We start from the raw sequence: 55,881 nt of genomic DNA, 5'->3' as shown, positions 1-55,881 counted from the left end.
TGCGGGTAGGCTGTGCCGTCTGCACTGGTGTAGTTGTGCCCCCTTTGCACCCTCTTCCGGGTGACACCCGTTCCGGGTGGAGCGGGGCCGACTGTCCGACCCGGCCGTTACGGTGGGCCGGAGTCGTCACTGCTCCGGTGCCGACGCTACGCACAACCCTCCTGCCACGGAGAGACCGTGGCCGCTGAGTCCAAAGGAGGTGGGTTACTCATGCGTCACTACGAGCTGATGGTCATCCTCGACCCCTCGGTCGAGGAGCGCGCTGTCTCCCCCCTGATCGAGAGCTTCCTCGCTGTCGTCCGCAACGCGGGTGGCAAGGTGGAGAAGGTCGACACCTGGGGTCGCCGCCGTCTGGCTTACGAGATCAACAAGCAGTCCGAGGGCATCTACTCGGTCATCGACCTCAAGGCCACGCCTGAGGTCGTCAAGGAGCTCGACCGCCAGCTGGGCCTGAGCGAGTCGGTTCTGCGGACCAAGGTCCTGCGCCCGGACACCCACTGAGCCACCTCTGAGGCCTTCGGGTCTCGGGTAGCTCGCGTCCGCTGTTTCACGTGAAACAGCGGTGAACGGACATCTTCCCGAGAGGTCATCACCACCATGGCAGGCGAGACCGTCATCACCCTCGTCGGCAATCTCGTCGACGACCCCGAGCTGCGCTTCACCCCGTCGGGTGCGGCGGTCGCGAAGTTCCGCATCGCGTCCACCCCCCGCACCTTCGACCGTCAGACGAACGAGTGGAAGGACGGCGAGAGCCTCTTCCTCACGTGCAACGTCTGGCGGCAGCCGGCGGAGAACGTGGCCGAGTCGCTGCAGCGCGGCATGCGCGTCATCGTGCAGGGCCGACTGCGCCAGCGGTCTTACGAGACCAAGGAAGGCGAGAAGCGGACGGTCTTCGAGGTCGAGGTCGACGAGGTCGGCCCGAGCCTGCGCTCGGCGACCGCCAAGGTCACCCGGGCCAACCGGTCCGGCGGCCCCGGTGGCGGCTTCGGCGGCCAGCAGGGTGGCGGCCAGGGCGGTGGCAGCTGGGGCGGCGGCGGTGGCGGCCAGCAGGGCGGCGGTGGCTGGGGTGGAAACTCCGGCGGCGGCCAGTCCGGCCCCTCCGACGACCCCTGGGCCTCCGGCGCCCCGTCCGGTGGAAACCAGGGCGGCGGCTGGGGTGCCCCGTCCGGTGGCAGTGGCTACTCGGAAGAGCCCCCGTTCTAAGAGCTGACAGATTTCGTGCGGCCCGGCAGCCGGCGTCCCCGGACGCCCGCCGGACCGTGAACCCCAAATGGAGCACACAATGGCGAAGCCGCCTGCTCGCAAGCCGAAGAAGAAGGTTTGCGTCTTCTGCAAGGACAAGGTCAACTACGTTGACTACAAGGACACGAACCTGCTGCGGAAGTACATCTCCGACCGCGGCAAGATCCGTGCCCGTCGGGTGACCGGCAACTGCACCCAGCACCAGCGTGACGTCGCCACGGCCGTGAAGAACAGCCGTGAGATGGCGCTGCTGCCCTACACCAGCACCGCGCGCTAAGAGAGGGTGACCAAGTAATGAAGATCATCCTCACGCACGAGGTGCCGGGTCTCGGTTCCGCCGGCGAGGTCGTCGAGGTCAAGGACGGCTACGCCCGCAACTACCTGGTCCCGCGTGGCTACGCCATCCGCTGGACCAAGGGTGGTCAGAAGGACGTCGACGCCATCCGTCGCGCCCGGAAGATCCACGAGATCCAGACCCTTGAGGCCGCCAACGAGGTCAAGGGCCAGCTCGAGGGCGTCCAGGTCAAGCTGGCCGTCCGCTCGGGCGACGCCGGCCGTCTGTTCGGCTCGGTGACCCAGGCCGACGTCGTCGAGGCCATCAAGGCCGCCGGCGGCCCGGCGGTGGACAAGCGCGCCGTCGCGATCGCCTCGCCGATCAAGACCGTGGGCTCCCACAAGGTCTCGGTCAAGCTGCACTCGGACGTCGTGGCCAAGCTCGACGTCGCCGTCGTGGCTGCCTGAGCTCCGTAGCCAAGGCCCGAGGGCCGGACTCCTCCGGGAGTCCGGCCCTCGGTCTTTTCCGGCCGGGCCCCGCCCTCAGCCGCGCACCGCTCCGGTGACCAGCCACTTGCCGCCGCGGGCGCGCCAGACCAGGAAGCCGGCCCGCAGCAGCATGAACAGGTTCATCGCCCACCAGAGCCCGGCCAGTCCGGTGCCGGTGGCCGGCACCGCCAGGGCCACCGGGACGAACACCGCCAGGGTGGCGAGCCCGGCCCAGGCCAGGTAGGGGCCGTCGCCGGCTCCCATCAGCACGCCGTCCAGCACGAAGACCAGGCCGGCCACCGGCTGGGTGAGCGCGAGCAGCAGCAGGGCGGTGTCCAGCTGGGCCCGGACGACCGGGTCGGGCGTGAACAGCGGGACGTACAGCGGGCGGGCGAGCACCACCAGCAGGCCGAGCACCAGCCCGGAGACGATGCCCCACTCGACCATCCGCCGGGTGGCGGCCCGGGCGCCGGGGGCGTCCGAGGCGCCCAGGTAGCGGCCGATGATGGCCTGGCCGGCGATCGCGATGGCGTCCAGCGCGAAGGCCAGGAAGTTGAACAGCGCCATGGTGATCTGGTGGGCGGCCACCTGGTCGTCGCCGAGCCGGGCGGCCACCGCGGTGGCGGTCATCAGCACCGCGCGCAGGCTGATCGTCCGGACCAGCAGCGGGCCGCCGGCCCTGGCACCGGCCCGGATGCCCACCGGATCCGGCCGCAGCGAGGCCCCCTCCCGGCGGGCGCCGCGGACCACCACGACCAGGTAGGCGGCGGCCATCCCGGTCTGGGCGAGCACGGTGCCCCAGGCCGAGCCGGCCACCCCGAGCCCGGCGCCGTACACCAGGCCGGCGTTCAGGCCGATGTTGGCGGCGAAGCCCGCGACCGCCACCACCAGTGGTGTGCGGGTGTCCTGGAGGCCGCGCAGCACCCCGGTGGCGGCGAGCACCATGAGCATCGCGGGGATGCCCAGGGAGCTGATCCGCAGGTACGTCACCGCGTGCGGCGCGGCGGTGGCCGAGGCGCCCAGCGCGTCGGCCGCCCAGGGGGCCAGCAGCAGGGTGAGGAGGACCACCGGGACGGCCAGGCCCAGCGCCAGCCAGATGCCGTCGACGCCCTGCTGCACGGCGCCCCGGCGGTCCCCGGCGCCGATCCGGCGGGCGACCGCCGCGGTGGTGGCGTAGGCGAGGAAGACGAACACGCCGGTCGCGGTGGAGAGCGCGGCGGAGGCGACGCCCACCCCGGCCAGCTGGGGGGTGCCGAGGTGGCCGACGATCGCCGAGTCGGCCATCAGGAAGAGCGGTTCGGCGACGAGCGCGCCGAAGGCCGGGACGGCCAGGGCGAGGATCTCCCGGTCGTGCCGGCGGCGCGAGGGAGCCGGGGTCGGGGGCGAGGCGGTCATGGGCACCAGGCTACTCATCCACAGGTAATGGATGTAAGTGCCTGATGCCTATTACTCGAAATCTTGAGCGGCGTGGTTCGCCCGCTCTGTGCCCACAGCCGTTCGGAGGTGTGTGAAGAATTTCTCATGCACAGGCCCGGGACGGGGTAATCCCAGGTCAACAGGTTGACGGTGGATCGATCGTCCGGTTATCCACAGGGACGTCCACAGGGGTGTCCACAGCTTTGCGGCAGTTCTCCACAGGACGGGGCCGCTCATCCACACCCCCTGTGGATAACCGCCTTGGCGCAAGGGCGTCCGGCGCCTTAGCGTGGGCCCTCCGCCCGACACTCCCGCCGCCCCCGGCGTCCGATTTGTCGGAGCCGTGGCGTACAAAGAGGATCGGATCCGCTCCACCCAGCCACCGGCAAGCCCGCTCCAACTTCGCACCACTCGCTGATCGGGGAACACGCGTGACCGGCCCCCAGTACGACGACCACGACGCCCCGCCGCCGGAGGATGACTGGCAGACCACCGAGGACCCCTTCCCGGTCGGCGCCTACGACGACGCCCCCTTCCCGGACGGCCCCGGTGACCGGCTGCCGGTCTCCCGCAACCGCGGCGAGGACCGTCAGGGCGGTGGCCGCGACGGCTTCCAGAAGGGCGGCAAGGGCGGCTTCCAGAAGGGTGGCAAGGGCGGTCGGCCCGAGGGCGGCTGGCAGCGCCGGGACGAGGGCGACGGCGCCGGCGCGGTGGACGGCTTCGAGCGCGTCCCGCCGCAGGACCTGGACGCCGAGAAGTCCGTCCTCGGCGGCATGCTGCTCTCCAAGGACGCCATCGCCGACGTGGTCGAGGTGCTCAAGCCGGCCGACTACTACCGGCCCGCGCACGAGATGGTCCACGGCGCGATCCTCGACCTCTACGCCCGCGGCGAGCCGGCCGACCCGATCACCGTGGCCGGCGAGCTGACCAAGCGCGGCGAGCTCCAGCGGGTCGGCGGCGCCGCGTACCTGCACACCCTGGTCAACTCCGTCCCGACGGCGGCCAACGCCGAGTACTACGCCCAGATCGTGCACGAGCGCGCGGTGCTGCGCCGACTGGTCGAGGCGGGCACCCGGATCGCCGGCATGGGCTACGCGGCCGAGGGCGACGTGGACGAGATCGTCAACGCCGCCCAGGCGGAGATCTACGCCGTCACCGAGCAGCGCACCAACGAGGACTACGCGCCGCTCGCCGACATCATGGAGGGCGCCCTCGACGAGATCGAGGCGATCGGCTCCCGGCAGGGCCAGATGTCCGGAGTGCCGACCGGCTTCGCCGACTTCGACCAGCTCACCAACGGGCTGCACCCGGGCCAGATGATCGTCATCGCGGCCCGCCCCGCGATGGGCAAGTCCACGCTCGCGCTGGACTTCGCGCGGGCCTGCTCGATCCACCACAAGCTGCCGAGCGTGATCTTCTCGCTCGAAATGGGCCGCAACGAGATCGCCATGCGCCTGCTCTCCGCCGAGGCCCGGGTGGCGCTGCACCACATGCGCTCCGGGAACATGACGGACGACGACTGGACCCGGGTCGCCCGGCGGATGCCGGACGTCAGCGAGGCGCCGCTGTTCATCGACGACTCGCCGAACCTGTCGATGATGGAGATCCGCGCCAAGTGCCGCCGGCTGAAGCAGCGCAACGACATCAAGCTGATCGTCATCGACTACCTCCAGCTGATGCAGTCCGGCGGCTCCCGGCGGGCCGAGAACCGTCAGCAGGAGGTCTCGGACATGTCCCGAAACCTCAAGCTGCTGGCCAAGGAGCTGGAAGTCCCGGTCATCGCGCTCTCCCAGCTGAACCGTGGCCCCGAGCAGCGCACCGACAAGCGGCCGATGGTCTCGGACCTCCGCGAGTCCGGCTCGATCGAGCAGGACGCCGACATGGTCATCCTGCTGCACCGCGAGGACGCCTACGAGAAGGAGTCGCCGCGCGCGGGCGAGGCCGACCTGATCGTCGCCAAGCACCGTAACGGTCCGACCGCGACCATCACGGTGGCCTTCCAGGGCCACTACTCGCGCTTCGTCGACATGACCCGGGACTGAGCCGGCCCCGGCCCCGGCCCCGGCGTCGGCGTCGGGGACTGGGCCGGGGGAGTCAGACGGTGACGGTGGCGCGGAAGAGCGTGCTGCCGGAGCCGGAGAGGCGGGTCGGGCCGCCGGTGGCGGGGAGGAAGGCGGACTGGCCGCGGGCCAGGTCCAGCACGGTGCCGTCGGCGGCGGTCAGACGGGCGCCGCCCTCGGTGCACAGCAGGATCTGCGGGGTGCGGCCGTCGATCTCGCGCGCGGCGCCGTCCAGGACGAAGCGGGACAGCCGGAACTCGTCGATCGGGACGGGGTAGAGCTCCTCGCCCGGGGTGCCCTCGACCGGGGCCGGCTCCAGCACCTCGGGGGCGCCGGCCGCGAAGACCACGACCTCCAGCAGCTCCGGCACGTCGATGTGCTTCGGGGTGAGGCCGGCCCGCAGCACGTTGTCGGAGTTGGCCTGGAGCTCGACGCAGACGCCCGACAGGTAGGCGTGCGGCACCCCGGCGCCCAGGTAGAGCGCCTGGCCGGCCCGCAGCCGGACGTGGTTGAGCAGCATGCCGGCGATCACGCCGCGGTCGTCCGGGAAGTCCTCGGCGATCCGGGCGTACGGGGCGTACTCCCCGTCGGGGTCGGTCGCCGCCAGCACCTCGACGGTCCGCCGGACGGTCTCCCCGTCCAGCGCGAGGGCGGCGGTCAGGGCGCCGCGCAGCGCCTCGGACTCTCCCGCGGCCTGCGGCCGGGGGGTGCCCCCGCCGGCGGCCAGCCGATCGATCACCGGGGCGAGCCCGGGCACCGCGAGTCCGGCCAGCAGCCGGGCCGCGTCGGCGGGCCGGCGGAAGCCGCACAGGCCCTCGAACTCGCCCAGGGCGCAGACCATTTCGGGCTTGTGGTTGGCGTCCCGGTAGTTGCGCTCGGGGGCGTCGTGGGGGATGCCGAGGGCGTTCTCGGCGGCGAAGCCGGCCCGGGCCTGGTCGAGCGTGGGGTGGGCCTGGATGGACAGCGGGATGCCCGCGGCCAGCACCTTGAAGAGGAACGGCAGGGCCGGGCCGAATCTGGCCACGCTCGCCGCGCCCAGCTCGCCCTCGGGGTCGGCCGCGATCAGCTCGTCCAGCCGGCGCGGGCCCTCGCCGCGGTCGGCGTGCGACGGGGCACCGGGGTGGGCGCCCATCCACAGCTCGGCCTGCGGCTCACCGGTCGGCCGCTGCCCGAGCAGCTCGGGCAGGGCGGTGAGCGACCCCCAGGCGTACGGGCGGACGGTGTTGACGAGCCTGTCCATGCGCGCGGTCCTACTCCTTCGCTGTCTGGGCGGCCCCGGACGTCCCGAGTCCGGATCGCCGGGGCGGGCCCGGCGGAGCGGGCTGTCCGGGCACGGGCAAGGGAAACGACCCTAGCCGACCGGTGTCACCCACGGGGAAACGGCGGGCGTCCGGCGGGAGTGCCGCGCTCGGACCGGCGGTTCCCGGCGCGGTAGTAGGATGCCAGGACGCAGTAGCCTCCGCCCTGCGTGCAATTCGCCACCGAGGTCCACCCCGGCCAGGTGGTGCCGGCGGAGCCGCGTTCCAGAGTGCGGGCGCCGGTGTCCCGGACACCCCCGCCATCGGCCGAGAGGTTTGTACGTGACCGTGAACCAGCAGAGTTTTGCTGATCTCGGCAAGGTCCTGGTGATCATCCCGACCTACAACGAGGCGGAGAACGTCGAGCGGATCGTCGGCCGGGTCCGTGCCGCCGTGCCCGAGGCGCACGTGCTGGTCGCCGACGACAACAGCCCCGACGGCACCGGTGAGCTGGCGGACAAGCTGGCGGTCGAGGACGAGCACGTCCACGTCATGCACCGCAAGGGCAAGGAGGGCCTGGGCGCCGCCTACCTCGCGGGCTTCCGCTGGGGCATCGACAACGGCTACGACGTCCTGGTCGAGATGGACGCGGACGGCTCGCACCAGCCCGAGGAACTGGACCGGCTGCTGGCCGCGCTGCGCGGCGCCGACCTGGTGCTGGGCTCGCGCTGGGTGCCGGGCGGCCGGGTGGTCAACTGGCCGAAGTCGCGGCTGCTGCTCTCGCGCGGCGGCTCGACCTACTCGCGGCTGATGCTGGGCGTGCCGATCCGGGACGTCACCGGCGGTTACCGGGCGTTCCGCAAGGAGACCCTGCTGGGCCTGGGCATGGACGAGGTCGCCTCGGCCGGGTACTGCTTCCAGGTCGACCTGGCCTGGCGCACGGTGAAGGCCGGCTTCAAGGTCGCCGAGGTGCCGATCACCTTCGTCGAGCGCGAGCTCGGGGCGTCCAAGATGAGCCGCAACATCGTGGTCGAGGCGCTGTGGCGGGTGACCACCTGGGGCGTCACCGACCGGCTGGCCAGGCTGCGCGGCGGCGCCGCCGCCCGCTGACGACCGGACTCCCACGCACGGTGTGACGCGCACCGGAAGGCGCGCCCCGCCGGGCGCGCCTTCCGCGCATTCGGCCACCCGTGCTCCCATGCTGTAGGGCGCAGGAAATCCGACCGCCGACCAGAGGGAGCAGCCCGTGACGACGTCCCCGCCCGAGGAGAGCGCCGGCGCGGGTGCCGAGCCGCCGGAGTCCGGGCAGCCGGTCCGGCCGCTGGAGGCCGCCGTCTTCACCGGCCCCGAGTCGGCCTTCTTCGCCACCTCCACGCTGATCCTCGGCGAGCGGACCGCGATCCTGGTGGACGCCCAGCTCACCCGCAGCGCCGGTCGCGAGCTGGCCGAGTGGGTCGCGGGCAAGGGCAGACGGCTGCTCGCCGTCGTGGTCACCCACCAGCACCCGGACCACTACTTCGGCGCCGAGGAGGTGCTGCGGCTCTTCCCCGAGGCGCAGCTGCTGGCCGCCCCCGCCGTGGTCGAGGGCATCCGGCGGACCGTCGCCGCGAAGGTCGCGCAGTGGAAGCCGGTGTACGGCGACGACGTCCCGGACCACCCGCTGATCCCCGCCCCGCTGCTGCCGCAGCCGCTGATGCTGGACCGCCAGGTGATCCCGGTGCTGCTGCTCGGCCAGGCCGACTGCGGGGACTCCACGGTCGTCCACGTGCCGAGCATCCGCACCGTGATCGCCGGGGACTTCGTCCACAACGGCACCCACGTCTGGACCGCCGACACCACTCCGGCCCAGCGCACCACCTGGGGGCACAACCTCGGCCGGATCGCCGACCTCGGGGCGGAGCGGGTGATCGCCGGCCACCGGGCCCCGGACCAGGGCGACGACGCCGCCCGGGTGCTCGCCTTCACCGGCGAGTACCTCCAGGACTTCGACCGGCTGCTGGCCGCGCACCCGGACGACCCGGAGGCGCTGGTCACGGCGATGAACGAGCGCTACGGGGAGCTGACCCTGCCGTCCTTCCTGGAGCTGGGCGCGCGGGCCAACACCGCGCGCACGGCCGAGGACACCGTCGAGGCCGAACTCGTCGCCGAGCCCGAGGAGGGCCCGGAGGGCGAGGAGGGCCGGGAGGCCGCGGGGCGGTAGGGCCCGGGGCGGATACTGGCCGCATGACGCCGTACGACGTGATCGTCCCGGCGGGCGGGGCCGCCCGGCGCCTCGGCGGGGCCGACAAGCCGGGGCTGACGGTGGGCGGGACCACCCTGCTCGACCGGGTGCTCGCCGCCTGCGCGGGCGCCCGTACCACCGTGGTGGTGGGTCCGGCCCGGCCGGGCGGGCGGCCCGGCGTCCGCCGGACCAGGGAGCAGCCGCCCGGCGGCGGGCCGGTGGCCGCCGTCGCGGCCGGGCTCGACCTGGTCACCGCGGACGTCGTGCTGCTGCTCGCCGCCGACCTGCCGTTCCTGGACCGGAGGACGGTGGAACGGCTGGTCACCGCCCTCGACGAGGCCGGTGCGCCCGCGGACCGCGCGGTGCTGGTCGACGCGGGCGGCCGGGAACAGCCGCTCGCCGCCGCCTACCGGACCGCGGCACTGCGCGCCGCCCTGGCCGACCTCGGCGACCCGGCCGGCCGGCCGCTGCGCCGCCTGGTCGGCGGGCTGAGCGGGCCGCGGGTGGCCGACACCGACGGCGTCGCCCACGACTGCGACACCTGGGAGGACCTGGAGCGGGCCCGCGAGCGCGACCGGAGCTGAACCTCAGCGGTCGCGCCACCGGGGTGTGAGCGAAACGACGCGCGCCGCACACGGGGCGAACGCATCGGTGAAACCGCCGATCGGGCAGCATGGGCGCATGGAGCGCACGCTGGATGACTGGATCGCCGAGGTCAAGGCCGACCTGGGCATCGACCTGGACGTCGACGTCCGTGGTCTGCTCGACACGGCCCGGGTGGTCGCGCACGGGGTGGACCGGCCGGCCGCGCCGCTGACCGCCTTCCTGATCGGCTACGCGGCCGCCCAGCGGGGCGGCGGGGCGCAGGCCGTCGCCGAGGCGGCCCGGCGGGCGGAGGCCCTCGTCGAGGGCTGGGGCACCGCCGGCCGGCCGGGCGAGTCGTGAGCGCGGTCGGACAGGCCACCGTGACCGCACCGTCCACCGGCCCCGGCGTGCTGAGCTGGCCCCGGGCCCGCGAGACCGCGCGCCGGGCCGGGCCGCGCCCGCTGCCCGGGGTCGCGGTCCCGCTGGCGGAGGCGCTCGGCCGCACCCTCGCCGAGCCGCTCGGCGCGCTGACCGACCTGCCCGCCTTCGACACCTCCGCGATGGACGGCTGGGCGGTCGCCGGTCCCGGCCCGTGGCGGGTCGCCGGCCGGGTGCTGGCCGGACGGGCCGAGCCGGCGCCGCTGGCCGACGGCACCGCCGTGGAGATCGCCACCGGTGCCCAGCTGCCGCCCGGCGCCACCGCCGTACTGCGCCGTGAGCACGGACGGACGGACGGCGCGCTGCTGCACGACAGCGGCCCGCGGCCGCTGAGCACCGGCCAGGACGTCCGCCCGCGCGGCCAGGAGTGCCGCCGGGGCGAGGAGTTGCTGCCGTCCGGCACTACGGTCGGGCCGGCCGTGCTCGGCCTGGCCGCCGCCTGCGGCCACGACGGGCTGTCCGTGCACCGCCGTCCCGAGGTCCAACTGCTCGTCCTGGGAGACGAGTTGCTCACCACCGGGGTGCCCGGTCCCGGGCTGGTCCGGGACGCCCTCGGCCCGCTGCTGCCGCCCTGGCTGCGGGCCGCCGGGGCCGAGCCGGCCGAAGTCGGCTACGTCCGGGACGACTTCGGGCTGCTCCGGGACGCGCTGCGGCACTCCACCGCCGACCTCGTGGTCACCACCGGCGGGACGGCCGCCGGGCCGGTCGACTTCCTGCACCGGGCGCTCGCCGAGGCCGGTGGCCGACTGCTGGTGGACGGCGTCGCCGTCCGGCCGGGGCACCCGATGCTGCTGGCGAAACTCCCCGGCGGCCGTCACCTGGTGGGCCTGCCGGGCAACCCGCTGGCCGCCGTCGCCGGGATGGTGACCCTCGTCCTGCCGCTGCTGCACGCCCGCGGCGGGCGGCCGGCCGGCGCCCCCGTCCTCGCGCCGGTCGCGGCGGACCTGCGCGGGCACCGTACGGACACCCGGCTGCAGCCGGTCCGGCGGACCGCCGAGGGTGTCCTGCCGCTGGCCTTCGACGGGCCGGCGATGCTGCGCGGGCTCGCCCGGGCGGAGGCGCTGGCCGTGGTGCCGCCCGGCGGGGCGGGCGCGGGGGAGACGGTCGAACTGCTGGAGGTGCCGTGAGCGAGTGGTGGGGGTACCCCCGGCCGGAGGCCGGGGGAGAGGGAACCGTCAACGGGTACGCGTCGGGAGAAGCGGCGGCCGGGCACCGTGAGGTGGGCGCATGAGCCGTCTTGGACGCACGATGGCGCCCGGCACCGAGCCGTGGGCGGACGCCGGGATCGTGCTGCCCGCCCGACGGGCAGCGCCCGCCGTCCGGCAGGTCGGCTCCCGGCTGCTGCTGGCGCTCGCCGTCCTGGTCGCCACCTCGTTCATCGTCTACCTCGACCGGGAGGGCTACAACGACAACGCCGGTGGCGAACTCAGCTTCCTGGACGCGGCGTACTACGCCACGGTGACGCTCTCCACCACCGGGTATGGCGACATCACCCCGTTCAGCGACAGCGCCCGGCTCACCAACATCTTCGTGATCACCCCGCTGCGCGTGGTGTTCCTGATCATCCTGGTCGGCACCACCCTGGAGGTGCTCACCGAACGGACCCGCCTGCAATGGCGGTTGAACCGCTGGAGGTCCACCGTGCGCGAGCACACCGTCGTCATCGGCTACGGGACGAAGGGTCGCAGCGCCGTCGACACCCTGCTCGGACAGGGGGTGAAGAAGGAGGACATCGTCGTCGTCGACCCGCAGCGCAAGGTGATCGACCAGGCCGCCCAGCACGGCCTGGTCGGGGTGGTCGGCGACGCCACCCGCACCGACACCCTGGTCCGCGCCGCGCTGCCCACCGCCGCGCGGGTGGTGGTCGCACCGGAGCGGGACGACACCGCCGTGCTGATCACGCTGACGGCCCGGCAGTTGAACAAGGCCGCCACCGTGGTCGCCGCCGTCCGGGAGGACGAGAACGCACCGCTGCTGCGGCAGAGCGGTGCCGACGTCGTGGTGACCAGCTCCAGTTCGGCCGGCCGGCTGCTCGGGCTGTCGATGCTCAGCCCGCACGCCGGGGCGGTGATGGAGGACCTGCTGACGTACGGCAACGGGCTGGACGTGGTGGAGCGTCCGGTCACCCGGGCCGAGGCCGGGCACAGCCCGCGCGCCTGCGAGGACCTCGTGGTCGCGGTGGTCCGGGGCCGACGGGTGCTCAACTACACCGAGCCGGAGGCCGCCGTGCTCCAGCTCACCGACCGGGTGATCGTCATCAAGTCCAGCGGAGTCGCGCCGACCGGCTGAGTCGCGCCGACCGGCTGAGCCGCGCCGTCGAACCGCCCCGGACCGCAGTAGGTTCGGGGCATGCATGCGATGACGATTCCCGTACCCGGTGGTCCCGAGGCACTCGTCTGGGCCGAGGTGCCCGACCCGGTGCCCGCCGAGGGCGAGGTCCTGGTCGAGGTGGCGGCCACCGCCGTCAACCGTGCCGACCTCCTCCAGCGGCAGGGCTTCTACAACCCGCCGCCCGGCGCCTCGCCCTACCCGGGGCTGGAGTGCGCCGGGCGGATCGTCGCGCTCGGGCCCGGGGTGTCCGGCTGGGCGGTCGGCGACGAGGTGTGCGCGCTGCTGGCCGGCGGCGGCTACGCGCAGCGGGTCGCGGTGCCGACCGGGCAGCTGCTGCCGCAGCCCGCGGGGCTGTCCGTCGAGGAGGCCGCGGCGCTGCCCGAGGTGGCCTGCACGGTGTGGTCCAACGTCTTCCTCACCGCGCACCTGCGGCCCGGCGAGACGGTGCTGCTGCACGGTGGCGCGAGCGGGATCGGGACCATGGCGATCCAGCTGGCCAAGGCGGTCGGCGCGCGGGTCGCGGTCACCGCGGGCAGCCCGGAGAAGCTGGCGCGGTGCGCCGAGCTGGGCGCGGACATCCTGATCGACTACCGCGAGCAGGACTTCGTCGAGGCGCTCCGGGAGGCCACCGGCGGCGCCGGGGCGGACGTGATCCTGGACATCATGGGCGCCAAGTACCTCCAGCGGAACGTGGAGGCGCTGGCGGTCAACGGGCGGCTGGTGATCATCGGCCTCCAGGGCGGGGTGAAGGGCGAGCTCGACCTCAACGCGCTGCTGCGCAAGCGCGGGGCGGTGATCGCCACCAACCTGCGCGGGCGCCCGCTGGCGGAGAAGGCGGCGATCGTGGCGGCCGTGCGGGAGCACGTGTGGCCGCTGGTCGAGTCCGGGGTGGTGCGGCCGGTCGTGGACCGGGTGCTCCCGCTGGCGGAGGTGGCCGAGGCGCACCGGGTGCTGGAGCGCGGGGACCAGGTCGGGAAGGTCGTGCTGCGGGCCTGAACGGGGGAGGTCCGGGGGAGTTCCGGAGGCGGTCCGGGGGAGGTTCGGGGGAGGTGCGGAGGCGGTCCCCGGGCGGGGCGGGCGGCGGCGGAAAGGGCGTGAATTGCCCGAAATGCCGTAACGACCCGCGCGTGCGAGTCTGGTCCGGAGCAGTCCCGCCGCCGATCCCGCCCCCGGGCGCCGTCGGCCGTCGGAAGGACTCCGACCGTGGCCGCATCACCGCACGCACCCCTCGGGCCGCTGCCCTTGGCGCCGCACCACCGTCGTACTTCCCGCCGCTCCCCCGGCCGCGCCCAGCGGCTGTTCGCGGTGGCCGTGCTGGGGCTCACCCTCCCGCTGGCCGCCGCCTCCGCGGCCGTCGCGCTGCCGTCGCCGGCGGCCCTGCCGCTGCCGACGGTCCTGCCCTCGCCGGAGAGGGGGACGGACGCCGGGCCGGACGCCCCCGGGCCGGCGGCCGCGCCGCCCCGGCGGCCGGTGCCGCATCCGCATCCGGACGGCGCCCGCGCCCGGGCCCGTCGGTACCACCCGGCCTTGTTGCCCGAGCGGTCCGACACCGCCGTGGAACGGGCCAGGGGGCAGGCTCCCGAGCAGGTGCCGGACCAGGTGCCGGACCGGGCCGTCGAGCAGAGCCCGGAGCAGGGCGTCGAGCAGGTTCCCGAGCAGGCTCCCGAGCAGGCCCCGGAGCAGGCCCCGGAGCTGGTCGCCGAGGCGGAGCAGCCGGAGGCCGACGGGGGCGCCGCGGAGGCGGAGGCGCCCGGCGACACCGCCGCCGTCCCGGCCCCGGCCGTTCCGGACGCCGGCGCGGCGGCCACGGGGCAGCCGGTCGCCGCCGTCGCCGCCGTGCCCGCGATCTTCCCGGCCCACTGGCAGGACGCCTCCACCACCCAGCTCCCGCTGGGCGTCGGCCTGGGCCTGATCGGCTGCGGCCTGGGACTGGTCGGCCTGCGGCTGCGCAAGGGCTGAGGCGCGGGGCTGAGGCACGGGGCCGGGGCACCGGCGGGCGGGCGGTCGGCGGCCGGCCGGGCGGCGGACGCGGCGCGGGAACTGAGTATCCGTACGGATACCCGCGCGGCGCCCGGCGGCGTACCGTCGTCAGGGGTGGCTCGGGACGGCGGGACGACCGGGGGCTTCCGCCCGGCCAACCCCAGTGAGAGAGAATGTTGTTCATGACGAATCCGATGAACGAGCGCCCGTCGCAGGAGCCCTTGCGGGCCGCCGGCGGGCAGTCGCAGGACGGCCAGAAGGTGCTGATCGTCGGACCGGACGGGATGCCCGTGGGCCAGGGGTTCGGCGGCCCGGTGGGGGAGGGGGAGCACGAGGGCGACGCGCCGCGTGAGCTCCCGGTGACCGAGATGGTCGAGCAGCCCGCCAAGGTCATGCGCATCGGCAGCATGATCAAGCAGCTGCTGGAGGAGGTCCGGGCGGCGCCTCTGGACGAGGCGAGCCGGGCCCGGCTGAAGGACATCCACGCGAGTTCGATCAAGGAACTCGAACTCGGTCTGGCCCCGGAGCTGGTCGCCGAGCTGGAGCGGCTGTCGCTGCCCTTCACCGAGGACTCCATCCCGACCGAGGCCGAGCTGCGGATCGCCCAGGCCCAGCTGGTCGGCTGGCTGGAGGGCCTGTTCCACGGCATCCAGACCGCGCTGTTCGCGCAGCAGATGGCGGCGCGGGCCCAGCTGGAGCAGATGCGGCGGGCGCTGCCGCCCGGCCTGCACAGCGGCGATCCGGACGAGGACGAGCCGGGCCAGGGCCGCGGCATCCGCTCCGGTCCCTACCTGTAGGCGCATCCCGCCCCACCCCGGCGACAGGTGCGTCCGGTCCGCGTCCGGACCGGACGTACCGCGACGGTCCGCCCCCGGTCCCGGCCGTCGGGACCGGGGGCCGGCGGCCGGGGAGCGGGCCCGGCCCTGGACCGATCACCGTCGGCGCGAGCCGATACCCTGGCCCCTGTCGCCGGCCGGTGGAAGCGCCGCGGCAGGGGCCCGCCAGGCCAGCGGGCAGGGCCACCACGCACGGACGAGACCGAACGTCAGGCTGCGGCGAGCACGGCCGCGCCGAGGGGGAGCAGAGGACCATGAGCGAGCACGGCAACGCGGCGGTCGAGGGCTTCTCCCTGGGCAACGGCCGCTATGTGCTGCAGCGGCTGCTGGGCGAGGGCGGCATGGCCTCCGTGCACCTCGCCCACGACCGCGTGCTGGACCGGCAGGTCGCGCTGAAGAGCATGCACAGCGAGCTGGGCCGGGACGACTCGTTCAAGGAGCGGTTCCGCCGCGAGGCCCAGGCCGTGGCGCGGCTGGAGCACCCGAACATCGTCACGGTGTACGACAGCGGCGAGGACGTCGCCGCGGACGGCTCCAGCACGCCGTACATCGTCATGCAGCTGATCGACGGCATGGGCCTGCGCGACGCCATCAACGAGGCGATCGGCCAGTACGGCGCGATGCCGGCCGAGCAGGCCCTGAAGGTCACCGTCGGCGTGCTGAACGCGCTGGAGGCCTCGCACGACATGGGCCTGGTGCACCGCGACATCAAGCCCGGCAACGTCATGTTCGACCGCAAGGGCAACGTCAAGGTCATGGACTTCGGCATCGCCCGCGCGCTGGAATCCGGCGTCACGTCGATGACCCAGACCGGCATGGTGGTCGGCACCCCGCAGTACCTCTCGCCCGAGCAGGCGCTCGGCAAGCCGGTGGACGCCCGCTCCGACCTGTACTCGGTCGGCGTGATGCTCTTCGAGATGATCACCGGACAGCTGGTCTTCGACGGCGACTCGGCGTTCTCGATCGCCTACAAGCACGTCCAGGAGGAGCCGCCGGCCCCCTCCACCCTCAACCGCTCGGTCACCCCCGAGGTGGACGCGTTCGTCGCCCAGGCGCTGCGCAAGGACCCGGCCCACCGGTTCCAGAGCGCGGCGGCGATGCGGGACGAGGCGGAGCGGCTGATCGCGTCCGCCAAGGGCGGCGACAACGGGCACAAGCTGCAGGCCAGCACCCCGCTGGTGATCAACGAGGGCCCGCGCTCGGTGCACGCCGCCCCGCAGACGCCGCACCCGCAGTTCCCCCAGCAGCCGCCGCAGGCGCACACCCCGCCGCCGCAGCCGCAGTACCAGACCCCGCCGCCGGCCTACCGGACGCCGCACCCGCAGGCCCCGCAGACGCCGCACCCGCAGTTCCTCCAGCAGCCGCCGCAGCCGCAGTACCAGACCCCGCCGCCGGCCTACCGGACGCCGCACCCGCAGTTCCTCCAGCAGCCGCCGCAGGCGCACACCCCGCCGCCGCAGCCGATGCCGCCGTACCAGCAGCCGAAGGCGCCCAGCGGCGGCGGTGGCTGCTCGACGGCCGTGGTCGTGATCGGGATCATCGTCGGCGTGCTGGTGCTCGCGGGCATCATCATCGCGATCGTGGTCAACAAGGCGAACGAGAAGTCCGGCGGCAAGCTCGGCCACGCGGACCGCCCCGCCAACGTGCTGGTCCTCGACCTCCCCGCCGACCGGAATGGCCTGCTCTGACGGTTTACGGCCGGTTGGGGGGTGCCGCGTCCGCCCGCCGGAGGCGGTAGCGTTCGGGGATACGAAAGCGACAGGGCACCGCGATCCGAGCGAACGCCCGGGGCGAGGAGCGATGGCACAGACGCAGCAGCCGGACGACGACGCGGGTGTCCGAGCGGTCGGCCGGACCGGCGGAACCCCGAGGATTCCCGAGCCCGGCGCCGAGGCGCCGACCTCGGCGCTGCCGCCGGTCACCGCGGGCGGCCCGCAGACCCCGGGCCGCGGCACAGCCGTGCCGCTGAGCACCGTCGGCGACGGCCGCTACCGGCTGACCTACCGGCTCGGACGCGGCGGCATGGCCGAGGTGTTCGCCGCCGAGGACGTGCGGCTCGGCCGCACCGTCGCGGTCAAGCTGCTGCGTGGCGAACTGGCCCAGGACGACGTCGCCCGGCTGCGCTTCACCCGTGAGGCACACGCCGTCGCGGCGCTCAACCACCACTCGATCGTCTCGGTCTACGACACCGGCGAGGAGTACGTCGGGGACGAGTCCACGCCGTACATCGTGATGGAGCTGGTCGAGGGCCGCACCGTCCGCGAGCTGCTGGCGGACGAGGAGGCGCCGCCGGTCGACCAGGCGCTGATCATCATCGCCGGGGTGCTGGAGGCGCTCGCCTACAGCCACCGCAACGGCATCGTCCACCGGGACATCAAGCCCGCCAACGTGATCATCACCAACACCGGCGCGGTCAAGGTGATGGACTTCGGCATCGCCCGGGCGCTGACCGGCGGGGCCACCACGATGACCCAGACCGGCATGGTCATGGGCACCCCGCAGTACCTCTCGCCCGAGCAGGCGCTCGGCAAGCCGGTCGACCACCGCTCGGACCTGTACGCGGCCGGCTGCATGCTCTACGAACTGCTCACGCTGCGCCCGCCGTTCACCGGCGACACCCCGCTCTCGGTGGTCTACCAGCACGTCCAGGACCCGCCGATGCCGCCCTCGCAGGCCAACGGCCGGGTGCCGACCATGCTCGACCCGCTGGTGCTGCGCTCGCTCGCCAAGAACCCGGACGACCGCTTCCAGGACGCCGACGAGTTCCGCGCCCACCTGCAGCACGCCCTGCGCGAGATGCACGGCGCGGCCGGGGACGGCTGGGTCGGTGCCACCTCGGGCGACACCGGCGCGACCCAGGTGCTGCGGCCGGACCAGACCGCGGCCACCGCGGCCTTCGGCGCGGTGCGCCCGGGCGACCAGACCTCCGTGCTGCCGTACTCCACGGGCGGCCCGCACACCCCCTCCTCGCCCTACCCGGCGGCCGGTGCTCCGTACGGCGGCGGCGCGGGCGAGGCCGGGGACGGCCCCGGCAGGCGGCGCGGGCCGTGGGCCTGGGTGGCCGGCGCGATCGCCGTGCTGGTCGCGGCCGGTGCGGGCATCGCGTTCGCGATCGGCGGCGGCGACAAGCCCGACCACGACGTGTCCCCGACGCAGCCCCCGGCGGTCACCAGCACGGAGCCGAGCGCGCCCGCCCAGAGCGGCCTGACCACCCCGCCGGCCTCGGTCTCCGGCAGCAAGAAGCCGCCGGCGCCGACCGACCCCGGCAACAACAACGGGAACAACACCGGCAACAACGGCAACAACATGTCGCCGTCGCCGAACACCGGCAAGCACGGCACGCCGACCCCGACGCCGACCCCGACCTCCAGCCACAGCGCGACCGGGAGCGCGCCGGCCACGACGGCGCCGGCGGCGACGACGCCGCCGGCGACCTCGGGGGCCGGCACGGGGACGGCGAAGCCGCCGGTGGACACGAAGCCGACGGACACGAAGCCGTCCCCCTGACGCGGTCAGTTGGCGAAGGCGTCCAGGACCTGCTCGTACTCCTGGCACCACCACGCCAGCTGTCCCGCGGAGGCGGGGTAGAGCGGGTCGGCCCGGTGGTCGGCCCGCTGGTAGCGCCACTGCAGCATCCAGAAGTCGTTCAGCCGCTCCCACCAGACCCGGTGGACGGCGGCGGCCAGCTGTTCGGCGGTGGCGGCGCCGGAGGCCCGGTAGGCCTGTGAGTAGCGGCGGACCCGGACCAGGTCGAGGACGCCGGACGAGCGGTCGTTGAAGAGCAGTGTGGCGGCCCGGACGGCCTCCTCGGCGCGTGGCTGCGGGCCGAGCTTGTCCCAGTCCAGGACGGCTGCCACCCGGCCGCCCCGCGGGCCGTCCTCGTACAGCAGGTTGAGGCCGTGGAAGTCGCCGTGGGTCCAGCCGGTGGGCGGTGCGGCCTCCGGGGCGGGGCGGCGGTGGGCGTGCTCGGCGAGCAGATCCAGCCGTTCCGTGAGCCGTTCCACCACCAGGGCGTCCAACTCCCCGGCCGGGTGGTGTTCCCGGGCGCGGGAGCGCAGGTCGCGGGCGAGCTCGGCGCTGTCGGCGGGGTCGGCGCTGCGGTAGCCGGCGGGTTGTTCGATGGGGGCGCAGACGTCGTCGAGTGCGCCGTGCAGCCGGCCGAGCAGCGCGCCGAGCGCGTCGCACTGCGACGGGTCGAGCTCGTCGCCGTGCCGGTGCCGGCCGTCGACCCAGGGGAACAGCGCGAACAGCCGGCCGCCGCAGGAGGCCACCGTGCCGGACCGTTCGGCGCAGGCCAGCGGGGGTGCGACGGGCAGTCCGAGGGTGTTCAGCGCGGCCATCGCGCGGTGGTGGGCGAGGATCTTCGGACGGCCGGCGGTGGCGGAGTCGACGTAGCACTTCAGGAAGTACGGACCGGCCTCGGTGGTGACCAGGTACCCCCGGTTCAGCAGGCCCTCGGCGACGGGTTCGGCGGTCAGCAGCCGGCCCACCCGGTAGCGGGCCAGGACCTCGGCGAGTGCGTCCGGCGGGACGGGTGGACTGAGGGTTCCCATCGGCGGTGCGGAGATGTCGGGGCGGGCCGGTGCGCAGGCGAGGGTCTGGCTGAAAGTCACGTGCAGAGGTTATGGCCCCCTTGTGGGGGCCCTTGACAAACCGTCAACTCTGTGCAGCCGTACGGTCAGTACTGGTGGTCGGCCTGGTGCCGCGCCACGAAGGCGGCCGCCTGGGTGCGCCGCTCCATGCCCATCTTGGCGAGCAGACTCGAGACGTAGTTCTTCACCGTCTTCTCGGCCAGGTGCAACTCGTTGCCGATCTGACGATTTGTCATACCTTCGCCGATCAGATCGAGGATCCGCCGTTCCTGCTTGGTGAGTTGGGAGAGCCGTTCGTCCTCCTTCTCCCCGCCGTCTCGCAGCCGGGCGAGCACCCTGCTGGTGGCGACCGGGTCGAGCAGCGAGCGGCCTGCCGCGACGTCCCGGACGGCGGTGATCAGGTCGGTGCCGCGGATCGCCTTCAGCACGTAGCCGGAGGCGCCGGCCATGATCGAGTCGAACAGCGCCTCGTCGTCCGAGAACGAGGTCAGCATCAGGCACTTGATCTCCGGCAACTTGGACCGGATCTCGCGGCAGACCTCGACCCCGTTGCCGTCCGGCAGACGGACGTCGAGCACCGCCACGTCCGGGTGGACCGCCGGGATCCGGGTGAGCGCCTCGGCGGCCGTGCCGGCCTCGCCGACCACCTCGATGTCGTCCTCGACCGAGAGCAGATCGTGCACGCCCCGCCGGACGACCTCGTGATCGTCGAGCAGGAATACCCTGATTTGTCCGTTATCAGTCACGTCCAAAGCCTCCCATATCACCGTACGAAAGACCTATCGTCCGGATCCCCGTACCGACGCGATCCGGCCAGGGCCGTCCAAAACCGATACCGAGAACCCCCTTACGCGCGGGCGTCTGCCCGGATAACGTGCGCTGGTGTCCTGAAGGCGCTCGAATTGAGAGCTGCGTCACGCCGGCCGTCACCCCCACCCTTCCGACGGCGAGCCGACCGCGGCACCCTCGGGGTTGTAGACCCTGAACAAGTAGGACGTCCTAGCGCAAGCGCGCCGAGGGCGGACGCTGGGTAACGTTCTCGTGAGGGACGCCGTCGGAACAGGATCACCACCTGCCCCGCAAATGGGAGCGCACACCCACGCGCGCCCCGCGAGGCGGTGACCGGACCGGTCACCGGCGACCCCGGGCGGCTGGACAGACCGAGGAGTGAACGTGACCGTCAAAAGCACGGCGAGGGCTCGCAAGAAGGCGGCCCCCGGCGTCCCTGACACCCTCCGTGGCAAGGGCAAGGACGCCCAGCCGGAGCTCGTCCAGCTGCTCACGCCGGAAGGCGAGCGGGTCGAGAACCCGGACTACCCCCTCACCACCACTCCCGAGGAGCTGCGCGCCCTCTACCGCGACCTGGTGCTGGTGCGCCGGTTCGACGCGGAGGCCACCGCGCTCCAGCGCCAGGGCGAGCTGGGCCTGTGGGCCTCGCTGCTCGGCCAGGAGGCCGCGCAGGTCGGCTCCGGCCGCGCGATGCGCCCCGGCGACTACGCCTTCCCCACGTACCGCGAGCACGGCGTGGCCTGGTGCCGCGACGTCGACCCGCTGAACCTGCTCGGCATGTTCCGCGGTGTGAACCACGGCGGCTGGGACCCGAACGAGAAGAACTTCCACCTGTACACCATCGTGATCGGCGCGCAGGCCCTGCACGCCACCGGTTACGCGATGGGCATCACCAAGGACGGCACCGACGACGCGGTGATCGCGTACTTCGGCGACGGCGCCTCCAGCCAGGGCGACGTCAACGAGGCCTTCACCTTCGCCTCGGTCTACAACGCGCCGGTGGTCTTCTTCTGCCAGAACAACCAGTGGGCGATCTCCGAGCCCACCACCACCCAGACCAGGATCCCGCTGTACCGCCGCGCCTCCGGCTTCGGCTTCCCGGGCGTCCGCGTCGACGGCAACGACGTGCTGGCCTGCCTGGCGGTCACCCGCTGGGCGCTCGACCACGCCCGCAGCGGCAACGGACCGGTGCTGATCGAGGCGTTCACCTACCGGATGGGCGCCCACACCACCTCCGACGACCCCACCCGCTACCGGCACGCCGAGGAGACCGAGGCCTGGAAGGCCAAGGACCCGATCACCCGGCTCCGCGCCCACCTGGAGAAGGAGGGCCTGGCCGACGAGGAGTTCTTCGCCGCCGTCGACGCCGAGAGCGAGCAGCTGGGGCTGCGGGTGCGCGAGGGCGTGCGCGGCATGCCGGACCCGGACCCGACCCTGATCTTCGACCACGTGTACAGCGAGCCGCACACGCTGGTCGATGAGGAACGGGCCGAGTACGTCGAGTACGCGGCCTCCTTCGAGGCGGGGGAGACCCACTGATGGCCGGTCAGCTGAGCATCGCCAAGGCGCTGAACGGAGCGCTGCGCAAGTCGCTGGAGAACGACCCGAAGACCGTCCTGATGGGCGAGGACATCGGCAAGCTCGGCGGCGTCTTCCGGATCACCGACGGCCTCCAGAAGGACTTCGGCGAGGACCGGGTGATCGACACCCCGCTCGCCGAGTCCGGCATCATGGGCACCGCGATCGGCCTGGCCCTGCGCGGCTACCGCCCCGTCGTGGAGATCCAGTTCGACGGTTTCGTCTACCCGGCGTTCGACCAGATCGTCTCCCAGCTGGCCAAGATGCACGCCCGTGCGCTGGGCCACGTCAAGCTGCCGGTCACCGTGCGCATCCCCTACGCGGGTGGCATCGGCGCGGTCGAGCACCACAGCGAGTCGCACGAGGCGTACTTCGCGCACACCGCCGGTCTGCGGGTGGTCACCCCGGCCAGCGCCCACGACGCGCACTGGATGCTGCGGCAGTCGATCGAGTCCGACGACCCGGTCATCTTCCTGGAGCCCAAGCGCCGTTACTGGGACAAGGGCGAGGTGGGCGACGCCGCCGACCTGGGCCTGCACGACGCCCGGATCGTCCGCTCCGGCACCGACGCGACGCTGATCGCGTACGGCCCGATGGTCAAGGTCTGCCTGGAGGCCGCCGCGGCCGCCGAGGAGGACGGCCGCCGGCTGGAGGTCGTCGACCTGCGCTCGCTCTCCCCGGTGGACTTCGCCACCCTGGAGGCGTCGGTCAAGCGCACCGGTCGGGCCGTGGTGGTGCACGAGGCGCCGGTCTTCCTGGGCATGGGCGCCGAGTTGGCCGCCCGGCTCACCGAGAAGTGCTTCTACCACCTGGAGGCGCCGGTCCTGCGGGTCGGTGGCTACCACGCACCGTACCCGCCGTCCCGGGTCGAGGAGGCGTTCCTGCCCGACCTGGACCGCGTGCTCGACGCCGTCGACCGCGCGCTCGCGTACTGATCCCGGGGAGCGAAGATGACGACCGAAGTTCGCTCGCTCCGCGAGTTCAAGATGCCCGACGTGGGCGAGGGCCTCACCGAGGCCGAGATCCTCAGCTGGTACGTCAAGCCCGGTGACACCGTCACCGACGGGCAGGTCGTCTGCGAGGTGGAGACCGCCAAGGCTGCCGTGGAGCTGCCCATCCCGTTCAACGGGGTGGTCGAGACGCTGCACTTCCCCGAGGGCGCGACGGTCGACGTCGGCACCGTGATCATCTCGGTCGCCGTCGCCGGGGAGGCGGGGGCCGCGGCTCCGGCCGCCCCCACCGCGACGCCGGCCCAGGCACCTGCCCCGGCCCCGGCTCCCGCCGAGGAGACCGAGCCCGAGCGGCGCGAGGTGCTGGTCGGGTACGGCCCGCGTACCGGCGCCGCCCAGCGCCGGGCGCGGCGGACGACCACCACCAGGGTCTCCGCGACCGTGCCGGCCGTGCCCGCGGCTCCGGCCCCCGTGGCCGCTCCGGCGCCCGCGGCCCCGGTCGCCACGGTTGCCGAAGTGCCGGGCGGAGAACGGCCGTTGGCCAAGCCGCCGGTGCGCAAGCTGGCCAAGGACCTCGGCGTCGACCTGCGCGCGGTCACCCCGACCGGCCGGGACGGCGTGATCACCCGCGAGGACGTGCACGCCTTCGCCGCGGCCCAGGCCGCTCCGGCCGTTCCGGCGGCCGCCGCGGCCCCGGTGGCCGAGGCCGTCGTGGCCGAGCCGCTTGCGCCGCAGCTGCCCGTGTCCACCGCGGGCGACGTCCGGGTGCCGATCAAGGGCGTCCGCAAGGCGACCGCGCAGGCGATGGTGGCCTCGGCCTTCACCGCCCCGCACGTCACCGAGTTCGTGCAGGTCGACGTGACCCGCACGATGAAGTTCGTCCGCCGGCTCAAGGAGAGCGGCGAGCTGGGCCGGGACGTCCGGGTCAGCCCGCTGCTGATCGTCGCCAAGGCGCTGCTCACCGCGATCAAGCGGCACCCCGAGATCAACGCGCAGTGGGACGAGGCCGCCCAGGAGATCGTCCTCAAGGGGCAGGTGAACCTCGGCATCGCCGCGGCCACCCCGCGCGGCCTGATCGTCCCGAACATCAAGGACGCCGGGTCCAAGACCCTCGCGGGCCTGGCCACTTCGCTCGGCGAGCTGGTCGAGACGGCCCGTCAGGGCAAGACCTCGCCGGCCGACATGCAGGGCGGGACGGTCACCATCACCAACGTCGGCGTCTTCGGCGTCGACACCGGCACCCCGATCCTCAACCCCGGCGAGGCCGCCATCCTGGCCTTCGGGGCGGTCCGGGAACTGCCGTGGGTGCACAAGGGCAAGGTGGTCCCGCGTCAGGTGACCACGCTCGCGCTCTCCTTCGACCACCGCCTGGTGGACGGGGAGCTGGGCTCCAGGGTGCTGGCCGACGTGGCCGGCCTGCTGGAGCGCCCGAAGCGCCTGATCACCTGGGGCTGACGCCTCCGTAGGACCGCAGAAGGGGCCCTCCTCCGCACCGGCGTGCGCAGGAGGGCCCCTTCGTCGTACCGCCCGTTCGACTACCGCTGGGGACGGAGTCGACGGACGGCGATCAGGACGCCCGCTCCGAGGGCGAGGAACGCGGCGGAGCCGACGGCGAGGAAGGTGTTGGTGGCGGAGGAGCCGGTGTGCGCCAGCTCGGGGGTGCCGGCCGGGGCCGTGGTGGCGGGCGCGGCGGTGGCCGGCGCGGCGGTCGGGGCCTTCGGGGCCTCGGCGGTCGGCGCGGCGTCCTTGGTGGTGTCGGCGGCGGGCTCGGGGGCCTTGGTGTCCTTGGCGGGGGCGGTGGGCTTGGGCTTGGCGGAGGTGGTGGGCTTGGGCTCGGCCGGGGCGGTCGGCTTCGCGGTGGGGGCGGGCGCGGCGGTGTGCGCCACGTGGAAGGTGCGCGACTCGCCGCCCTTCTCCGGGAACCCGGCGGCCTTCGCGGAGGCGACGAACACGAGGCTGGTCGTGTCCTTGGACGCGTTCGCGGAGAGCCCCACCCGGTACAGGAAGTTCACGGCCCGGCCGTTCTCCAGGCGCGGGGCGGTGTTCGCCGCGGACGGGACGGCGTACACCGACGGGTCGCAGCCGCCGTGGACCAGCTTGACCGGCTTCCAGCCGCCCGCGGAGGCGACCTCGATGGTGACGTCCTTGGTGTCCAGGCCGCCGGAGGCCGGGTTGTACATCCCGAGCAGCCCGGAGATGTTCTGGTACGGGGCGCCGGTGAAGTTGGTGACGCTGATGCCGATCTCGACCTTGGGGCCGCCCGCGGTGATGGTCTGGTTGGCCGGGGTCATGTGGAACCCGGCCTGGTAGGAGCCCTGGTGGTCGGCGGCGGGCGCCTCGGTGGCGCTCGCGGTGGTCTTCGGTGCGGCCTTCGCCGGGGCGGTGACGGCGGGGGCGTCGTCGGCGCTGTCCCCGCAGGCCCAGGCGGTGTCGGTGGCGAGGAACTGGACGCCGCCGGCGAGGACGGTGGTGGCGGCGAGGACGGCGATGCGGCGGCGGCCGGAGAGCGCGCGGTCGTTCTTCGCGAAACGGGTGATAACGGACGTGCGCATGGCGTGGATCCCCCAGGGTGGTGGTGCTGACGGTGTGAGTGGGTGAAGACGACCGGCTCCGCTCCTCCCGAGCGGAAGCGCCCCCCGGCTCTGCCGGTCTCGCTCTCCGTGCCTTCATCTGTATGGACGCGCATCCCCGCAGGGGGTTGCAGGTGGGTTTCGAGAAATTTTCTCCGGTGGGGCCGAGGGCCGCTCGGCCCCACCGGGCCGCAGGTCAGCGCTGGTGGCGGAGCCGGCGGACGGCGATCAGGACGCCGGCCCCGAGGGTGAGGAAGAGGGCGGAGCTGAGGGCGAGGAAGGTGTTGGTGGCGGAGGAGCCGGTCTGGGCCAGCTCGGGGGTGCCCGCCGGGGCGGTGGCGGCCGGGGCGGCGTCCTTGGCCCGGTCCGCGGCCGGCTCGACGGCCGTGGTGGGCGCGGCCGTGGCGGGCGCGGGCTTGGCCGGGGTGGTCGGCTTGGCGGTCTGGGTGGGCTTGGCGCCCGGGTGGACGACCTTGACGGTCGTGCTCACCGACTTGCCGGTGGTGGCCTCCCCGCTCCACGCGTTGGTGGTGAGCGTCAGCGAGGTGAGGTCCTTCGGGGCCCCGGCCGCCAGGGTGATCCGGAACAGCGCGCGGCCGGCGTGGCCGTCCGCCAGCGGCTGGAGCAGCGGGGAGGTGTCGACGCGGACGACCTCGCCGGCGCAGCCGTTGTCGGTGCCGAGCTTCGTCCAGGCGCCGCCGCGCATGACCTCGACCGTCACGTCCTTGGGGAGGAGGTGGTTCCCGCCGCCGGCCTCCTTCAGGGTGAGGCCCGGGGCCACCCCGTCGAACGCGGCCCCGGTGAAGTTGGCGAACTCCACTCCGAACTCGGTCTTCGCGCCGGCGGTCAGCGAGGTCGCGACCGGGGCGATGAAGGCGCTGACCGGGGCCCCGCTGTGGTGCCGGGCCATGGCCGCCTCGGAGACGACCGGGTTGTTCGCGGAGTACGGGCCGTCGCAGGCCCAGGCGGTGTCGGTGGCGAGGAACTGGACGCCGCCGGCGAGGACGGTGGTGGCGGCGAGGACGGCGATGCGGCGGCGGCCGGAGAGCGCGCGGTCGTTCTTCGCGAAACGGGCGATAACGGACAGGCTCATGACGTGACTCCCCAGGGTCATGGTGCTGACGGTGTGAGTGGGTGAAGACGACCGGCTCCGCTCCTCCCGAGCGGAAGCGCCCCCCGGCTCTGCCGGTCTCGCTCTCCGTGCCTTCACCCGTATGGACGCGCATCCCCACGGGGGGTTGCAGACGGGTTCCAAGAAATTTTCGGTTCTGTCCGGCGGGCCTTCTAAGCCTCTCGCGTGAAGGTTGGTATGACCAGAATGGTCCGGAAAGTGAGGATCGTTCGTCCAGGTCGGTGACTTTCTCGCGGCCGGATAGGGGAGTCCCGGCCGCCCGGGTACGTCTCCGCTCCACCACCCGGGCGATGCCGGGTGACCGGATCCGGGAGGACGCACCCGTATGGCGCCTGGCAACCCTGGCCGTCTCGTCCGGAGTCTGGCCGCCCTCGTGCTGCTGTCCGCCGCCGCCCTCCCGGGCGCCCTGGAGCTGGCCGGCCCCTCGCCGTTCGGCGTGATCGGCCCGGGAGCCCCGGCCGACCGCGCGGTGCCCCCGCACACGGCCCTCCAGGCCGACCGGCGGATATTCGCGGCCGCCCCGACCGTCGAGATACGCCGCACCGGCGACCCGGCCAACCGGATCACCCTGGTGCTGCTCGGCGACGGCTACACGGCCGGCGAGCAGGACCTCTTCCGGCAGCAGGCCGACAAGGCCTGGCACGCCCTGATGGACATCGAGCCCTTCCGCACCTACCAGGGCTTCTTCAACATCCGGCGGGTCGAGGTGGTCTCCCCGGTCTCCGGGATCGCCGAGTCCGAGAGCCGCGGCCGCAAGACCGTCACCCCGCTCGGCATGCACTTCTGGTGCGAGGGCACCGCCCGGCTGCTCTGCGCCGACGAGGCCGCCACCGCCCGGTACGCGGGGGACGGCGCCGGGCCGCAGTACCTGATAGCGCTGGCCAACTCCACCGAGTACGGCGGCGCCGGCGGCACCGGGGTGACCACCCTGGCGGGCGGCAGCCCGGACGCCGGGCGGATCATCCAGCACGAGATCGGGCACACCGTGGGCGACCTCGGCGACGAGTACGACAGCGCCCCGGACGACGCCGACTACCCGAACCTCGCCACCCTCAACGCCGACGAGATGCGCAGGAAGCAGACCAAGTGGTGGCGCTGGCTGGGCGCCGAGTCCCCGGACGGGGCCGGCGTGATCGGGGCGTACCGCAGCGCCAACGGCCTCTACCGGCCGACCCAGGACTCGGTGATGCGCACCCTGGGCAGCGCGTACAACCTTCCCTCGCGCGAGGCGATCGTCGAGGAGCTGTACCGGAGGGTCCGGCCGACCGACACCCCGGTGCCGCCCCCCGGCGAGGTGTCAGGGCGGCCCCGGCTCGACGTCCGGCCGCTGCCGCTGAACGGCCCGCGGCAGCTGAAGGTGGAGTGGAAGCTGGACGGCGTCCCGGTGGCGCCGCAGTCCGCCGACGGCGCCTGGTTGGACACCGCCCGGCTGGAGCTGGCGCCGGGCCGGACGGCCACCGTGACGGCGACCGTCCGGGACACCACCGACTGGGTGCGGGACGAGGCCTTCCGGGAGCGCTACATGACCCGCTCGGTGTCCTGGACGCTGACTGGCTGAGGCCGGGGCGCGCGGGCCCCTGGTCCGAGCGTCCGATCATGGGATGACTAGTCTGGTCGGACTATGACCGTGGAGCCCGCTCGTTCAGCCCCGTCCCCGACCGTCCCCGCTCCCCGGCCTACCGTCGAGCCCCCGGCCGCGTCCGCATCCGCTCGCGGCTCCGCGTCCGGCTCCACGCCCGCGCTCGTACCGCCCGGCGGCCGGGCGGCCTGGCTGGCCTGGTCCGTCGGCGTCAGTGTCTACATCCTGGCCGTCATCCACCGCACCAGCCTCGGCGTGGCCGGACTGGACGCCGCCGACCGCTTCGGCATCGGCGCCTCGGCGCTCTCCACCTTCTCGATCCTCCAGGTGCTGGTCTACGCGGCCATGCAGATCCCGGTCGGCCTGCTGGTCGACCGGTTCGGGCCGCGCCGGGTGCTGATGCTCGGCGTCGTGCTGCTGAGCGCCGGCCAGCTGGCCTTCGCCTTCAGCTCGGCGTTCGGCCCCGCGCTGGCCTCCCGCGCGGTGCTCGGCTGTGGCGACGCGATGACCTTCATCAGCGTGCTGCGGATCGCCGCCCGGTGGTTCCCGGCGGCCCGGAACCCGTTCGTGGCCCAGCTGACCGGCCTGGCCGGGATGGGCGGCAACCTGGTCACCACCGTGGTGCTCGCCCGGGCGCTGCACAGCGAGGGCTGGACGCCGACCTTCACCGCGATCGCGCTGCTGGGCGTGGCGGTGTTCGCGCTGGTCGCGCTCCTCCTGCGGGACGCGCCGCCGCAGGCCGCCGTCCCGTCCGGGGCGTCCGGGGCACGGCCGAAGGTCGGCCGGCAGGTGCTCGCCTGCTGGCGGGAGCCGGGCACCCGGCTCGGGCTCTGGATCCACTTCACCACCCAGTTCCCCGGCAACGCCTTCGGCCTGCTCTGGGGCCTGCCCTACCTGGTACAGGCGCAGGGGATGTCCCGGGCCGGGGCCGGCGGGCTGCTGACCCTGCTGGTGCTCAGCAACATGACCTTCGGCTTCGTCTTCGGCCGGCTGCTCTCCGCCTCGGCGCGGGCCCGGATGCCGATCGTGCTGACCGTCGTCGGGAGCACCGCGCTCGGCTGGGCGCTGGTGCTGGCGTGGCCCGGCGGCCACCCGCCGACCTGGCTGCTGGTCGGGATCATCCTGGTGATGGGCAGCAACGGCCCGGCCTCGCTGGTCGGCCTCGACTACGCGCGCGCCCGCAACCCCGTCGAGCGGCTCGGCACCGCCTCCGGGATCGTGAACATGGGCGGCTTCATCGGGACGATGATCACCCTGTTCGGGATCGGGGTGCTGCTGGACACGCTCTCCCCGGCCGGCGCCGGCGCGTACTCGGCCGCCGCCTTCCGCTGGGCGTTCTGCTGGCAGTTCGTCCCGCTGGCGGTGGGCACGGCGATGATCCTGCGGCTGCGCCGCAGGGTCGCGGCGCAGCCGGGCTGAGCCCGGGGCCGACCCCCGGACTCCGGATCGCGGATCGCGGATCGCGGATCGCGGAGCCCGGACCGCGGGCTTCGGGCTGCGGGCCTCAGATGGTGACCGAGAAGTTGGCCAGCACCCGCTCGGCCAGCTCCCGGTCGCCGTCGACGGTGACCGGGCCGGGGCGGCCGCGGCCGCAGGCGAGCCGCAGGTAGGTCTCCCAGCCCATGGTGAGCTGGACGTCCGGGGCCAGGCTGATCGACTCGTCCACGGTGCAGTGGCCGGTGGCGTCCACCCGGACGGTGCGCAGGAACTCCACCGGACCGGTGACGTCCAGCACCAGCACCGTCCCGGCCGGGGCCCCGGCCCTGTCGGTGACGGCCTTGGGCAGCAGCTCCAGCAGCAGGTCCCGGGTGATCAGGGCGGCCGGGGCGTCCAGGTTGCCCGGGGCCTCCAGGGCCCGGCGCAGGTCCTGCTCGTGCACCCAGACGTCGAAGACCCGCATCCGCAGCAGCTCGTGGTACGGGAAGTCCCTGGCCAGCGGCCCGGCCGGCCAGCGCACCGGCTCCTCGGGCGTCTGCTTGGCGTTCCGCAGCGCCCGGGAGCGGCGGATGATCGTGTACTCCAGCTCGCTGGTCATCTCCAGCGCGGTGTGACAGCGGCGCTTGTCGACCGGCAGTTCGATGTAACGGGCGAACTCGGTGGTCACGTGACGGAGGTCACGCGGCAGCGAGTGGATCGGGCGGGGGTCGCCGAGCAGGTCGGACTCGACCGCGATCACGTGCGAGACGATGTCCCGGACGGACCAGCCGGGGCACTCGGTGGCCCGGTTCCAGGAGCCCTCGGGAAGGGGGGCGACCAGCTCCGATATGGACTCGATGCTCTGGGTCCACGCTTCGGTGTAAGCCTGCACGGTCTGGTTGTCCGTCACGGGAATCTCCGGCCCTCCGTCAGCTTCCTTGCCGCCTGTGCCCCGCCGTCACGGCCGACCGGGATGGTCCGGCTTTCCGGGCGCACACGCTAACCGCACGTTACGCTGCCGGGAGACAGCTGGGCAGCGCTTTCGGGTGACGATCGTAGGTCTCTTGCCGTGGACGGTGGTACTGTGCGCGCTTCATTGATCCAAATCGCGGTCTCCGACGCGGAGCCGCCCGCCGAGCGGAGGGCTCGGGCGGCGGCCCTGGTGCGGGCGCAGCAGGGCGCCGATCTGGTGGTGCTCCCCGAGTTGTGGCCGCTCGGCGGCTTCGCCCACGACCTCTGGTCGGACGGCGCGGAGACCCTGGACGGGCCCACCTCGGACGCGATGTCGGCCGCTGCCAGGGCCGCCGGGGTCTGGCTGCACGCCGGTTCGATCGTCGAACGCGATCCGGACGGGCCGATCTACAACACCTCGCTGCTGTTCTCCCCGGACGGCGAGCTGGTGCACACGTACCGCAAGATCCACCGCTTCGGCTTCGACAGCGGCGAGGCGGTGGTGATGGGCGCCGGGCAGGAGATCGTCACCGCGCCCACCGACTTCGCCACGCTGGGCCTGGCCACCTGCTACGACCTGCGCTTCCCCGAGCTGTTCCGGGCGCTGCTGGACGCCGGCGCGCAGCTGCTGGTGGTCCCGGCGGCCTGGCCGGCGCGGCGGCGCGAGCACTGGACGCTGCTGGCCCGGGCCCGGGCGGTGGAGGAGCAGGCCTTCGTGCTGGCCTGCAACACCGCGGGGACGCACGCCGGGGTCGAGCAGGCCGGGCACAGCATCGTGGTGGACCCGTGGGGCCGGGTGCTGGCCGAGGCGGGGGCGGACGAGGAGGTCCTGACGGTCGAGTTCGACCCGGCCGAGGTGGCGAAGGCGCGCGAGGAGTTCCCGGTGCTGCGGGACCGCCTGCTGGGGATCCCGGCACCGGTCCAGCGCTGAGTGGTGGCGGGGCCGGGGCGCGGTGGAGGGCGTTCCGGGAGGGTTGGTTCGTACCTGGGTCGGTCGGGTTTGAGAAGATGAGCACTCGTCGTGTTCCCCGCCGGCCCGTACGAGGGCCGGCACGGTAGGCCGCCCGAGGAGATCGCGCCCATGCCTGACAACGGCGCAGGCGACACCAACCGCCCCGTCATCCACCGCAACAGCCTGCGCGAACAGATCGCCGGCGCGCTGCGCGAGGAGATGATGGCCGGCCGACTCGCGGCCGGCCGCAACTTCACCGTCAAGGAGATCGCCGAGCTGTACGGCGTCTCCGCGACCCCGGCCCGCGAAGCCCTGGTCGACCTCGGGGCGCAGGGACTGCTGCGGGCCGAGCACCACCGCGGCTTCACCGTGCCCGAGCTGGGGTGGGACGACTTCCTGGAGATCTTCGAGTCCCGGGTGCTGATCACCGACAGCTTCCACCGCCAGTACGCCACCCGCCGGGCGCTGCCCGACCTCAGCCGGCTGCCCTCGCTGCACCGCCGGGCCGACGCCGCGGTGCGGGCCGCCCGGGCCGGGAACCTGGACGTGATGGTGGGCTGCGACCGCAGGTTCTGGCAGGAGGTCGGCGGGCTGCTCGGCAACCGCCGGATCGCCGACTACCTGGACTGGCTGCGGGTGCAGTCCTGGATGTTCGCCGCGCGCTACCTGCGGGAGCTGCCCGCGCTGGGCGGGATCTGCTGGGAACGCCACTCCGACCTGGTCGAGGCGATCGAGGCCCGCGACTCGCTCGGCGCGCACCGGATCATCTGCGAGTACAACCTGCACACCGTCCGGCTGCTCGCCGGGCTGGCCGGGCAGCCGCTGGAGTCGGTGACCGTCCTGGAGTTGCTCACCGAGTTCACCGGGGAGGAGCCGCCGCCGGAACCGGACGCGCCGCCGGAGCCGGCCACCGGGCCCGGCGCCGACGCCGGCGCCGGTGCCGAGCGGAGCCGCCGCGGCGACGAGGCGGGCCGGGAACTCGGCCGTGAGCTGGGCCTGGGCCTCGGACTGGTGCCGCAGCCGCGCACGATCCCGTACGGCCGGTTCGGCCGACGACTCCCCTAGATCGGCACGCGGTGCCGGGCCGGTAGGGTGGGCGGTCATCGGACCGGGCGCCTGGTGAAAGGACCGTCCGGGTACCGACCCGACCCCGTCGTCGCCCCGTCTCCGCGGGCGATCCACGCCTCCGGAGAGGAACTGCCGGCCATGGCCTGCGACCTCTGGCTCGTCCCGCTGGTGGACGTGCTGAGCCACAGCCCCGACAACCCCTTCCGGGACGACCTCGCGCTCTACAACTCGGTGCTGGCCTCGCGCGGGCTGCCCGAGGTGCCGGTCTACCGTTTCGTCCCGGGCATCAGCGGTGCGGTCGAGCCGATAGCCGCCTTCGACTACGACTCGCTGCACTTCCTGCGCCGCGCCTACCTGTTGGGCCTCACCGGCCTGGACATCACCCCGGTCGACGCGCTCGGCGGCGACTACGAGCAGCTGCTGGAGATGTTCGAGAGCAGCGCCGAACAGTCGCACCTGGTCTGGCACTTCGACCACGCCGGGGCGTACGTGCCGGTCGAGTTCGCGGCGCCGCTGGTGGACGACACGCTGCTCGCCTCCGGCGGGCCGCTCGGCTCCAGCCACGGGCTGCTGCGCGAACTCCAGGCCGTCGCACCGGCGCTGGGCATCGACCCGTTCAACCCGCCGGGCCCGACCAGGCCGCTCGGCCCGACCGGCCTGGAGCAGCCGTTCGGGCCGCCGATCGACGACGTCCACCCCTTCGCCAGGGAGCGGCACGCCTGGTCGGGCCTGTACGCGGCGGCGACCAGGAGCGTCTCCCAGGGTTCGATGATCGTCTTCGCCTGACCCCGGCCCCGCCCCTGACTCCGACCCCGCGCCCGTCCGGGACCCCGGCCCTGTCCGGGCACCCCGCCCTCCGTGTCCCCGATCACTACCGCAGCGGGCCCTCCGGCGGCCGCTGGCGCGGCATGGTGGGCCGGGTGCCCGGCGGCGGCAGCACCCGAACCTGGGCACCCACCCCGGGCTCGCTGCGCCCGCCCCAGGCCCCGCCGGACTGGGTGGGCAGCTGGGTCATCGAGGCGCGGAACTCCAGCATCCACTCCGAGGTCTCGGAGCGGACCATGTCCGAGACGTCCTCGCAGAACCGGCGCAGCACGCCCAGGCAGCGCTCGGCGGCCTCGCCCGCGGTGCCCTCGGTCGGGCCGAGCACCTCGCGCACGCACTCCGACGCCCAGTCGAACTGGAAGGCCTCCAGACGGCGTTGCAATGCCTGCCCGGTGGAGACGTCCCGCATCCAGCCGGAGGTGAGCCCGAAGACCCGGTCGGCGGCCAGGCCCGCGGCGGAGAGCGCGAAGCCGACGTAGCCCCAGCCGGTGCCGTGCGGGAAGGCCCCGGCCAGGTCGAGCAGCGGGGCGGTCACCCCGCCCGCCGCGAAGCCGGCCGTGGCGAACCGCAGCAGGCGCGCCCAGCGGCGCTTCCAGATCCGGTCCCGGCGGTACCACTCGATCGCCTCGACCGCCCGCTCCTCGGACCACCGGTAGAGCTCCTCCAGCCGCTCGGCGGGTTCGCCCCAGTCCCCGAGCGGGAACTGGCGGGTGCTCAGATCGGCTCGGCGGCGGGTGGAGGCGCGTCGGACGACGGCGGTGACGGGCTGGTCCTCCTCACCGATCTCCTTGCCCCAGGCACTCTCCTCGGGCTGCATTTCCGGCTGGCTCACCTGTGGGGCTCCCTGTGGCGGGCGGACTGCTGGTTCTGTCGGCGCAACGGCTGACGTGGTGTCCGCCGGTGGTTCTCCAACAGCACTTCTTACCGCCAAATGGCTGACCGTGGGGGCGCTTCTCCGGTGATCGTTACCGGTTTCGGCCAACGGAACCCGAGGTGGGCCGGTTGCGGGAGGCGGCGAGATTTCACCCGTCCGAGCGAGGGTCCGGTGACCCGCCGTCGTGACCCGGCCACCCACCGCCGAACCACCTCCGCCCGACTTGGAGGATCCTCCGACGCGCTCGGCGTACGGAGCCCTCCGCCTGGAGGATCCGACGGGACCGGAGAGCGGCCGGAACAGGCCACCGACTACGCTGCCAGGCGTGAAGGTCCTCGTCATCGGCGGCGGCGCCCGCGAACACGCCCTGTGCCGCTCCCTGTCCCAAGATCCCGCAGTGACCGAACTGCACTGTGCCCCGGGCAACGCCGGGATCGCGCAGATCGCCGCGGTCCACCCGGTCGACCAGCTCGACGGTGCTCAGGTCGCCGCGCTGGCCGGCCGGCTCGGCGCCGCCCTGGTCGTGGTCGGTCCGGAGGCCCCGCTGGTGGCCGGCGTCGCGGACGCCGTGCGCGCCGCCGGCATCCCGGTGTTCGGCCCGTCCGCCGCCGCCGCGCAACTGGAGGGCTCGAAGGCCTTCGCCAAGGACGTGATGGCCGCGGCCGGCGTGCCCACCGCGCGCTCCTACGTCTGCACCACCGCCGCCGAGGCCGCCGAGGCGCTGGACGCCTTCGGCGCCCCGTACGTGGTGAAGGACGACGGCCTGGCCGCCGGCAAGGGCGTCGTGGTCACCTCCGACCGCGAGGCCGCGCTGGCGCACGCCGCCGCCTGCGAGCGCGTGGTCATCGAGGAGTACCTGGACGGCCCCGAGGTCTCGCTGTTCGCGATCACCGACGGCACCACCGTCGTCCCGCTCCAGCCCGCCCAGGACTTCAAGCGCGCGCTGGACGGCGACGAGGGCCCCAACACCGGCGGCATGGGTGCCTACTCGCCGCTGCCGTGGGCGCCGGCCGGGCTGGTCGAGGAGGTCCTGGAGACCGTCCTCCAGCCGACCGTGGACGAGCTGCGCCGCCGCGGCACCGAGTTCTCCGGCCTGCTCTACGCGGGCCTGGCGCTCACCTCGCGCGGCACCCGGGTGATCGAGTTCAACGCCCGCTTCGGCGACCCGGAGACCCAGGTCGTGCTGGCCCGGCTGCGCACCCCGCTGGCGGGCGTGCTGCTGGCCTCCGCCGACGGGACCCTGGACCAGCTGGAGCCGCTGCGCTGGGACGAGGGCGCGGCCGTCACCGTGGTCGTCGCCTCCGAGGGCTACCCGGCCGCCCCGCGCACCGGAGACCCGATCGAGGGCCTGGCCGAGGCCGAGGCGGACGGCACCGCGTTCGTGCTGCACGCCGGGACGAAGGCGGACGAGGACGGCCGGGTGCTCAGCGCCGGCGGCCGCGTCCTGTCGGTCACCGCGACCGGCGCCGACCTGGCCGAGGCGCGCGAGCGCGCGTACGCCGCGGTGGACCGGATCTCCCTCAAGGGCGGCCAGCACCGCACCGACATCGCGCTCAAGGCGGCCACCGCCTGAGGCCGGCCCGTCCACGCCCTCCGCGGCCCCCGTGCGAACCGCTCGCACGGGGGCCGCGGTGCGTCGGAGCCGGCGGTGCGCGGGGCGGCCCCGGCGGGGCGGGCCGGCTCCGGACGAGCGGGTCCGCCGGTCAACCCCAAGGGCGCAGCCTCCCGGGCGTTTCGCGGCCGGAGCGGCCGCGGGGGCGGACGTACCGTTCGGCCGACGGATTCCAGCCCATCGGGTGACAGCACCCGCATCCGGCTGACGCGACCGGCCGCCCGGCCTTATGGTGCGCTGGATCGCGGTGCGCGGGGCCCGCGCGCCGGGGTCGCCGCCGGGTAGCGGTGCTCTCACGGGGGGATGCTGGACGGCGTCCGGCCGGGCGGTCGTCCGGGTGCTTCGCACCGGACCGGTCGCCGGCGGCCGGGCGGCGTCACCGGAACAACTGGGCGGTGTCACCGGGACGAGTGGAAACCGGGGTGATCCGGAACATCCACCCGGACCGGGGCGTCGAAAATGTCAGTAGCGCCACGCAGCATGCACTACCGGGGATCGGACACCTCCGCTTCCCGGTCGGAACTGATCGTTTCGAGTCGGCTCAGGGCCCGAAGCCGGGCGCCCGAGGGCTCCGAAGGGGGTGCCGCACCGTATGGCCGTTGTCGACACCGCGCGCGCTCATGCCCAGGCGGTCCTGCGGGTCCGAGGCCTCGCCCGGGCCGCCGCCGTCCTGCCCGCCGCCGTCGCGGTGGTCCTGCTCGCGGGCCGGTTCACCGGCCGGATAGGCGCGCCGGGGGCCGCCGACGCGGCGGGCTGGGACGCCGCACGCTGGGCGGTCTGCGCGGTCGCCGCGCTGACCCTCCTGGTGGCCGGGCTCACCGCCCGCGCCCTGCGCCGGGCCGTGCCGCCGCGCACCCCGGCCGTCCCGCTGGACCGGGCCGAGGCCCCCGAGCTGTACCGGCTGATCGACGAGCTGGCGGACCGGCTGGCCGTGCCGGCGCCCTCGGCCGTCGCCCTCACCCCGGACTGCGACAGCTGGCTGGAGGACCTCCCGCAGGCCCGGCGGACGGCCGCGGCGCGTCCGCCGAAGGGCGCCCCCGGGGCGCCCGCTCCCGTCCTGGTGATCGGCTCGCCCTTCCTGTGGTGGATGCGGGCCGGCGAGCTGCGCGCCCTGCTCGCCCCCGTGGTGGCCGGCACCGCCGCCTCCGCAGACCCGGAGATCGCCGCCGCCCGGCGCTTCCTGCGCAGTCTGGACGCCTGCCTGGACTCCGGCGGCGGCACGGCCCCCGGCCTCGGCGGCGGCACCCTGGCCGCCCCGCCCCGGCCGCCCCGGGGCGGTCCGGCCGCGCTCGCGGACCGGGTCGTCCGCCGGATCGTCCGCCGCCTGCTCGGCGCCTGCCGGGGCCACTCCGCCGAGCTGGAGCGCTCGGTCGCGAGCTGGGCCTCCGAACAGGCCAGGACGGTTGACTACGGCCTGCGGATCGCCGCCCAGGAACAGGTCGGCCTGGCCTACGCGGGCTGGGACCGGCTGCTCACCAGGGTCGCGCTGCCCGCCTGGCGGCTCGGCCGCCACCCGGCGCACCTCAACGCCGGCGTGGTCTCCGCGCTCACCGAGCTGTCCCGGCGCGACCGGCTGGCCGACGGCTACGGCAGCCGGCTCGGCGACCGCCCCGCCTGCGACCTGCTGGAGGAGCCCGGCACCGTCGACCGGGCGGTCTCCCGGCTCGCCGCCGAGCTGTTCTTCGGCCGCCCGGCGGCCGGCGCCTGGCACGAACTGGAGTGGGTCGACTACCCGGCCGAGGCGGTGGACGCCGGCTGGCGGGCGGGCGCCGCCGCCCTGCAGACCGCCCTGGACCGGCTCGCCCCGCAGGCCCGCCCGGGCGCCCCGACCCTCACCCGGCTGCTGGGCCGGCTCGCCGAGGGCGACGGCGAGCTGCTGGCCGCCGCGCTCGCCGCCCAGCTGGCCCGCACCACCGCCCCGGCCCCGCTGCTCGAACCCGACCGCAGCGGCCGCGACCTGCTGGTCGAGCACGTCACCGCGATGGTCTGCTGCGCCGCCGTGGACACCGCGGGCGGCGCCCCCGGCCTGGACTGGCTGGACGGCCCGGTGCTGCTGCTCGGCGGGGTGCGCCGCACCGACCTGGCCGGCCCGGTCGCCCAGGCCGTCGAACAGGGCCAGGACGGTCCGCTGCGCGCCTGGCTGGACGCCGCCGACGTCCGTCTCGAGAAACCCGTCCGCCTCTGACGTCCCAGGTGTCCCGGGAGGGCGCTCGGCACCCCCGTACGCGCCCCCAAATGGGCCGGCCGCCGGGAGTCCTCGCAGGCCGGAGGCCCTGCCCGGGAGGCGCGCGAGATTCCCTGCACCAATTGCTACCGGAGGGTGACGTTGCGCCAGCAGTCTGTGGTGTATTAGACCGCACGCACATCCGGGGGGCACGTGCCAACCGGGCGGAAGTGCACCTGGGAGGGGCGCGTGGGGACCGAACTCAACGGCCGCTGGGAGTCGGGGACGCACGCCTACAGCGTCTCCGACCCCTTCGGCCAGGGCCCGCTGCCCTGGCTGCGCAGCCCGGACCAGTACCTGGCCGGGGCGGAGGGCGCCGTCCCCTGGTACGTCTCGGTGGACGCGCCGGGCCAGCAGCCGCTGGCCGCGGGGGCCCGGCCCAAGCCCACGGTCGGCAGCCCCCAGGGCGCCAACGACGTGGACCAGCAGATCAAGGGCTTCGCCTCGGCCGGGGTGGTCCGCCCCGGCGGCTCGGTGGACTTCCGGGTCACGGTGAACCCGCCCCGCGAGTTCACCGTGGACGTCTTCCGGATCGGCCACTACGGCGGCGACAACGCCCGCCACATGACGTCCAGTCCGCTGATCTCCGGCCTCGCCCAGCCCGCCCCGCTGGTGGTCGACCGGACGGTCTCCTGCCACCACTGGTGGCACTCCTGGCGGCTCCAGATCCCGGTGCACTGGAAGCCCGGCTCGTACGTCGCCGTGCTGACCACCGCCGACATGCTGCACCGCAGCCACATCCCGTTCACCGTCCGGGACTTCGAGGACCAGGCGCACACCGCCGAACTGCTCCTGGTGCTCCCGGACGTGACCTGGCAGGCGTACAACCTGTTCCCCGAGGACGGCCGCACCGGCGCCAGCCTCTACCACGCCTGGGACGGGCGGGGCGGCCTGGTCGGGGAGCCGGAGGCGGCCGTCACCGTCTCCTTCGACCGCCCGCACGCCACCGCCGGACTGCCGCTGCACGTCGGCCACGCGTACGACTTCATCCGCTGGGCCGAGCGCTACGGCTACGACCTCTCGTACGCGACCGCCACCGACCTGCACGCCGGCCTGGTGGACCCGTCCCGGCACCGGGCGCTGGTCTTCCCCGGCCACGACGAGTACTGGTCCGAGCCGATGCGCCGGGCCGCCGAGCGGGCCAGGGACGGCGGCACCTCGCTGGTGTTCCTCTCCGCCAACACCATGTACTGGCGGGTCGAACTGTCCGCCGCCGCCTCCGGCGAGCCCAACCGGCTGCTCAACTGCCGCAAGCGGCAGAAGGTCGGCCCCGGCAGCCCGGCCGCCGGGGCGCCCGGCGCGGCCAGCGCGCTGTGGCGGGACGCGGGCGAGCCCGAGCAGCAGTTGCTCGGGGTGCAGTACTCGGGGCGGGTCGCCGCGCCCGTCCCGCTGGTCGCCCGGCACACCGCGCACTGGCTCTGGGACGGCACCGGCCTCCAGGAGGGCGACGAACTGCCCGGGCTGGTGGCCGGCGAGGCCGACCGCTACTACCCCAAGGTGGCGCTGCCCGACCACATCGAGCGGGTGCTGCTGGCGCACTCGCCCTACCAGGACCTGTCCGGCCGCACCCGCTTCCAGGAGACCTCGCTGTACCGGGCGCCCAGCGGCGCGTACGTCTTCGCGGCCGGCACCTTCGCCTGGTCGCCCGCGCTGGGGCGCCCCGGCCTGACCGACGAACGGATCCAGCGGGCCACCGCCAACCTGTTGGACCGGCTCTGCAAGAACTAGCCGGCCCGGCGGCCGGAGGACCGGCGGACGGCTGCCCGGGAACCGGCGGACGGTGGCCCGGGAACCGGTGTTCGGCGGTCGTGAAAGACTGCGGGGGCAGTGACCTCCCCTTTCGCGGGGCCCCCGCCCGCGAACGACCCCTGAGGACTGAGACACCTTGAGCGGATTTGTCACCAAGCCCGAGCCGGTCCAGGTACCCGGCCTGGTCCACCTGCACACCGGCAAGGTGCGCGACCTCTACCGCACCGAGTCGGGCGAACTGGTCATGGTGGCCAGCGACCGGACGTCCGCCCACGACTGGGTGCTGCCGAACGAGATCCCGGACAAGGGCCGCATCCTCACCCAGCTGTCGCTGTGGTGGTTCGAGCGGATCGCCGACATCGTCCCCAACCACGTGATCTCCACCGAGGTCCCGGCCGGCGCCCCGGCCGACTGGAAGGGCCGCACGCTGGTCTGCCGCAGCCTGGAGATGGTCCCGGTCGAGGCGGTCGCCCGCGGCTACCTGGCCGGCTCCGGCCTGGCCGAGTACAACGAGAGCCGCACGGTCTGCGGCATCGCGCTGCCGGAGGGCCTGGAGAACAGCTCCGAGCTGCCCGGCCCGATCTACACCCCGGCGCTCAAGGCCGAGGTCGGCGAGCACGACGAGAACGTCTCCTACGAGGAGACCGCCCGCCGGATCGGCGCCGAGCTGGCCGCCCAGCTGCGCCGCACCACCCTGGACGTCTACGCCCGGGCCCGGGACATCGCCCGCGGGCGCGGCATCATCCTGGCCGACACCAAGTTCGAGTTCGGCCTGCTGGACGGCGAGCTGGTGATCGGGGACGAGGTGCTCACCCCGGACTCCTCCCGCTACTGGCCGGCCGACGAGTACCAGCCGGGCCGCTCGCAGTCGTCCTTCGACAAGCAGCTGATCCGCGACTGGCTGGTCTCCCCGGCCTCCGGCTGGGACCGCCACAGCGAGCAGCCGCCGCCCGCGCTGCCGGCCGAGATCGTCGAGCGGACACGCGCCAAGTACATCGAGGTGTACGAGCGGCTCACCGGGACCACCTGGGCCTGAGTCCGTCCGGATCGCCCGCGAGCGCCGGGGACTCCTGGGGCGTGTCCGACACGCCCCTAGATCCAGCCGTGCTCGCGGGCGATCCGCACCGCCGCGTGCCGGTTCTCCGCGCCGAGCTTGGTGGCCGCCGAGGACAGGTAGTTGCGCACGGTGCCCGGGGAGAGCGAGGCCCGCTCGGCGATCCCGGCGACCGTGGTGCCGTCGGCGGCCAGCTCCAGGACGTCCGTCTCGCGCGGGGTCAGCGGGCTCTCGCCGGCGCTGATCGCGTCCGCCGCCAGCTCCGGGTCCACGTACCGGCCGCCGGAGCGCACGGTGCGGATGATGCCGGCCAGGTCCGCCGCCGAGACGGTCTTCGGCAGGAAGCCGCGGATCCCGACCTCCAGCGCCCGCTTCAGGTAGCCCGGGCGGCCGTGGCCGGTGACGATCATGCAGCGGCAGTCCGGCAGCACCACGCGCAGCTGGGCGGCCACCTCGATGCCGTCCTTGCCCGGCATCTGGAGGTCCAGCACCGCGACGTCCGGTCGGTGCGCCAGCGCCATCGCCAGCGCCTCCGTACCGGAGCCGGCCTGGGCGACCACCTCGATGTCGTCCTCCAGCGAGAGCAGCGCGGCCAGCGCGCCCCGGATCAGGTGCTCGTCGTCGGCGAGCAGGACGCGGACGGACGCGGCGTTCTCGGTCATCGGGCGGGCCTTCCTCAGCGGGGGAGCGGGACGGTGGCGAGCATCCGGAAGACGCCCGCCTCGGCGGCCGGTACGGTCAGCTCGCCTTCGTGGGCGGCGAGCCGCTCGCGCAGCCCGCGCAGCCCGGTGCCGCTGCCCTGGGACGGGAACGGGACGTCGGGCACCCCGTCATTCTCCAGTTCCAGCACGGCCCGTCCGTCCTCGGTCCGCAGCCGGATCAGGCAGCGGCCGGCCTCGCTGTGCCGCAGCACGTTGGTGGTGGCCTCGCGGATCACCCAGCCGAACACCGACTGGACCGGGGGCGGCAGCTCGTCGGCGTGCTCGCCGAGGTCGATCTCGCAGGCGACGTCGGCCGAGCGCAGCACCGCCCGGGCGCCGATCGCCTCGGCGTGCAGGTCGGCGGTGCGGTAGCCGCGGATGACGTCCCGGACCTCGCGCTGCGACTCCTGGGCGATCTTCTGCACCTCGGCCATCTGGTCGGCGGCCTCCTCGCGCCCCCGGCGGGCGAGCCGGACGGCGAGCTCGCTCTTCAGCGCGATGGTGGTGAGGTTGCGGCCCATCACGTCGTGCAGGTCACGGGAGAAGCGCAGTCGCTCCTCGGCGACGGCCAGCCGGGACTGGGCCTCGCGGGCGGCGTCGAGTTCCCAGACCACCGAGGTCAGCCAGGCGAAGCTGCGGCAGGTCCCGCCGAGGACGGGCAGCATGACCAGGGAGCCGATCAGCAGCCCGGCGGTGCCGGCGAGGCCGTATCCGGCCAGCACCATCGCCGGCGCGATCAGCAGGAACCCGCCGAGGGCGGCCAGCGAGGCCCGGGGGATCGACAGTCCGATGGACGCCGGGCCGAAGGCGATGGCGAGCAGGAGGGTCGCCATCGTGGCGGTGAACGCCATTCCGGACCGGCCGTCCACCCCGTCGGCGTGCGGTCCGAGCAGCAGGATGGCCCAGGAGCCGGCCACCGCGAACGCGCCGTTGGCGGCCAGCCAGCGCAGGTGGTCGGTGGGGCGCTTCAGGTAGTGGTCGAGCGAGGTGCGGCAGGCCCGCAGGCCCAGCAGCGTGGAGGCGAGCGAGACCAGCAGGGCGATCCGGACCGTCCCGACGGAGTCCGGCAGGTCGGCCCGGGCCCCGGCGGAGAGCAGGGTGATCGGGAGCAGCAGCAGCGGCAGCGTGTAGAGCGACCAGCGGAAGTACAGCTCGGTGCGCCGGGGCTTGCTCAGGCTCGTCCAGCTGCGAAGCGGTGACCGCATTCTCAAATTCTTCCGCCCCAGTTCGATCACGATCTTGCCGGTGTCTTCATATCAGAGGCACGGAAGGCGTTCATCCGTCGGATGAACGCCTTCCGTGCGCGGTGCCCTTCGGGTCAGCGGCGCGGCTCCCAGTGGAAGTAGCGCACCGCGCCCCAGACGGCCAGGCCCAGCCAGATGGTCCCGGTGACCAGGTGCGAGCCGGCGGCGCCCCAGGAGCCGGCGAAGCCGGTCGCGGCGGCCGAGCCGTCGGTGCCGAACCAGCCGACCCGGATCAGCTGGAAGGCGGGGGTGGTCGGCAGCAGGCGGCAGATGTCGGCCAGCTGCTTGGGCATGACCTCCAGCGGGACGAACAGGCCGGAGCCGAGCTGCATCACCAGCATGACCGGCAGGGTGGTGATGCCCGCGCTCTCCACGGTCTTGGTGAAGGCGCTGGACAGTGCGGCCAGGGCGATCATGGTGGCCAGCGCCAGCAGCAGGCCGACCAGCATCAGCACCGGGTTGACCGGAACGGCCAGGTGCAGGCCGAGGCTGCCGCCGATCCCGATCAGGGCGGCCATCATCAGCGCGAGCGCGAGCGAGGGGACGGCGGTGCCGAGCAGGATCTCGATGTCCCGGGCCTCGCCGGTGCGCAGCCGCTTGAGGACCAGCTCACCGCGCCGTCCGACGTACGCGGCGGTCAGGTTGTAGTACACGACGAAGGCCAGGATCATCCCGACCGAGCCGTAGACCAGCAGCGAGTCGACGTCCAGCCCGGGGTTGGACTCGGCCTGCTTCGACAGCGCGCTCTGCAGGGTGAAGACCAGCACCAGCGGCAGCACCAGGGCGGTGAACAGGGCCGTGCGGTTGCGCATCAGCAGGGTGGCCTCGGCCCGGCCGAGGGCGAGCAGTCGGCGGACGGTGGTGCTCTGCGGACCGGCGGTGGCGGCGGTGGGGGCGGCGGTGGTCATCGGGCGGATCCGATCAGGCGGCGGCGGGCGGGGCGGGTGGCGGCGGGCGCCTGCGGGGGGCTCTGGTGGGCGGCTTCGGAGGCGATCGCGAGGAAGGCCTCCTCCAGCGAGGCGCTGCGGGCGTCCAGGGCGCCGAGTGCGATCCCGTGGTGCCGGGCCCAGCCGAGCAGGTCGGTGAGGGTGTCCTGGAGCCCGAGGGTCTGCACGGTGATCTTGCGGCCCTCGACGCCGATCTCGGCCCCGGCCAGGACGGGCAGTGCCGTCCCGGTGAAGTCGGGAAGCTCGAAGCTGATCCGGGCGGGCCGGCCGGCGATCACCTCGGCGACGGTGCCGGAGGTGACGACCCGGCCGCCGTGCATGATGGCCAGCCGGTCGGCCAGCTCCTCGGCCTCCTCCAGGTAGTGCGTGGTGAGCAGCACCGTGGTGCCCTGGGCGCGCAGCTCGCGGACCAGCTGCCAGACGGCGGCGCGCGCCTCCGGGTCGAGACCGGTGCTCGGCTCGTCCAGGAAGAGCACCTCGGGGCGGCCGAGCAGGGCCATCGCGAGGTCCAGCCGGCGCTTCTCGCCGCCGGACAGCTGCTTGACCCGGACGTTCGCCCGGTGGCCGAGGCCGACCAGCTCCAGCGCCTCCGCCACCGGGCGGGCGCCGCTGGTCATCCCGGCCCAGGCGCGGCCGGTCTCGGCGGCGGTGAGCTCGCCGGGGAAGCCGCCCTCCTGGAGCATGATGCCGATCCGCGGGCGGACGGCGGCGCGCTCCTTGAAGGGGTCCCGGCCGAGCACCCGGACGGTGCCGCCGGTGGGCGCGGCCAGGCCCTCGATGACCTCCATGGTGGAGGTCTTGCCGGCCCCGTTGGTGCCGAGCAGGGCGAACAGCTCGCCGCGGCGGACGGTCAGGTCCACGCCGCGCACGGCGTGGTACCCGGAGGTGCCGCCGCCGTAGTGGCGGTGCAGGTCGGTGACCTCGATCACGTCGTCGCTGGGGCGGGAGGGCCGGCTCGTTTCCATGCCTCAAGCCTTCCGCCGACCGGGCCGCGCGGGCAGTGCGCACCGTCATGACATCGCGGTGCGGATGCACGGGTCGGCGATGACAAATGTCATGGGCCGATTTGCCGGGGAATGCCGAAGGGCCCCCTCGAGTGAGGGGGCCCTTCGTATCGGAGCGGACGACGAGATTCGAACTCGCGACCCTCACCTTGGCAAGGTGATGCTCTACCAACTGAGCCACGTCCGCAGGTCAAACTATTGAGTTGTGCTGTGCTCGCGCACTGCGAGCGGACGACGAGATTCGAACTCGCGACCCTCACCTTGGCAAGGTGATGCTCTACCAACTGAGCCACGTCCGCACGGTGCCTGGTGGGGCACCCGCCGCCTCTTCGGATCTCTCCGTTGCGGCGACGAGGAATACTCTACAGCATCTTTCGGGGTGGTCGCCCCACCCTTTCGGTCCGGGCGGGCGGGGCGACCGGGGAGCGGTGTCCCCGCGGGGCTCAGTTCGCCTCGGCGAACGCCTCGTACACGTGCTTGGGGATGCGGCCGCGGGCCGGCAGCTCCATCCCGCGGGACAGCGCCCAGGCTCGGACGGCGGCCGGGTCCGGGGTGAGGGCCGTGCGGCGGAAGGACTTTCCGGTGCGGCTCTGGCGGCGGCCGGCGGCGACGAACGGAGCGAGGGCCTCCCGCAGCTTTTCCGCGTTGTCCACGGACAGGTCGATCTCGTACGACTTCCCGTCGACGCCGAAGTGGACGGTTTCCGCGGCGGCGCCGCCGTCCAGGTCGTCGGAGAGCGTGACAACTACACGCTGAGCCATGGGTGTCAATCCTCTCGGCAATTCGGCCGCCGGTCCGAGGGGGTACCGAGGCCTGATGTGCACCAACTCGCCCAAGCGCGTACGGGCAGGCCGGGCGGCCCGCCTGATACGCAGCACTTGCCGCGACAGGTGGCCCTATTCTGCACCCGAAGGGGGCCGAAATCGAAGAGTCCGGCATTCTTTTCCGGATATTCACGTCTCTTCGCGGGGTTCCGGGATACCGATGTGCGGGACGGGCGGATCTGTCCCCAAGTGCCGTATTCGGGTGTTCTCCCGGCGGCGTCGTTCCGGGGGCCGAATCCGGGGAAACCGGTCGGCCCTGGCGGGCGGCGGGGGGCCCGGATCCCTTGCGGCGTAAGGGTCTGGAGTCTACGCGCGTCGCTATCCCCGGCCAGCAATCCTGCCCGAAACCACGGGTAGTCTGGGGTTCCCCCGCCTCACCGAAGACACCACCGGGAGTGCCAGTGGCACGCGTCGTAGTCGACGTCATGCTCAAGCCGGAGATCCTCGACCCCCAGGGACAGGCGGTGCAGCGTGCACTGCCCCGTCTCGGATTCACCGGGATCGCCGACGTCCGCCAGGGCAAGCGTTTCGAGCTGGATGTGGAGGGCCCGGTCGACGACGCGGCGCTCGCCCGTATCCGCGAAGCCGCCGAGACCTTTCTCGCCAACACCGTGATCGAGGACTTCACCGTCCGGGTCGAGGAGGAGGGCAAGTGACCACCCGCGTCGGCGTCGTCACTTTCCCCGGCTCCCTCGACGACCGCGACGCCCAGCGGGCGGTCCGTCTCGCCGGCGCCGAGCCGGTCGCCCTCTGGCACCGTGACAAGGATCTCCACCAGGTCGACGCCGTCGTCCTGCCGGGCGGATTCAGTTACGGCGACTATCTGCGCTGCGGTGCGATCTCCCGCTTCTCGCCGGTGATGGAGACCGTCATCGAGCAGGCGAAGCTCGGAATGCCGGTGCTCGGTATCTGCAACGGCTTCCAGGTGCTGTGCGAATCGCACCTGCTGCCCGGTGCGCTCCACCGGAACGACTCGCTGCACTTCGTCTGCCGCGACCAGAAGCTGCGCATCGAGAACGCCGGCACCGCCTGGACCCGGGATTACTCGGCGGGCCAGGAAATCGTCGTCCCGCTGAAGAACGGCGAGGGCCGCTTCGTCGCCGACGAGCGGGTGCTCGACGAACTGGAGGCGGAGGGCCGGGTCGTCGCCCGTTACCTCGACGTCAACCCGAACGGTTCGTACCGCGACATCGCCGGCATCACCAACGCCGCCGGCAATGTCGTCGGCCTGATGCCGCACCCGGAGCACGCCGTGGAGCCGCTCACCGGTCCGACCACCGAGGGCCTGGGCTTCTTCACTTCCGTCCTGAAGCAGCTGGTGAACGCCTGATGAGCCTCGACACCGTCAAGAACGCCGAGCAGACCCCGGACGCCGCCCAGCCCTGGGCCGAACTCGGCCTCAAGGAGGACGAGTACGCCCGCATCCGGGAGATCCTCGGCCGCCGCCCGACCGGCGCCGAACTCGCGATGTACTCGGTCATGTGGTCGGAGCACTGTTCGTACAAGAGCAGCAAGGTCCACCTGAAGCAGTTCGGCGAGAAGAAGCCGGATTCGGACGCGATGCTCGTCGGCATCGGCGAGAACGCCGGTGTCGTCGACGTCGGCCAGGGCTACGCGGTCACCTTCAAGGTCGAGTCGCACAACCACCCGTCGTACATCGAGCCCTACCAGGGCGCGGCCACCGGCATCGGCGGCATCGTGCGCGACATCCTGGCGATGGGCGCCCGTCCGGTCGCCGTGATGGACCCGCTGCGCTTCGGTGCGGCCGACCACCCGGACACCCGGCGCGTGCTGCCCGGGATCGTCGCGGGCATCGGCGGCTACGGCAACTGCCTGGGCCTGCCGAACATCGGCGGCGAGGTTGTCTTCGACTCCTGCTACCAGGGCAACCCGCTGGTCAACGCGCTGTGCGTGGGCGTCATGAAGCACGAGGACATCCACCTCGCGCAGGCCTCCGGCGCCGGCAACAAGGTCATCCTGTACGGCGCCCGGACCGGTGGCGACGGCATCGGCGGCGTCTCGGTGCTCGCCTCCGAGACCTTCGACGACACCAAGCCGGCCAAGCGCCCGGCCGTCCAGGTCGGCGACCCGTTCCAGGAGAAGCTCCTGATCGAGTGCACCCTGGAGATCTTCCGGGAGAAGCTCGTCAAGGGCATCCAGGACCTCGGCGGGGCCGGTCTGTCCTGCGCCACCAGCGAGCTGGCCTCGGCCGGCTCCGGCGGCATGCGGATCGAGCTCGACACCGTGCACCTGCGCGACCACACGCTCTCGCCGGAGGAGATCCTCATGAGCGAGTCGCAGGAGCGCATGTGCGCGATCGTGGAGCCCGACAAGGTCGACCGCTTCCTGGAGATCTGCGAGAAGTGGGACGTCATCGCCAACGTCATCGGTGAGGTGACCGACGGTGAGCGCCTGGAGATCTACTGGCACGGCGATCTCGTGGTGGACGTCCCGCCGCGCACCGTCGCCCACGAGGGCCCGACCTACGAGCGTCCGTACGCCCGCCCGAGCTGGCAGGACGCGCTGCAGGCCGACGCCCCGACCGCCGAGCGGCTGGCCCGCCCGACCACCGGCGAGGGCCTCAAGGCCGACCTGCTGAAGGTCACCAGCCACCCGAACCAGGCCTCCAAGTCCTGGATCACCAACCAGTACGACCGCTACGTGCTGGGCAACACGGTGCTCGCCTCCGGCGAGGACTCGGGCATGATCCGGATCGACGAGGAGACCAACCTCGGCGTCTCGGTCGCCACCGACGGCAACGGCCGCTTCGCCAAGCTGGACCCGTACACCGGCGCCCAGCTGGCCCTGGCCGAGGCGTACCGCAACGTCGCGGCCGGCGGTGCCAAGCCGCTCGCCGTCTCCGACTGCCTCAACTTCGGCTCCCCCGAGGACCCGGACGTGATGTGGCAGTTCGCCGAGGCCACCCGCGGCCTGGCCGACGCCTGCCTGGTGCTCGGCACCCCGGTCACCGGCGGCAACGTCTCGCTGTACAACCAGACCGGCGAGGTCGCCATCCACCCGACCCCGGTGGTCGCGGTGCTCGGCGTGATCGACGACGTCACCCGGCGCACCCCGCTGGCCTTCGCCGAGGAGGGGCAGCTGCTCTACCTGCTCGGCGACACGGCGGACGAGCTCGGCGGCTCGGCCTGGTCGCAGGCGGTCCACGACCACCTCGGCGGCCTGCCGCCCAAGGTGGACCTGGAGCGCGAGCGGCTGCTCGGCGAGATCCTGATCGCCGCCTCGCGCGACGGCATGATCGACGCCGCGCACGACCTGTCCGACGGCGGTCTCGGCCAGGCGCTGGTGGAGAGCTGCCTCAAGGGCGGTCACGGTGCGCGCATCGTCGTGCCCGAGGGCCAGGACCCGTTCGTCCTGCTGTTCTCGGAGTCGGCCGGCCGCGCCGTCGTGGCGGTGCCGCGCAGCGAGGAGCTGCGGTTCAACGACATGTGCACCGCGCGTGGCCTCCCGGCCACCCGGATCGGTGTCGTGGACGGCGACAGCCTGGACGTCCAGGGCCAGTTCAGCGTCTCGCTGGCGGAACTGACGGAGGCTCACACCGGCGTCATCGAGGCCCTGCTGGCCTGACGCACGGTTCCCGAGGGGCGGGTGGTTCTCTGGTGAACCACCCGCCCCTCGGCGTATGTTGACGCCCATGCCTGCCAAGTCCCGTACGTATCAGCCGCAGAAGGTGAGCGCCGCGTTGGTGGCGCAGAGCGAGGCGGTGCGCGATGTCGTGCACCGGCTGACGGATTCCGACCTCGACCGGACGACCCGGCTCGGCGCCTGGAAGGTGCGCGAGCTGGTGACCCACGTGAGCCTGGCGCTGAGCCAGCTGCTGGGTGTGCTGAACTCGCCGGTGCCGGACGGGCCGGCGCTCCCACTGGCCGACTACGCGGCGATGGCCGCGACGATGGCCGAGTTCGTCGACAGCGCGACCACGGAGCACGCGGAGATCGGCTTCGCCGGCTCGGCCAAGGAGGTGGCCGCCGAGTTCGACCGGTCGCTCGACGCCGTGCGGGCGGAGCTCGACGGGCCGGCCGTGGCGGACCCGGAGCGGAAGGTCACCTTCCTGACCGGACATCCGATGCTCCTGACCGAGTACCTGGTGTCCCGGCTGGTCGAGGCCGTGGTGCATGCCGACGACCTGGCCGACGCGCTCGGCCTGGAGGCCTTCCCGCACGACCCCCAGGCCCTCGCCGCCGTCTCCCGGATGCTGGCCGACGCCCTCGCCGGGCAGGTGCCCGGCGGCGCGGTCGAGCTGCGGGTCCCGCCGTACGCGGTGGTCCAGGCGGTGCCGGGGCCGAAGCACACCCGGGGCACCCCGCCCAACGTGGTGGAGACCGATCCGCTGACCTGGATCCGGCTGGCCACCGGCCGGCTCGACTGGGCGGCGGCGGTGGAGTCGGCCAAGGTGTCCGCCTCGGGGGAGCGCAGCGACCTGCGGGCCTACCTGCCGGTGCTCGGCTAGGACTTCGGCCGGCGGGCCGCCCGGACCCTAGGGGACGGACGGCCCGCTGAGGTACACGCCCTCCGCCGAGTACGGCCAGGCGTTGGGCGCGCAGCCCTTGAGGCCGTAGATCTGCTGCATCATCGCGGGCGCGGGCTTGCCCTCGCCCGGGCAGCTCTCGTGGCCGTGGCCGATCCGGTGGCCCACCTCGTGGTTGACGATCAGCGCCCGGTACTCCTCCAGCGGTCCGCTGAACTGGGGGGAACCGGTGTTCCAGCGCTTGGAGTTGACGAGCACCTGGTTGCCGACGTTGCAGTTGACCTCGCCGTGGGTGTCCAGGCCGGAGGCGCCGCAGATCCGGTCCACGGTGGCCGGGGAGGCGATCTTCACGGTGAAGTCGTACGGGCCGCTCGCGACCAGCTGGAAGCCGTTCTTGTGGTCGTTGGTCCAGCCGCGCTTGTCGCCGAGGATGCCGTGGATCTGCGCGGCGGCGGTCGGGGCGTCGATGCCGATGCCGTCCTCGACCTCCACCCGGTAGCGGCGCACGTTGCCGCGCCCGACCGGTTTGGCGGTGGCGGGGGCGACGGTGAAGGTGCCCGCGCCCATGGTGGGGCCGGGGTCGGGGCCGGCGGGGGCGGGCGGTGCCACGGGCGGCGGGGTGGCGGCCGGGGGCGGGGTCGGCTCCGGCGTGGCCGTGGCGGTCTGTTCGGCCGGCGGGGCGACCCGCGCCTGGGTGGTCGGGGTGGCGGCCGGGGTTCCCCCCGGGCGGTTCAGCACGACCGCCGTGGCACCCAGCACCAGCGCGGAGACCACCAGCGCCATGAGCATGCCAGGACCGAGTCTGCGCCGCGGTCGGCGGCGTCGGCGACCGCCCTTCCGGGGCGGTGCGGTGCGCCTGCCGACGGATCGGGCTGCGGACATGATCTTCACACTGGCATGGCGAACGGGTGAATGTCTACGTGCCTGGTGGGGAGGTTCGCCACCCCGGGGACGGTGCTCCGTCCGGGACGGCGGTTGACCCCTGCGTCTCGGGTGGCAGACTTCAGGGCATGGCGATTCACAGGAATCTTCTCGACGGTCCCGAACCGACCCTCCTCCCGGAGGAGGAGCGCCCCTACCGGATGCTGGCGGAGGAGTCGGCCTCCCCGACCCAGGTGGCGGCCGAGTTCCCGGTCTTCTGCCTGGCCTGGGCGATGCTCGCCGACGACGCCTTCGCGGCCGGACGGTACGTCGAGTCGTACGCCTACGCCCGGACCGGCTACCACCGTGGCCTGGACGCGCTGCGGCGCAACGGCTGGAAGGGCCACGGCCCGGTGCCGTGGGAGCACCGCGGCAACCGCGGCTTCCTGCGCTGCCTGGCGGCGCTCGCCCGGGCGGCCGGCGCGATCAAGGAGACCGAGGAGGAGGCCCGCTGCTGGCAGTTCCTGAAGGACAGCAGCGCGGAGGCGTACGCGGAGCTCAAGCAGTAACCACCCCGACGTGACGGGTGCCCCCGGCGGAGAAACCGCCGGGGGCACCCGTGTCTTCACGCTCGGGGCGCGGGTCCGCACGCTCGGGGCGCGGGTTTCCGCGCTCGGGGCGCTCGCTTCCGCGCTCGCGGCGCGGACCTCACTTCAGGCGCTTGCCCGCCGAACGCAGCTGCTCGGCGGCCTCGACCACGCGGGCGGCCATGCCGGCCTCGGCCAGCTTGCCCCAGGTGCGCGGGTCGTAGGTGTTCTTCTTGCCGACCTCGCCGTCGACCTTCAGCACGCCGTCGTAGTTGGCGAACATGTGGCCGGCCACCGGGCGGGTGAAGGCGTACTGGGTGTCGGTGTCCAGGTTCATCTTCACGACGCCGTTCTCCAGCGCGGTGGCGATCTCCTCGGCGCTCGAGCCCGAGCCGCCGTGGAAGACGAAGTCGAACGGGTCGGTCTTGCCGTACTGCTTGCCGATCGCGTCCTGGAGCTCGCGCAGCAGCTCCGGCTTCAGCACGACGTTGCCCGGCTTGTACACGCCGTGCACGTTGCCGAAGGAGGCGGCCAGCAGGTAGCGGCCCTTCTCGCCCAGGCCCAGCGCCTCGGCGGTGCGCACGGCGTCGTTGACGGTGGTGTACAGCTCGTCGTTGATCTCGTGGGTGACGCCGTCCTCCTCACCGCCGGTCGGGGTGATCTCGACCTCGAGGATGATCTTGGCGGCGGCGGCCTGGGCCAGCAGCTCCTGGGCGATGGCCAGGTTGTCGGAGAGGGTCTCGGCCGAGCCGTCCCACATGTGCGACTGGAACAGCGGGTTCTCGCCCCGGGCCACGCGCTCGGCGGAGACCGCCAGCAGCGGGCGGACGTAGCCGTCCAGCTTGTCCTTCGGGCAGTGGTCGGTGTGCAGCGCGACGGTGACGTCGTACTTGGCGGCGACGATGTGGGCGAACTCGGCGAGCGCGACGGCGCCGGTCACCATGTCCTTGTTGTGCTGGCCGCCCAGGAACTCCGCGCCACCGGTCGAGATCTGGATGATGCCGTCGCTCTCGGCCTCGGCGAAGCCACGCAGCGCGGCGTGCAGGGTCTGCGACGACGTGACGTTGATGGCCGGGTAGGCGAACTTGCCCGCCTTGGCCCGGTCCAGCATCTCGTTGTAGACCTCGGGAGTTGCGATGGGCATGCGATCCGCTCCTGTCGGGTTGCGGCGTACGGACGGTGCTGTCCGACGCTGTGTACGCCTTCGTGACGACTCCGTGCCGGCCCGCCGACGCGCGGCGTTGCGGTGTGGCTCTCCGGCACGTTCGAGGCGACCTCCGCGGTACGGCCATGAGGGTGGTGTGCCGTTGCGGACCGGACGCCTGTGCCATCTTCCCAGACTCGTGCCCGCAGGTCAGCAGGAGCCCGGCATGCGGAACGGCGCACGGCACGGGCGCACGGTGGGCTCCGGGTGGGCTCCGGGCGGCCCCGACGGGGGCCGGGAACGCTCCCGGCCGGGCACCGCGGGCGCGGTACGCCCGCGCTTCGCCGGCAAGGTGCGCCCGCTATCCTGCGCCCGTGGACTACAACCAGCTGGCCGTCAACCTGCTCGACGCCAAATCCCTGATCTCGTCCCTCGGCGCCATCGGGCTGATCGCGATCATCTTCGCGGAGACCGGCCTGCTGGTCGGCTTCTTCTTCCCGGGCGACTCGCTGCTCATCCTCGCGGGTGTCGCCGCCTCGAACGCCGCCTCCTCGGTGCTCGGCGACGGCGCCAAGCTGCCGATCGCCGTGCTGTTGATCGGCTGCCCGATCGCGGCGATCGCCGGCGCCCAGCTCGGGCACCTGATCGGCGCCAAGGTCGGGCCGAAGATGTTCGACAAGCCCGATTCGAAGATCTTCCGCCGCGAGTACGTGGTCAAGGCGGAGGAGTACTTCAACAAGTTCGGCTCCGGCAAGGCCGTGGTGCTGGCCCGCTTCATGCCGATCATCCGCACCTTCCTGAACCCGGTCGCCGGCACCCTGGAGATGCCCGCCCGGACCTTCTTCGTCTGGAACGTGATCGGCGGCGTGCTGTGGACCGAGTCCATGCTGCTGATCGGCTACTTCTTCGGTGACGCGCTCGCCCCGGTGATCGACAAGTACCTGATCCCGGCGGTGCTGCTGATCGTCCTGCTGTCGATCTCGCCGATCCTGGTCGAGGTCATGCGCGAGCGGAAGAAGAAGCGGGCCGGCGGTGCCGAGGCCGCCGGCGAGAGCCAGGTCCAGGTCGGCAACGGCCGGCACCGGCGGGGCTGAGGCCGACACCGGCCCCGGCGGGGCCGGGCGCCCGCCGCTCCGGACACGACGGAGGGCCGGTGCTGTTTCACGTGAAACAGCACCGGCCCTCCGTCGTTCGTCGTGCCGGGCGGGGTCAGAGACCCAGGTCGTCCAGGGTGTACGCGGTCACGTACTCCAGGCCCTCGGCCTCGACGGCGGCCGCGCCGCCGCGCTCCACGATCACCGCGACGCCGACCACCTCGGCGCCCGCCTCGCGCAGCGCCTCCACGGCGGTCAGCACCGAGCCGCCGGTGGTGGAGGTGTCCTCGACGGCCAGCACCCGGCGGCCCTTGACCTCCGGGCCCTCGATCCGGCGCTGGAGGCCGTGGGCCTTGCCGGTCTTGCGGACCACGAAGGCGTCCAGCTGCTGCCCGCGCGCGGCGGCGGCGTGCAGCATCGAGGCGGCCACCGGGTCGGCACCCAGGGTCAGACCGCCGACGGCGTCGTACTCCAGGTGCGAGGTCGCGTCCAGCATCACCCGGCCGACCAGCGGGGCGGCCACGCCGTCCAGCGTGATCCGGCGCAGGTCGACGTAGTAGTCGGCCTCCTTGCCGGAGGAAAGGGTGACCTTGCCGTGCACGACGGCCTTGTCCTTGATCTGTGCCAGCAGGGCGTCGCGGTCGTTGCTCATGAGCGTTCAGTCTAGGCCCTGGTGGGCCCCGCGGCTCTCCGGGCTCAGCGCCGGCGCAGCGCCCTGACCAGCACCACGGCACCGCCCAGCAGCGCCACCGAGCCGCCGATCACCCACGGCACCGCGCTGCGGCCGCCGGTGCCCGGTACCACGATCCCACCGGCCTCGCCGCCCCAGCGGGACGCCGCCCGGGCCCGCGCGCTGCGGGCGGGCAGCGCCGGGGCGTACGGGCCGCGCGGCGGGGCGTGGTCCACCTCCTCGGCGGACCGGCCGACGATGCTGCGGCGCACCGGGCCGGAGAGCACCGGCTCGTCCTCGTACGCGAAGAGCGGCTCGGCGGGGAGTTCCTCGGCGACGCCGTCCCGCTCGGCGGAGCCGTCCGCGCCCTCGCCGTCGACGTCGTCCTCGTCGTCGTCGGCGGAGCCGGTGGGCAGACCGAAGCGCTCGGCATCGGCGTCGGAGAAGGCGATCAGGTCGGAGAGGTCGTCGTCCAGGTCGTCACCGGGCTGGTCCTGGTGCTCCTCGATGAAGACCACACCGGCGTCGGCCCCGGCGGGGGCGGCGTCGTCCTCCTCCTGGTCCGGGTCCTGGTCCTGCGGCTGCTCGCCCTCCGGGGCGGCCAGCGCGGCGGCGAACCTGTCCAGCAGCCGGCGTCCGGTGGTGTCGAGGGTCTCCTCGTCGAACTCGGTCAGCCGGCCGGTGGCGCTCAGGTCGCCGGTGAAGCGGATCGCCGCGGTGCCGTCCTCGGCGCCGTCCGCGACGCTGACCCGGACGGTGGCGGTCACCTCGCCGCTGCCCCGGGCCTCCTCGCCCTCGGCGAGCACCGTCAGCACGCCCTCCCGGCCCTCGATCAGCGACAGCACGCCCTTGTACGTGATCGTGGAGCCGCCGACCCGCAGCTTCAGCCGGCCGCTGATCTCCTCGGCCGCACCGGCGCCGACCGCGGCCGGCTCGGTGCTCAGCCCCGGCACACTCCGCGCCAGCAGCGCCGGATCCTGCAAGGCCTGCCGCACCAGCTCGGCGGACATCGGGACGACAACCTCATGCTCCATGCCACGGAGCCTACCGACTGCCCCCCGCCCGGTCCCTACCCACCACCATCCGATTTTCCCCGTCCCACCTGTTCCCTTGGCCGTCGCACCATCGCCCCGGCGGGGAGTGTCATGAATTCGGTGGACACCCTGATCAAGGGAGACACTGATGAGCTTGCTGGCGGATCACCGGATCGAGTCGGTTCCTGACGGATCGGTTTCGTCGGAGCCGGAAACGGCCGATGCCTTGGGCATGGGGCCGAGGAAGAATACTGGCGGATC

At 73.5% G+C, this 55,881-nt stretch carries 49 protein-coding genes, 2 tRNA genes and 1 pseudogene; 33 read left to right on the top strand and 19 right to left on the bottom strand.

All coding sequences use genetic code 11. The features are described from left to right. Positions 1-210 precede the first annotated feature (210 nt). The 4 genes from rpsF (at position 211) to rplI (ending at position 1,983) form a co-directional block, all read left to right on the top strand. Positions 211-501: a 30S ribosomal protein S6 gene (gene rpsF / locus ACIQ87_RS35350; RefSeq protein ID WP_188298654.1), complete on the top strand. Its 291-nt coding sequence runs from the start codon at positions 211-213 to the stop codon at positions 499-501. A gap of 96 nt (positions 502-597) precedes the next feature. Beyond that, entirely contained in the window at positions 598-1,203 is a 606-nt protein-coding gene (locus tag ACIQ87_RS35345; RefSeq protein WP_402415147.1) for a single-stranded DNA-binding protein, read from the top strand. Positions 1,204-1,282: 79 nt separating this feature from the next. Continuing rightward, positions 1,283-1,519: a 30S ribosomal protein S18 gene (gene rpsR / locus ACIQ87_RS35340; protein ID WP_030059640.1), complete on the top strand. Its 237-nt coding sequence runs from the start codon at positions 1,283-1,285 to the stop codon at positions 1,517-1,519. A 17-nt stretch (positions 1,520-1,536) separates the two neighbouring features. Next, a complete protein-coding gene (rplI, locus tag ACIQ87_RS35335; protein WP_402415144.1) occupies positions 1,537-1,983 on the top strand; it encodes a 50S ribosomal protein L9 in 447 nt (148 codons plus the stop codon). A 75-nt stretch (positions 1,984-2,058) separates the two neighbouring features. On the opposite strand, the gene ACIQ87_RS35330 is transcribed toward rplI, so the two are convergent. Beyond that, a complete protein-coding gene (locus ACIQ87_RS35330) occupies positions 2,059-3,399 on the bottom strand; it encodes an MATE family efflux transporter (protein WP_402415142.1) in 1,341 nt (446 codons plus the stop codon). A gap of 578 nt (positions 3,400-3,977) precedes the next feature. Between ACIQ87_RS35330 and dnaB the strand changes: the two genes are divergently transcribed. Further along, the gene (gene dnaB, locus ACIQ87_RS35325; RefSeq protein WP_402415171.1) at positions 3,978-5,462 is read left to right on the top strand and encodes a replicative DNA helicase; all 1,485 of its coding nucleotides are present in this window, start codon (positions 3,978-3,980) and stop codon (positions 5,460-5,462) included. A 52-nt stretch (positions 5,463-5,514) separates the two neighbouring features. Here dnaB and manA read toward each other — a convergent pair whose 3' ends face one another. Continuing rightward, on the bottom strand, positions 5,515-6,720 hold the full coding sequence (gene manA / locus ACIQ87_RS35320; RefSeq protein ID WP_402415139.1) for a mannose-6-phosphate isomerase, class I: 1,206 nt from the start codon (positions 6,718-6,720) through the stop codon (positions 5,515-5,517). 340 nt (positions 6,721-7,060) lie between these two features. Here manA and ACIQ87_RS35315 point away from each other — a divergent pair, with 340 nt between their 5' ends. The 10 genes and pseudogenes from ACIQ87_RS35315 to ACIQ87_RS35270 all read left to right on the top strand — a co-directional run bounded on the left by ACIQ87_RS35315 (position 7,061) and on the right by ACIQ87_RS35270 (position 18,616). Then, positions 7,061-7,828, top strand: a complete 768-nt coding sequence (locus ACIQ87_RS35315; RefSeq protein ID WP_402415136.1) for a polyprenol monophosphomannose synthase — start codon at positions 7,061-7,063, stop codon at positions 7,826-7,828. Between the two features lie 136 nt (positions 7,829-7,964). After that, positions 7,965-8,918 (top strand): MBL fold metallo-hydrolase, encoded by a 954-nt coding sequence (locus tag ACIQ87_RS35310; protein ID WP_402415133.1) that lies wholly within the window; start codon positions 7,965-7,967, stop codon positions 8,916-8,918. A gap of 23 nt (positions 8,919-8,941) precedes the next feature. After that, positions 8,942-9,884: pseudogene (locus ACIQ87_RS35305) on the top strand (NTP transferase domain-containing protein). A 20-nt stretch (positions 9,885-9,904) separates the two neighbouring features. After that, entirely contained in the window at positions 9,905-11,089 is a 1,185-nt protein-coding gene (locus ACIQ87_RS35300) for a molybdopterin molybdotransferase MoeA (protein WP_402415130.1), read from the top strand. Positions 11,090-11,189: 100 nt separating this feature from the next. Next, complete coding sequence (locus ACIQ87_RS35295) at positions 11,190-12,251, top strand: potassium channel family protein (RefSeq protein WP_402415127.1); 1,062 nt, start codon at positions 11,190-11,192, stop codon at positions 12,249-12,251. Positions 12,252-12,311: 60 nt separating this feature from the next. Continuing rightward, a complete protein-coding gene (locus ACIQ87_RS35290) occupies positions 12,312-13,289 on the top strand; it encodes an NAD(P)H-quinone oxidoreductase (protein WP_402415124.1) in 978 nt (325 codons plus the stop codon). A 207-nt stretch (positions 13,290-13,496) separates the two neighbouring features. After that, on the top strand, positions 13,497-14,252 hold the full coding sequence (locus ACIQ87_RS35285) for a hypothetical protein (protein ID WP_402415122.1): 756 nt from the start codon (positions 13,497-13,499) through the stop codon (positions 14,250-14,252). Positions 14,253-14,467: 215 nt separating this feature from the next. Further along, positions 14,468-15,070, top strand: a complete 603-nt coding sequence (locus ACIQ87_RS35280) for a bacterial proteasome activator family protein (protein WP_402415168.1) — start codon at positions 14,468-14,470, stop codon at positions 15,068-15,070. 293 nt (positions 15,071-15,363) lie between these two features. Beyond that, complete coding sequence (locus ACIQ87_RS35275; RefSeq protein WP_402415119.1) at positions 15,364-16,797, top strand: protein kinase; 1,434 nt, start codon at positions 15,364-15,366, stop codon at positions 16,795-16,797. Positions 16,798-16,909: 112 nt separating this feature from the next. Beyond that, positions 16,910-18,616, top strand: a complete 1,707-nt coding sequence (locus tag ACIQ87_RS35270; protein ID WP_402415117.1) for a protein kinase — start codon at positions 16,910-16,912, stop codon at positions 18,614-18,616. Positions 18,617-18,621: 5 nt separating this feature from the next. Here the strand turns inward: ACIQ87_RS35270 and ACIQ87_RS35265 are convergent, their stop codons facing one another. Both ACIQ87_RS35265 and ACIQ87_RS35260 read right to left on the bottom strand, forming a co-directional pair. Then, positions 18,622-19,722, bottom strand: a complete 1,101-nt coding sequence (locus tag ACIQ87_RS35265) for a phosphotransferase (RefSeq protein ID WP_402415115.1) — start codon at positions 19,720-19,722, stop codon at positions 18,622-18,624. A 65-nt stretch (positions 19,723-19,787) separates the two neighbouring features. Continuing rightward, entirely contained in the window at positions 19,788-20,447 is a 660-nt protein-coding gene (locus ACIQ87_RS35260) for a response regulator (protein ID WP_392868616.1), read from the bottom strand. Positions 20,448-20,874: 427 nt separating this feature from the next. Between ACIQ87_RS35260 and pdhA the strand changes: the two genes are divergently transcribed. The 3 genes from pdhA to ACIQ87_RS35245 are packed head-to-tail and all read left to right on the top strand — an operon-like array spanning position 20,875 to position 24,473. Further along, positions 20,875-22,029 carry a pyruvate dehydrogenase (acetyl-transferring) E1 component subunit alpha gene (pdhA, locus tag ACIQ87_RS35255; protein WP_402415112.1) on the top strand — a complete coding sequence of 385 codons (1,155 nt, stop codon included), beginning with the start codon at positions 20,875-20,877 and terminating at the stop codon, positions 22,027-22,029. Then, a complete protein-coding gene (locus ACIQ87_RS35250) occupies positions 22,029-23,003 on the top strand; it encodes an alpha-ketoacid dehydrogenase subunit beta (protein WP_402415110.1) in 975 nt (324 codons plus the stop codon). The genes pdhA and ACIQ87_RS35250 overlap by 1 nt, the downstream gene beginning before the upstream one ends. 15 nt (positions 23,004-23,018) lie before the next feature. Continuing rightward, on the top strand, positions 23,019-24,473 hold the full coding sequence (locus tag ACIQ87_RS35245) for a dihydrolipoamide acetyltransferase family protein (RefSeq protein ID WP_402415107.1): 1,455 nt from the start codon (positions 23,019-23,021) through the stop codon (positions 24,471-24,473). 80 nt (positions 24,474-24,553) lie between these two features. Here ACIQ87_RS35245 and ACIQ87_RS35240 read toward each other — a convergent pair whose 3' ends face one another. Both ACIQ87_RS35240 and ACIQ87_RS35235 read right to left on the bottom strand, forming a co-directional pair. Further along, on the bottom strand, positions 24,554-25,570 hold the full coding sequence (locus ACIQ87_RS35240; protein ID WP_402415105.1) for an LPXTG cell wall anchor domain-containing protein: 1,017 nt from the start codon (positions 25,568-25,570) through the stop codon (positions 24,554-24,556). A 214-nt stretch (positions 25,571-25,784) separates the two neighbouring features. Continuing rightward, positions 25,785-26,681: a hypothetical protein gene (locus tag ACIQ87_RS35235; RefSeq protein WP_402415102.1), complete on the bottom strand. Its 897-nt coding sequence runs from the start codon at positions 26,679-26,681 to the stop codon at positions 25,785-25,787. A 364-nt stretch (positions 26,682-27,045) separates the two neighbouring features. On the opposite strand from ACIQ87_RS35235, the gene ACIQ87_RS35230 reads away from it, so the two are divergent. Together ACIQ87_RS35230 and ACIQ87_RS35225 are read left to right on the top strand one after the other, a co-directional pair. After that, the gene (locus tag ACIQ87_RS35230) at positions 27,046-28,278 is read left to right on the top strand and encodes a M64 family metallopeptidase (protein ID WP_402415099.1); all 1,233 of its coding nucleotides are present in this window, start codon (positions 27,046-27,048) and stop codon (positions 28,276-28,278) included. Positions 28,279-28,341: 63 nt separating this feature from the next. Further along, a complete protein-coding gene (locus tag ACIQ87_RS35225) occupies positions 28,342-29,718 on the top strand; it encodes a nitrate/nitrite transporter (protein ID WP_402415097.1) in 1,377 nt (458 codons plus the stop codon). Between the two features lie 85 nt (positions 29,719-29,803). On the opposite strand, the gene ACIQ87_RS35220 is transcribed toward ACIQ87_RS35225, so the two are convergent. After that, the gene (locus ACIQ87_RS35220; protein WP_402415094.1) at positions 29,804-30,625 is read right to left on the bottom strand and encodes a maleylpyruvate isomerase family mycothiol-dependent enzyme; all 822 of its coding nucleotides are present in this window, start codon (positions 30,623-30,625) and stop codon (positions 29,804-29,806) included. A 174-nt stretch (positions 30,626-30,799) separates the two neighbouring features. On the opposite strand from ACIQ87_RS35220, the gene ACIQ87_RS35215 reads away from it, so the two are divergent. From ACIQ87_RS35215 to ACIQ87_RS35205, 3 genes are all read left to right on the top strand, one after another. Beyond that, positions 30,800-31,597, top strand: coding sequence for a carbon-nitrogen family hydrolase (locus tag ACIQ87_RS35215; RefSeq protein WP_392868598.1), 798 nt, complete (start codon positions 30,800-30,802; stop codon positions 31,595-31,597). Between the two features lie 150 nt (positions 31,598-31,747). After that, complete coding sequence (locus ACIQ87_RS35210; RefSeq protein WP_402415091.1) at positions 31,748-32,683, top strand: GntR family transcriptional regulator; 936 nt, start codon at positions 31,748-31,750, stop codon at positions 32,681-32,683. Between the two features lie 141 nt (positions 32,684-32,824). Beyond that, positions 32,825-33,472 (top strand): hypothetical protein, encoded by a 648-nt coding sequence (locus ACIQ87_RS35205; protein WP_392868594.1) that lies wholly within the window; start codon positions 32,825-32,827, stop codon positions 33,470-33,472. 85 nt (positions 33,473-33,557) lie between these two features. Here the strand turns inward: ACIQ87_RS35205 and ACIQ87_RS35200 are convergent, their stop codons facing one another. Further along, on the bottom strand, positions 33,558-34,343 hold the full coding sequence (locus ACIQ87_RS35200) for an SLATT domain-containing protein (RefSeq protein ID WP_402415088.1): 786 nt from the start codon (positions 34,341-34,343) through the stop codon (positions 33,558-33,560). 367 nt (positions 34,344-34,710) lie between these two features. Here ACIQ87_RS35200 and purD point away from each other — a divergent pair, with 367 nt between their 5' ends. The 4 genes from purD (at position 34,711) to ACIQ87_RS35180 (ending at position 41,006) form a co-directional block, all read left to right on the top strand. Beyond that, positions 34,711-35,958 (top strand): phosphoribosylamine--glycine ligase, encoded by a 1,248-nt coding sequence (gene purD / locus ACIQ87_RS35195; protein WP_402415085.1) that lies wholly within the window; start codon positions 34,711-34,713, stop codon positions 35,956-35,958. Positions 35,959-36,589: 631 nt separating this feature from the next. Further along, a complete protein-coding gene (locus ACIQ87_RS35190; protein WP_402415084.1) occupies positions 36,590-38,182 on the top strand; it encodes a hypothetical protein in 1,593 nt (530 codons plus the stop codon). A gap of 228 nt (positions 38,183-38,410) precedes the next feature. Beyond that, on the top strand, positions 38,411-39,949 hold the full coding sequence (locus tag ACIQ87_RS35185) for a N,N-dimethylformamidase beta subunit family domain-containing protein (protein ID WP_402415081.1): 1,539 nt from the start codon (positions 38,411-38,413) through the stop codon (positions 39,947-39,949). A gap of 157 nt (positions 39,950-40,106) precedes the next feature. Continuing rightward, a complete protein-coding gene (locus ACIQ87_RS35180; protein WP_402415078.1) occupies positions 40,107-41,006 on the top strand; it encodes a phosphoribosylaminoimidazolesuccinocarboxamide synthase in 900 nt (299 codons plus the stop codon). Positions 41,007-41,062: 56 nt separating this feature from the next. Here ACIQ87_RS35180 and ACIQ87_RS35175 read toward each other — a convergent pair whose 3' ends face one another. The 7 genes from ACIQ87_RS35175 to ACIQ87_RS35145 all read right to left on the bottom strand — a co-directional run bounded on the left by ACIQ87_RS35175 (position 41,063) and on the right by ACIQ87_RS35145 (position 45,681). Further along, positions 41,063-41,686: a response regulator gene (locus ACIQ87_RS35175; protein WP_402415075.1), complete on the bottom strand. Its 624-nt coding sequence runs from the start codon at positions 41,684-41,686 to the stop codon at positions 41,063-41,065. A gap of 14 nt (positions 41,687-41,700) precedes the next feature. Then, positions 41,701-42,930, bottom strand: coding sequence for a sensor histidine kinase (locus tag ACIQ87_RS35170; RefSeq protein WP_402415073.1), 1,230 nt, complete (start codon positions 42,928-42,930; stop codon positions 41,701-41,703). 113 nt (positions 42,931-43,043) lie between these two features. Further along, complete coding sequence (locus ACIQ87_RS35165) at positions 43,044-43,877, bottom strand: ABC transporter permease (protein ID WP_402415071.1); 834 nt, start codon at positions 43,875-43,877, stop codon at positions 43,044-43,046. Beyond that, complete coding sequence (locus ACIQ87_RS35160) at positions 43,874-44,881, bottom strand: ABC transporter ATP-binding protein (RefSeq protein ID WP_402415068.1); 1,008 nt, start codon at positions 44,879-44,881, stop codon at positions 43,874-43,876. The genes ACIQ87_RS35165 and ACIQ87_RS35160 overlap by 4 nt, the downstream gene beginning before the upstream one ends. A 153-nt stretch (positions 44,882-45,034) precedes the next feature. Continuing rightward, positions 45,035-45,107 (bottom strand) — tRNA-Gly (locus ACIQ87_RS35155). Between the two features lie 39 nt (positions 45,108-45,146). Next, positions 45,147-45,219 (bottom strand) — tRNA-Gly (locus ACIQ87_RS35150). A 144-nt stretch (positions 45,220-45,363) separates the two neighbouring features. Next, a complete protein-coding gene (locus ACIQ87_RS35145; RefSeq protein ID WP_030056585.1) occupies positions 45,364-45,681 on the bottom strand; it encodes an Lsr2 family protein in 318 nt (105 codons plus the stop codon). A 464-nt stretch (positions 45,682-46,145) separates the two neighbouring features. Between ACIQ87_RS35145 and purS the strand changes: the two genes are divergently transcribed. The 4 genes from purS (at position 46,146) to ACIQ87_RS35125 (ending at position 50,212) form a co-directional block, all read left to right on the top strand. Further along, on the top strand, positions 46,146-46,400 hold the full coding sequence (purS, locus tag ACIQ87_RS35140) for a phosphoribosylformylglycinamidine synthase subunit PurS (protein ID WP_049654013.1): 255 nt from the start codon (positions 46,146-46,148) through the stop codon (positions 46,398-46,400). Further along, positions 46,397-47,074, top strand: coding sequence for a phosphoribosylformylglycinamidine synthase subunit PurQ (gene purQ, locus ACIQ87_RS35135; protein WP_402415066.1), 678 nt, complete (start codon positions 46,397-46,399; stop codon positions 47,072-47,074). Before purS ends, purQ begins: the two co-directional genes overlap by 4 nt. Beyond that, positions 47,074-49,329 (top strand): phosphoribosylformylglycinamidine synthase subunit PurL, encoded by a 2,256-nt coding sequence (gene purL / locus ACIQ87_RS35130; RefSeq protein WP_402415064.1) that lies wholly within the window; start codon positions 47,074-47,076, stop codon positions 49,327-49,329. The genes purQ and purL overlap by 1 nt, the downstream gene beginning before the upstream one ends. Positions 49,330-49,396: 67 nt before the next feature. Next, on the top strand, positions 49,397-50,212 hold the full coding sequence (locus ACIQ87_RS35125) for a sterol carrier family protein (protein WP_402415061.1): 816 nt from the start codon (positions 49,397-49,399) through the stop codon (positions 50,210-50,212). A gap of 27 nt (positions 50,213-50,239) precedes the next feature. On the opposite strand, the gene ACIQ87_RS35120 is transcribed toward ACIQ87_RS35125, so the two are convergent. Beyond that, positions 50,240-51,019, bottom strand: a complete 780-nt coding sequence (locus ACIQ87_RS35120; RefSeq protein ID WP_402415058.1) for a DUF3152 domain-containing protein — start codon at positions 51,017-51,019, stop codon at positions 50,240-50,242. A gap of 221 nt (positions 51,020-51,240) precedes the next feature. On the opposite strand from ACIQ87_RS35120, the gene ACIQ87_RS35115 reads away from it, so the two are divergent. Then, the gene (locus ACIQ87_RS35115) at positions 51,241-51,660 is read left to right on the top strand and encodes a DUF3151 domain-containing protein (RefSeq protein WP_402415056.1); all 420 of its coding nucleotides are present in this window, start codon (positions 51,241-51,243) and stop codon (positions 51,658-51,660) included. A 139-nt stretch (positions 51,661-51,799) separates the two neighbouring features. On the opposite strand, the gene fbaA is transcribed toward ACIQ87_RS35115, so the two are convergent. Then, positions 51,800-52,822, bottom strand: coding sequence for a class II fructose-bisphosphate aldolase (gene fbaA / locus ACIQ87_RS35110; protein WP_402415053.1), 1,023 nt, complete (start codon positions 52,820-52,822; stop codon positions 51,800-51,802). Positions 52,823-53,196: 374 nt separating this feature from the next. Here fbaA and ACIQ87_RS35105 point away from each other — a divergent pair, with 374 nt between their 5' ends. Continuing rightward, on the top strand, positions 53,197-53,916 hold the full coding sequence (locus ACIQ87_RS35105; RefSeq protein ID WP_402415050.1) for a DedA family protein: 720 nt from the start codon (positions 53,197-53,199) through the stop codon (positions 53,914-53,916). Between the two features lie 115 nt (positions 53,917-54,031). On the opposite strand, the gene pyrE is transcribed toward ACIQ87_RS35105, so the two are convergent. Beyond that, a complete protein-coding gene (gene pyrE / locus ACIQ87_RS35100; RefSeq protein WP_392868562.1) occupies positions 54,032-54,568 on the bottom strand; it encodes an orotate phosphoribosyltransferase in 537 nt (178 codons plus the stop codon). A gap of 44 nt (positions 54,569-54,612) precedes the next feature. Next, entirely contained in the window at positions 54,613-55,620 is a 1,008-nt protein-coding gene (locus tag ACIQ87_RS35095; protein ID WP_402415047.1) for a CoxG family protein, read from the bottom strand. Positions 55,621-55,881 lie beyond the last annotated feature (261 nt).

It is taken from the genome of Kitasatospora sp. NPDC096204 (assembly GCF_044763205.1).
Taxonomy (GTDB): Bacteria; Actinomycetota; Actinomycetes; order Streptomycetales; family Streptomycetaceae; genus Kitasatospora.
This window is presented reverse-complemented; position numbering and strand designations above follow the sequence as displayed.

What these genes read in the sequence shown, in the direction of transcription:
- ACIQ87_RS35230 (WP_402415099.1), top strand. Translation starts at nt 27,046, where the DNA reads ATGGCGCCTGGCAACCCTGGCCGTCTCGTCCGGAGTCTGGCCGCCCTC.
- pyrE (WP_392868562.1), bottom strand. Translation starts at nt 54,568, where the DNA reads ATGAGCAACGACCGCGACGCCCTGCTGGCACAGATCAAGGACAAGGCC.
- ACIQ87_RS35175 (WP_402415075.1), bottom strand. Translation starts at nt 41,686, where the DNA reads ATGACCGAGAACGCCGCGTCCGTCCGCGTCCTGCTCGCCGACGACGAG.
- ACIQ87_RS35330 (WP_402415142.1), bottom strand. Translation starts at nt 3,399, where the DNA reads ATGACCGCCTCGCCCCCGACCCCGGCTCCCTCGCGCCGCCGGCACGAC.
- ACIQ87_RS35145 (WP_030056585.1), bottom strand. Translation starts at nt 45,681, where the DNA reads ATGGCTCAGCGTGTAGTTGTCACGCTCTCCGACGACCTGGACGGCGGC.
- ACIQ87_RS35205 (WP_392868594.1), top strand. Translation starts at nt 32,825, where the DNA reads ATGGCCTGCGACCTCTGGCTCGTCCCGCTGGTGGACGTGCTGAGCCAC.
- ACIQ87_RS35280 (WP_402415168.1), top strand. Translation starts at nt 14,468, where the DNA reads ATGAACGAGCGCCCGTCGCAGGAGCCCTTGCGGGCCGCCGGCGGGCAG.
- ACIQ87_RS35170 (WP_402415073.1), bottom strand. Translation starts at nt 42,930, where the DNA reads ATGCGGTCACCGCTTCGCAGCTGGACGAGCCTGAGCAAGCCCCGGCGC.
- ACIQ87_RS35165 (WP_402415071.1), bottom strand. Translation starts at nt 43,877, where the DNA reads ATGACCACCGCCGCCCCCACCGCCGCCACCGCCGGTCCGCAGAGCACC.
- purL (WP_402415064.1), top strand. Translation starts at nt 47,074, where the DNA reads ATGAGCCTCGACACCGTCAAGAACGCCGAGCAGACCCCGGACGCCGCC.
- ACIQ87_RS35275 (WP_402415119.1), top strand. Translation starts at nt 15,364, where the DNA reads ATGAGCGAGCACGGCAACGCGGCGGTCGAGGGCTTCTCCCTGGGCAAC.
- ACIQ87_RS35190 (WP_402415084.1), top strand. Translation starts at nt 36,590, where the DNA reads ATGGCCGTTGTCGACACCGCGCGCGCTCATGCCCAGGCGGTCCTGCGG.
- ACIQ87_RS35120 (WP_402415058.1), bottom strand. Translation starts at nt 51,019, where the DNA reads ATGCTCATGGCGCTGGTGGTCTCCGCGCTGGTGCTGGGTGCCACGGCG.
- ACIQ87_RS35115 (WP_402415056.1), top strand. Translation starts at nt 51,241, where the DNA reads ATGGCGATTCACAGGAATCTTCTCGACGGTCCCGAACCGACCCTCCTC.
- ACIQ87_RS35250 (WP_402415110.1), top strand. Translation starts at nt 22,029, where the DNA reads ATGGCCGGTCAGCTGAGCATCGCCAAGGCGCTGAACGGAGCGCTGCGC.
- ACIQ87_RS35290 (WP_402415124.1), top strand. Translation starts at nt 12,312, where the DNA reads ATGCATGCGATGACGATTCCCGTACCCGGTGGTCCCGAGGCACTCGTC.
- fbaA (WP_402415053.1), bottom strand. Translation starts at nt 52,822, where the DNA reads ATGCCCATCGCAACTCCCGAGGTCTACAACGAGATGCTGGACCGGGCC.
- ACIQ87_RS35095 (WP_402415047.1), bottom strand. Translation starts at nt 55,620, where the DNA reads ATGGAGCATGAGGTTGTCGTCCCGATGTCCGCCGAGCTGGTGCGGCAG.
- rplI (WP_402415144.1), top strand. Translation starts at nt 1,537, where the DNA reads ATGAAGATCATCCTCACGCACGAGGTGCCGGGTCTCGGTTCCGCCGGC.
- ACIQ87_RS35345 (WP_402415147.1), top strand. Translation starts at nt 598, where the DNA reads ATGGCAGGCGAGACCGTCATCACCCTCGTCGGCAATCTCGTCGACGAC.
- ACIQ87_RS35225 (WP_402415097.1), top strand. Translation starts at nt 28,342, where the DNA reads ATGACCGTGGAGCCCGCTCGTTCAGCCCCGTCCCCGACCGTCCCCGCT.
- rpsR (WP_030059640.1), top strand. Translation starts at nt 1,283, where the DNA reads ATGGCGAAGCCGCCTGCTCGCAAGCCGAAGAAGAAGGTTTGCGTCTTC.
- ACIQ87_RS35210 (WP_402415091.1), top strand. Translation starts at nt 31,748, where the DNA reads ATGCCTGACAACGGCGCAGGCGACACCAACCGCCCCGTCATCCACCGC.
- ACIQ87_RS35295 (WP_402415127.1), top strand. Translation starts at nt 11,190, where the DNA reads ATGAGCCGTCTTGGACGCACGATGGCGCCCGGCACCGAGCCGTGGGCG.
- ACIQ87_RS35160 (WP_402415068.1), bottom strand. Translation starts at nt 44,881, where the DNA reads ATGGAAACGAGCCGGCCCTCCCGCCCCAGCGACGACGTGATCGAGGTC.
- ACIQ87_RS35245 (WP_402415107.1), top strand. Translation starts at nt 23,019, where the DNA reads ATGACGACCGAAGTTCGCTCGCTCCGCGAGTTCAAGATGCCCGACGTG.
- ACIQ87_RS35235 (WP_402415102.1), bottom strand. Translation starts at nt 26,681, where the DNA reads ATGAGCCTGTCCGTTATCGCCCGTTTCGCGAAGAACGACCGCGCGCTC.
- manA (WP_402415139.1), bottom strand. Translation starts at nt 6,720, where the DNA reads ATGGACAGGCTCGTCAACACCGTCCGCCCGTACGCCTGGGGGTCGCTC.
- ACIQ87_RS35240 (WP_402415105.1), bottom strand. Translation starts at nt 25,570, where the DNA reads ATGCGCACGTCCGTTATCACCCGTTTCGCGAAGAACGACCGCGCGCTC.
- ACIQ87_RS35270 (WP_402415117.1), top strand. Translation starts at nt 16,910, where the DNA reads ATGGCACAGACGCAGCAGCCGGACGACGACGCGGGTGTCCGAGCGGTC.
- rpsF (WP_188298654.1), top strand. Translation starts at nt 211, where the DNA reads ATGCGTCACTACGAGCTGATGGTCATCCTCGACCCCTCGGTCGAGGAG.
- ACIQ87_RS35125 (WP_402415061.1), top strand. Translation starts at nt 49,397, where the DNA reads ATGCCTGCCAAGTCCCGTACGTATCAGCCGCAGAAGGTGAGCGCCGCG.